The 57,277-nt window shown below is 66.4% G+C and carries 45 protein-coding genes, 2 tRNA genes and 1 pseudogene (1 of these 48 cut by a window edge); 29 read left to right on the forward strand and 19 right to left on the reverse strand.

Annotated elements, in window-relative coordinates; genetic code table 11:
- From N0K08_RS17950 to N0K08_RS18030, 17 genes are all read left to right on the forward strand, one after another.
- Positions 1-254 (forward strand): EF-Tu C-terminal domain-related protein (locus N0K08_RS17950; RefSeq protein ID WP_456301238.1); only part of this gene is annotated, 254 nt, incomplete at its 5' end.
- A 14-nt stretch (positions 255-268) separates the two neighbouring features.
- Positions 269-344 (forward strand) — tRNA-Trp (locus tag N0K08_RS17955).
- A gap of 88 nt (positions 345-432) precedes the next feature.
- Positions 433-816 carry a preprotein translocase subunit SecE gene (gene secE / locus N0K08_RS17960; protein WP_261501770.1) on the forward strand — a complete coding sequence of 128 codons (384 nt, stop codon included), beginning with the start codon at positions 433-435 and terminating at the stop codon, positions 814-816.
- On the forward strand, positions 816-1,409 hold the full coding sequence (nusG, locus tag N0K08_RS17965; RefSeq protein WP_261501771.1) for a transcription termination/antitermination protein NusG: 594 nt from the start codon (positions 816-818) through the stop codon (positions 1,407-1,409). Before secE ends, nusG begins: the two co-directional genes overlap by 1 nt.
- A 107-nt stretch (positions 1,410-1,516) precedes the next feature.
- Complete coding sequence (gene rplK, locus N0K08_RS17970) at positions 1,517-1,948, forward strand: 50S ribosomal protein L11 (RefSeq protein WP_159915168.1); 432 nt, start codon at positions 1,517-1,519, stop codon at positions 1,946-1,948.
- Between the two features lies 1 nt (position 1,949).
- The gene (rplA, locus tag N0K08_RS17975; protein WP_261501772.1) at positions 1,950-2,645 is read left to right on the forward strand and encodes a 50S ribosomal protein L1; all 696 of its coding nucleotides are present in this window, start codon (positions 1,950-1,952) and stop codon (positions 2,643-2,645) included.
- A gap of 241 nt (positions 2,646-2,886) precedes the next feature.
- Positions 2,887-3,414, forward strand: a complete 528-nt coding sequence (gene rplJ, locus N0K08_RS17980) for a 50S ribosomal protein L10 (RefSeq protein ID WP_261501773.1) — start codon at positions 2,887-2,889, stop codon at positions 3,412-3,414.
- A 40-nt stretch (positions 3,415-3,454) separates the two neighbouring features.
- Entirely contained in the window at positions 3,455-3,826 is a 372-nt protein-coding gene (rplL, locus tag N0K08_RS17985) for a 50S ribosomal protein L7/L12 (protein ID WP_261501774.1), read from the forward strand.
- Between the two features lie 275 nt (positions 3,827-4,101).
- Entirely contained in the window at positions 4,102-8,214 is a 4,113-nt protein-coding gene (rpoB, locus tag N0K08_RS17990) for a DNA-directed RNA polymerase subunit beta (protein WP_261501775.1), read from the forward strand.
- Between the two features lie 21 nt (positions 8,215-8,235).
- Positions 8,236-12,462, forward strand: a complete 4,227-nt coding sequence (gene rpoC, locus N0K08_RS17995) for a DNA-directed RNA polymerase subunit beta' (RefSeq protein WP_261501776.1) — start codon at positions 8,236-8,238, stop codon at positions 12,460-12,462.
- A gap of 114 nt (positions 12,463-12,576) precedes the next feature.
- The gene (locus N0K08_RS18000) at positions 12,577-13,170 is read left to right on the forward strand and encodes a LemA family protein (RefSeq protein WP_261501777.1); all 594 of its coding nucleotides are present in this window, start codon (positions 12,577-12,579) and stop codon (positions 13,168-13,170) included.
- A 5-nt stretch (positions 13,171-13,175) separates the two neighbouring features.
- Positions 13,176-14,561 (forward strand): 16S rRNA (cytosine(967)-C(5))-methyltransferase RsmB, encoded by a 1,386-nt coding sequence (rsmB, locus tag N0K08_RS18005; RefSeq protein ID WP_261501778.1) that lies wholly within the window; start codon positions 13,176-13,178, stop codon positions 14,559-14,561.
- Positions 14,521-15,192 (forward strand): DUF4390 domain-containing protein, encoded by a 672-nt coding sequence (locus N0K08_RS18010; RefSeq protein ID WP_261501779.1) that lies wholly within the window; start codon positions 14,521-14,523, stop codon positions 15,190-15,192. Before rsmB ends, N0K08_RS18010 begins: the two co-directional genes overlap by 41 nt.
- On the forward strand, positions 15,189-17,522 hold the full coding sequence (locus N0K08_RS18015; RefSeq protein ID WP_261501780.1) for a sensor histidine kinase: 2,334 nt from the start codon (positions 15,189-15,191) through the stop codon (positions 17,520-17,522). The genes N0K08_RS18010 and N0K08_RS18015 overlap by 4 nt, the downstream gene beginning before the upstream one ends.
- A 14-nt stretch (positions 17,523-17,536) precedes the next feature.
- Entirely contained in the window at positions 17,537-18,229 is a 693-nt protein-coding gene (locus N0K08_RS18020; protein ID WP_261501781.1) for a response regulator, read from the forward strand.
- A gap of 69 nt (positions 18,230-18,298) precedes the next feature.
- A tRNA-Phe gene (locus tag N0K08_RS18025) sits at positions 18,299-18,374 on the forward strand.
- 232 nt (positions 18,375-18,606) lie between these two features.
- Positions 18,607-19,305 carry an alpha/beta hydrolase gene (locus N0K08_RS18030; RefSeq protein ID WP_261501782.1) on the forward strand — a complete coding sequence of 233 codons (699 nt, stop codon included), beginning with the start codon at positions 18,607-18,609 and terminating at the stop codon, positions 19,303-19,305.
- 189 nt (positions 19,306-19,494) lie between these two features.
- Here the strand turns inward: N0K08_RS18030 and N0K08_RS18035 are convergent, their stop codons facing one another.
- Positions 19,495-19,932: a DUF4148 domain-containing protein gene (locus tag N0K08_RS18035; RefSeq protein ID WP_261501783.1), complete on the reverse strand. Its 438-nt coding sequence runs from the start codon at positions 19,930-19,932 to the stop codon at positions 19,495-19,497.
- Positions 19,933-20,133: 201 nt separating this feature from the next.
- Between N0K08_RS18035 and N0K08_RS18040 the strand changes: the two genes are divergently transcribed.
- The 3 genes from N0K08_RS18040 to N0K08_RS18050 all read left to right on the forward strand — a co-directional run bounded on the left by N0K08_RS18040 (position 20,134) and on the right by N0K08_RS18050 (position 23,240).
- Positions 20,134-21,072, forward strand: a complete 939-nt coding sequence (locus N0K08_RS18040; RefSeq protein WP_261501784.1) for a LysR family transcriptional regulator — start codon at positions 20,134-20,136, stop codon at positions 21,070-21,072.
- 171 nt (positions 21,073-21,243) lie between these two features.
- The gene (locus N0K08_RS18045) at positions 21,244-22,158 is read left to right on the forward strand and encodes a dioxygenase family protein (RefSeq protein ID WP_261501785.1); all 915 of its coding nucleotides are present in this window, start codon (positions 21,244-21,246) and stop codon (positions 22,156-22,158) included.
- A gap of 86 nt (positions 22,159-22,244) precedes the next feature.
- Complete coding sequence (locus N0K08_RS18050) at positions 22,245-23,240, forward strand: Bug family tripartite tricarboxylate transporter substrate binding protein (protein ID WP_261501786.1); 996 nt, start codon at positions 22,245-22,247, stop codon at positions 23,238-23,240.
- 27 nt (positions 23,241-23,267) lie between these two features.
- Here N0K08_RS18050 and N0K08_RS18055 read toward each other — a convergent pair whose 3' ends face one another.
- The 8 genes from N0K08_RS18055 to N0K08_RS18090 are packed head-to-tail and all read right to left on the reverse strand — an operon-like array spanning position 23,268 to position 32,131.
- Positions 23,268-24,260 carry a Bug family tripartite tricarboxylate transporter substrate binding protein gene (locus tag N0K08_RS18055; RefSeq protein ID WP_261501787.1) on the reverse strand — a complete coding sequence of 331 codons (993 nt, stop codon included), beginning with the start codon at positions 24,258-24,260 and terminating at the stop codon, positions 23,268-23,270.
- 21 nt (positions 24,261-24,281) lie between these two features.
- Positions 24,282-24,980, reverse strand: coding sequence for a carboxymuconolactone decarboxylase family protein (locus N0K08_RS18060; RefSeq protein ID WP_261501788.1), 699 nt, complete (start codon positions 24,978-24,980; stop codon positions 24,282-24,284).
- Positions 24,977-26,245, reverse strand: a complete 1,269-nt coding sequence (locus N0K08_RS18065) for an SDR family NAD(P)-dependent oxidoreductase (protein WP_261501789.1) — start codon at positions 26,243-26,245, stop codon at positions 24,977-24,979. Before N0K08_RS18065 ends, N0K08_RS18060 begins: the two co-directional genes overlap by 4 nt.
- 8 nt (positions 26,246-26,253) lie before the next feature.
- The gene (locus N0K08_RS18070; protein ID WP_261501790.1) at positions 26,254-27,021 is read right to left on the reverse strand and encodes an SDR family NAD(P)-dependent oxidoreductase; all 768 of its coding nucleotides are present in this window, start codon (positions 27,019-27,021) and stop codon (positions 26,254-26,256) included.
- The gene (locus N0K08_RS18075) at positions 27,018-27,992 is read right to left on the reverse strand and encodes an acyl-CoA dehydrogenase family protein (RefSeq protein ID WP_261501791.1); all 975 of its coding nucleotides are present in this window, start codon (positions 27,990-27,992) and stop codon (positions 27,018-27,020) included. Before N0K08_RS18075 ends, N0K08_RS18070 begins: the two co-directional genes overlap by 4 nt.
- A gap of 1 nt (position 27,993) precedes the next feature.
- Positions 27,994-29,199 carry an acyl-CoA dehydrogenase family protein gene (locus N0K08_RS18080; protein WP_261501792.1) on the reverse strand — a complete coding sequence of 402 codons (1,206 nt, stop codon included), beginning with the start codon at positions 29,197-29,199 and terminating at the stop codon, positions 27,994-27,996.
- A complete protein-coding gene (locus N0K08_RS18085) occupies positions 29,189-31,357 on the reverse strand; it encodes an acetate--CoA ligase family protein (protein ID WP_261501793.1) in 2,169 nt (722 codons plus the stop codon). Before N0K08_RS18085 ends, N0K08_RS18080 begins: the two co-directional genes overlap by 11 nt.
- A gap of 3 nt (positions 31,358-31,360) precedes the next feature.
- Positions 31,361-32,131, reverse strand: a complete 771-nt coding sequence (locus tag N0K08_RS18090) for an enoyl-CoA hydratase/isomerase family protein (protein WP_261501794.1) — start codon at positions 32,129-32,131, stop codon at positions 31,361-31,363.
- Between the two features lie 317 nt (positions 32,132-32,448).
- Between N0K08_RS18090 and N0K08_RS18095 the strand changes: the two genes are divergently transcribed.
- Positions 32,449-33,351, forward strand: coding sequence for an SMP-30/gluconolactonase/LRE family protein (locus N0K08_RS18095; RefSeq protein ID WP_261501795.1), 903 nt, complete (start codon positions 32,449-32,451; stop codon positions 33,349-33,351).
- Here N0K08_RS18095 and N0K08_RS18100 read toward each other — a convergent pair.
- On the reverse strand, positions 33,336-34,295 hold the full coding sequence (locus N0K08_RS18100) for a LysR family transcriptional regulator (RefSeq protein WP_261501796.1): 960 nt from the start codon (positions 34,293-34,295) through the stop codon (positions 33,336-33,338). The genes N0K08_RS18095 and N0K08_RS18100 overlap by 16 nt on opposite strands.
- A 113-nt stretch (positions 34,296-34,408) precedes the next feature.
- On the opposite strand from N0K08_RS18100, the gene N0K08_RS18105 reads away from it, so the two are divergent.
- The 3 genes from N0K08_RS18105 to N0K08_RS18115 are packed head-to-tail and all read left to right on the forward strand — an operon-like array spanning position 34,409 to position 37,283.
- Positions 34,409-35,479 carry an LLM class flavin-dependent oxidoreductase gene (locus N0K08_RS18105; protein WP_261501797.1) on the forward strand — a complete coding sequence of 357 codons (1,071 nt, stop codon included), beginning with the start codon at positions 34,409-34,411 and terminating at the stop codon, positions 35,477-35,479.
- A 10-nt stretch (positions 35,480-35,489) separates the two neighbouring features.
- Entirely contained in the window at positions 35,490-36,275 is a 786-nt protein-coding gene (locus N0K08_RS18110) for a flavin reductase family protein (RefSeq protein WP_261501798.1), read from the forward strand.
- 48 nt (positions 36,276-36,323) lie between these two features.
- On the forward strand, positions 36,324-37,283 hold the full coding sequence (locus tag N0K08_RS18115) for a tripartite tricarboxylate transporter substrate binding protein (RefSeq protein WP_261501799.1): 960 nt from the start codon (positions 36,324-36,326) through the stop codon (positions 37,281-37,283).
- A gap of 133 nt (positions 37,284-37,416) precedes the next feature.
- On the opposite strand, the gene N0K08_RS18120 is transcribed toward N0K08_RS18115, so the two are convergent.
- A complete protein-coding gene (locus N0K08_RS18120; protein WP_261501800.1) occupies positions 37,417-38,427 on the reverse strand; it encodes a tripartite tricarboxylate transporter substrate binding protein in 1,011 nt (336 codons plus the stop codon).
- Between the two features lie 275 nt (positions 38,428-38,702).
- Here N0K08_RS18120 and N0K08_RS18125 point away from each other — a divergent pair.
- From N0K08_RS18125 to N0K08_RS18135, 3 genes and pseudogenes are all read left to right on the forward strand, one after another.
- A pseudogene (locus N0K08_RS18125) lies at positions 38,703-40,298 on the forward strand (rhodanese-like domain-containing protein); the annotation flags it as partial.
- A gap of 3 nt (positions 40,299-40,301) precedes the next feature.
- Positions 40,302-41,324: a succinylglutamate desuccinylase/aspartoacylase family protein gene (locus tag N0K08_RS18130; protein WP_261501801.1), complete on the forward strand. Its 1,023-nt coding sequence runs from the start codon at positions 40,302-40,304 to the stop codon at positions 41,322-41,324.
- Positions 41,325-41,353: 29 nt separating this feature from the next.
- Positions 41,354-42,214, forward strand: a complete 861-nt coding sequence (locus N0K08_RS18135) for a transporter substrate-binding domain-containing protein (RefSeq protein WP_261501802.1) — start codon at positions 41,354-41,356, stop codon at positions 42,212-42,214.
- Here N0K08_RS18135 and N0K08_RS18140 read toward each other — a convergent pair.
- The 8 genes from N0K08_RS18140 to N0K08_RS18175 form a co-directional block, all read right to left on the reverse strand.
- A complete protein-coding gene (locus N0K08_RS18140; protein ID WP_261501803.1) occupies positions 42,211-43,659 on the reverse strand; it encodes an NAD(P)-binding domain-containing protein in 1,449 nt (482 codons plus the stop codon). The two genes, N0K08_RS18135 and N0K08_RS18140, sit on opposite strands and share 4 nt — an antisense overlap.
- Positions 43,656-44,882, reverse strand: a complete 1,227-nt coding sequence (gene metC, locus N0K08_RS18145; RefSeq protein ID WP_261501804.1) for a cystathionine beta-lyase — start codon at positions 44,880-44,882, stop codon at positions 43,656-43,658. Before metC ends, N0K08_RS18140 begins: the two co-directional genes overlap by 4 nt.
- On the reverse strand, positions 44,879-45,508 hold the full coding sequence (locus tag N0K08_RS18150; RefSeq protein ID WP_261501805.1) for a cysteine dioxygenase family protein: 630 nt from the start codon (positions 45,506-45,508) through the stop codon (positions 44,879-44,881). Before N0K08_RS18150 ends, metC begins: the two co-directional genes overlap by 4 nt.
- A 10-nt stretch (positions 45,509-45,518) precedes the next feature.
- Entirely contained in the window at positions 45,519-46,370 is an 852-nt protein-coding gene (locus N0K08_RS18155; protein WP_261501806.1) for an amino acid ABC transporter ATP-binding protein, read from the reverse strand.
- Positions 46,357-47,169, reverse strand: a complete 813-nt coding sequence (locus tag N0K08_RS18160) for an amino acid ABC transporter permease (protein ID WP_261501807.1) — start codon at positions 47,167-47,169, stop codon at positions 46,357-46,359. The genes N0K08_RS18155 and N0K08_RS18160 overlap by 14 nt, the downstream gene beginning before the upstream one ends.
- Complete coding sequence (locus tag N0K08_RS18165) at positions 47,159-47,908, reverse strand: amino acid ABC transporter permease (RefSeq protein WP_261501808.1); 750 nt, start codon at positions 47,906-47,908, stop codon at positions 47,159-47,161. The genes N0K08_RS18160 and N0K08_RS18165 overlap by 11 nt, the downstream gene beginning before the upstream one ends.
- An 8-nt stretch (positions 47,909-47,916) precedes the next feature.
- Positions 47,917-48,768 carry a transporter substrate-binding domain-containing protein gene (locus N0K08_RS18170; protein ID WP_261501809.1) on the reverse strand — a complete coding sequence of 284 codons (852 nt, stop codon included), beginning with the start codon at positions 48,766-48,768 and terminating at the stop codon, positions 47,917-47,919.
- A gap of 101 nt (positions 48,769-48,869) precedes the next feature.
- Complete coding sequence (locus N0K08_RS18175; protein WP_261501810.1) at positions 48,870-50,462, reverse strand: rhodanese-like domain-containing protein; 1,593 nt, start codon at positions 50,460-50,462, stop codon at positions 48,870-48,872.
- A gap of 226 nt (positions 50,463-50,688) precedes the next feature.
- Between N0K08_RS18175 and recC the strand changes: the two genes are divergently transcribed.
- The gene (recC, locus tag N0K08_RS18180) at positions 50,689-54,315 is read left to right on the forward strand and encodes an exodeoxyribonuclease V subunit gamma (protein ID WP_261501811.1); all 3,627 of its coding nucleotides are present in this window, start codon (positions 50,689-50,691) and stop codon (positions 54,313-54,315) included.
- Positions 54,312-57,277, forward strand: partial view of an exodeoxyribonuclease V subunit beta gene (gene recB / locus N0K08_RS18185; RefSeq protein WP_261501812.1) — the 5' portion only. 769 nt of this gene lie beyond the right edge of the window; 2,966 of the gene's 3,735 nt are visible here — the first part of the coding sequence; its start codon is at positions 54,312-54,314; its stop codon lies off the right edge, out of view. The genes recC and recB overlap by 4 nt, the downstream gene beginning before the upstream one ends.

Below are 57,277 nucleotides of genomic sequence, written 5' to 3' on the forward strand. Positions count from 1 at the left end.
TGTTGAGCAAGGACGAAGGCGGTCGCCACACTCCTTTCTTCAACAACTACCGCCCTCAGTTCTACTTCCGTACGACGGACGTGACCGGTGCGATCGAGTTGCCTGAAGGCAAGGAAATGGTCATGCCTGGCGATAACGTGTCGATCACCGTCAAGCTGATCGCTCCCATCGCCATGGAAGAAGGTCTGCGCTTCGCTATCCGCGAAGGTGGCCGTACCGTCGGTGCCGGAGTGGTTGCCAAGATCATTGCATAATTGATTACTGTTTTAGGGGTATAGCTCAATTGGCAGAGCGTCGGTCTCCAAAACCGAAGGTTGTAGGTTCGATTCCTACTGCCCCTGCCACCTCGGTGGTGAAATAAAAAAAGCCCGCCAGAATCTGGCGGGCTTCAGCGTCTTCGGCGTGGCGCGATGAGCGCGAGAGAAATCATATATGGCCACAACTCAGGTTGAAACAGTTAGTTCCGTTGCCGATAAGGCGAAGCTTGCCGCAGTAGCGGCTTTGGTCGTTGCTTCCATTGCAGGCTTTTACCTGCTGAGCAAGCAAGGCCCGCTCGCGCAATGGGGTGTGCTGATCGTCGGTCTGGTGGCTGCAGCAGGTATGTTCCTGGTGTCTGAACCAGGCAAGCAGTTCGTGGGCTTTGCCCGTGACGCTTGGCGTGAAGTCAAGAAGGTTGTCTGGCCTACCCGTAAAGAGACGGTGCAGATGACAGCCTACGTTTTCGTGTTTGTCGTCGTCATGGCTTTGTTCCTTTGGCTGACCGACAAGACACTGGAGTGGGTTTTGTACGATCTGATTTTGGGCTGGAGGAAGTAATGACAGATGCTGTCGAAATGGGCGTAGCAGAAACCACGGGTTCTGCTCCCGCATCCAATCCTGACCTGCGCTGGTACATCGTCCATGCTTATTCGGGCATGGAAAAGGCCGTTGAGCGCAACATTACCGAACGCATTGTGCGCGCCGGGATGGAAAACAAGTTCGGTCGCATCCTGGTGCCGACCGAAGAAGTGGTGGAAATCAAAAATGGCCAGCGCAAGACGACCGAGCGTCGCTTGTTCCCTGGCTATGTGTTCGTCGAAATGGTCATGGAAGACGACACCTGGCATTTGGTCAAGCACACCAACAAGGTGACCGGTTTTGTCGGCGGTGCGAAGAACCGTCCTGCGCCTATCTCGGAAGAGGAAGTGCAGAAGATCGTGAGCCAGATGCAGGAAGGCACGGACAAGCCGCGCCACAAGGTCGAATTCATGGCTGGCGAACTGGTTCGCGTCAAGGACGGTCCGTTCACTGACTTCAACGGCTCGGTCGAAGAAGTCAACTACGAAAAGAACCGCCTGCGAGTCTCCGTCATGATTTTCGGCCGGTCCACACCTGTCGAACTCGAATTTTCCCAGGTCGAAAAAACCTGAGATCCAGTTTCGCACCTCTCGGCTCGGTGCGAAATTTTTTAGTGAGTCGTTAACCCCCGGGGAGCTGTACGCAAAACGTGCAGCGTTAAAACCCGCAAGGAGCAACCATGGCGAAAAAAATCGTCGGCTTCATCAAGCTGCAAGTCCCAGCTGGTAAGGCCAACCCATCCCCACCAATCGGTCCCGCACTGGGCCAACGTGGCCTCAACATCATGGAGTTCTGCAAGGCGTTCAACGCCCAGACCCAAGGTGTCGAGCCAGGTCTGCCTTTGCCCGTGGTCATCACGGCTTTTGCCGACAAGAGCTTCACCTTCATCATCAAGACCCCGCCTGCGACGGTCCTGATCAAGAAGGCCATCAAGTTGGACAAGGGCTCTGCCAACCCCAACAAGGTCAAGGTCGGCAAGATCACGCGTGATCAGCTGGTTGAGATTGCTAACACCAAGCTCAAAGACATGAACGCCGCTGACGTGGACGCTGCTGTCCGTACGCTGGCTGGTTCCGCCCGCTCGATGGGTGTTCTGGTAGAGGGTTTGTAAAATGGCCAAGTTGACCAAAAAGCAAAAAGCCTTCGCAGGCAAAGTCGATGCCAACAAGCTGTACGCTTTCGCGGACGCTGTGGTGTTGGTGAAAGAAGCTGCTACCGCCAAGTTCGATGAATCCATCGACGTGGCTGTGCAACTGGGCGTGGATGCCAAGAAGTCGGACCAAGTGGTGCGCGGCGCTGTTGTGCTGCCTCACGGTACTGGCAAGGCCACCCGCGTTGCGGTGTTCGCACAAGGTGCCAAGGCTGAAGAAGCCAAGGCTGCCGGCGCTGACATCGTTGGTATGGACGACCTGGCCGCTATGGTCAAGGCCGGTGACATGCCTTTCGACGTGGTGATCGCTGCTCCCGACGCAATGCGCGTTGTGGGTACGCTGGGCCAGATCCTCGGCCCCCGCGGCCTGATGCCTAACCCCAAGGTTGGCACCGTGACGCCTGACGTCGCTACGGCTGTGAAGAACGCCAAGGCTGGTCAGGTGCAGTACCGCGTCGACAAGGCCGGTATCGTGCACGGCACCATCGGCCGTCGTTCGTTCGACAACGAAAAGCTCCAGGGTAACCTGGCTGCTCTGATCGACGCCCTGGTCAAGTCCAAGCCCGCTACGAGCAAGGGCGTGTACCTGCGCAAGGTTGCAGTTTCGTCCACGATGGGCACCGGTGTCCGCGTTGACACCCAATCCATCGCAGCGTAATTGCGAAAAATCTTCGGACCGGTCTCAGGACCGGTCTGATGTGGTGGGCTGTGGTCTGGCGCTCAGGCGCCAGGCCCAGGCCATCCAAGACCGTTGGTGCGCAACCTGGTTGTGCTTAAACCCGAATGGGCCAACGCAGATGGCGATCCCGCTGCAGATGGATGTATTTCCTGAACAGTTGGTCGCTGCAACAAGAGCGCGTACGAAGGATTTCCGACGTATGCATTTTAAGGAGTAGACCTTGAGTCTTAATCGCAGTGAGAAAGAAGCGGTCATTTCCGAAGTGACCAGCCTCGCCGCTAAAGCTCAAACGCTTGTGATCGCGGAATACCGTGGCATCACGGTCGCCGACATGACCAAACTGCGTGCTGATGCTCGCAGCAAGGGTGTGAGCCTGAGCGTGTTGAAAAACACCCTGGCCCGCCGTGCTGTCGCCGGTAGCGCGTTTGACGTGGTGGCTGACCAGATGACTGGTCCGCTCATCTATGGCTTCTCTGAAGACGCAGTGGCCGCCGCTAAGGTGGTGGCCGACTTCGCGAAAACCAACACCAAGTTGGTTATCCGCGCAGGCGCTTTCGGTGGCAAGGCCCTGGATGTCGATGGCGTGAAGCAACTGGCAAGCATTCCTTCCAAGGAAGTCCTGCTGGCACAAGTGTGTGGCTTGCTTATGTCCCCTATGTCGCGTACGGCCGTTGTGCTGGGCGCGCTGGCGGCAAAGCGGAGCGAAGGCGTTGCCGAAGTGGCCGCCGAAGAAACTGCTGCGGCCTGAGCGCCCGGTAGTCAACCAACAAAATTGTTAGGAAATCAAAATGGCATTCGATAAAGACGCATTCTTGACCGCGCTGGACAGCATGACGGTTCTGGAACTCAATGACCTGGTGAAGGCCATTGAAGAGAAGTTTGGCGTGAGCGCTGCCGCTATGGCTGCTCCCGCTGCTGCTGGTGGCGCTGCTGCCGCTGCTGAAGAGAAGACCGAATTCAACGTCGTTCTGCTCGAAGCTGGCGCCAACAAGGTGTCCGTGATTAAGGCTGTGCGCGAAATCACCGGCCTGGGTCTGAAGGAAGCCAAGGACCTGGTCGACGGCGCTCCCAAGAACGTGAAGGAAGCGATCGCCAAGGCTGACGCTGAAGCCGCTCTGAAGAAGCTGGTTGACGCCGGTGCAAAGGCTGAAGTCAAGTAATTGACCTCAATCCCTAGGCTGGAGTGCCCGCAAGGCTCTCCAGCCTTTGGCGCTTATGGAACTTGTTTCCAGAACGCACCAAAAAGCGGTCGCGAAAGCGAGCGCTTTTTAGTGTCTTCTGACAACCCGACAGCAGAAGACGCCTTGGTTCGGGCGGTGTGCAAGGCACCGTCGTCAGCCATGGTTGGTAGTGGCCAACCGCCAAGCCCGCAGGGAGCTTTCCATGTGGGGCAGTCGTCGAAGACCCAGGACTCATGTCTTTGCCCGGAGATCTCATGGCCTATTCTTACACCGAACGCAAGCGGATTCGCAAAAGTTTCGGCAGCCGCGATAGCGTGCTCGAAGTGCCGTATCTGCTGCAGATGCAAAAAGACGCCTATACCGCGTTTTTGCAAGCAGATTCAGCCCCCAAAAAACGTACTCACGAAGGTTTGCAAGCAGCATTTAACGCCGCCTTCCCCATCGTCTCGCACAACGGTTTTGTGGAGATGAAGTTTGTTGAGTACAACCTTGCCAAGCCCGCTTTTGACGTGCGCGAATGCCAGACCCGTGGTCTGACCTTCGCCTCGGCTGTGCGCGCCAAGGTTCAGCTCATCATTTACGATCGCGAATCCTCGACCAGCCAATCCAAGGTGGTCAAGGAAGTGAAAGAGCAAGAGGTCTACATGGGCGAAGTGCCCCTGATGACCGAAAAGGGCTCTTTCATCATCAACGGCACGGAACGTGTGATCGTTTCGCAGCTGCACCGCTCGCCAGGCGTGTTCTTCGAACACGACAAGGGCAAGACCCATAGCTCGGGCAAGCTGCTGTTCTCGGCACGCATCATCCCTTACCGCGGCTCTTGGCTGGACTTCGAGTTCGACCCCAAGGACATGCTGTATTTCCGCGTTGACCGCCGTCGCAAGATGCCGGTCACGATTTTGCTCAAGGCCATCGGCCTGACGCCTGAATCCATCCTCGCCAACTTCTTCGTCAACGACAATTTCCGTTTGATGGACAGTGGCGCGCAGATGGAATTCGTGTCCGAACGCCTGCGTGGCGAAGTGGCCCGTTTCGACATCACCGACAAGTCGGGCAAGGTGATCGTGGCCAAGGACAAGCGCGTGACGGCTCGCCACACGCGTGAGCTGGAGCAATCGGGTACCAAGTTCATCAGCGTGCCTGAGGACTTCATGATCGGCCGCGTGGCAGCACGCCACATCGTCGATCCCGACACCGGTGAAATCATTGCCAAGGCCAACGAAGAGCTGACCGAAGCGCTGCTGAAGAAGCTGCGCAGCGCCGGCGTTCAAGACCTGCAGTGCATCTACACCAACGAGTTGGACCAGGGCTCCTACATTTCGCAGACGCTGCGCATCGACGAAACGGCCGACGAATTCGCCGCCCGTGTCGCGATCTACCGCATGATGCGTCCCGGCGAGCCACCAACCGAAGACGCAGTCCAGGCTCTGTTCCAGCGCCTGTTCTACAACCCCGATACGTACGATCTGTCGCGCGTCGGCCGCATGAAGTTCAACGCCAAGGTTGGCCGCGACGGTGCGACCGGTCCGATGGTGCTGTCCAACGAAGACATCCTGGCCGTGGTCAAGATTCTGGTGGACCTGCGCAACGGCAATGGCGAAGTCGATGACATCGACCACCTGGGCAACCGCCGCGTGCGTTGCGTGGGCGAGCTGGCCGAAAACCAGTACCGCACGGGTCTGGCGCGTATCGAAAAGGCTGTCAAGGAACGTCTGGGCCAAGCCGAGCAAGAGCCTTTGATGCCCCACGACTTGATCAACAGCAAGCCTATTTCGGCTGCGTTGAAAGAGTTCTTCGGCGCATCGCAGCTGTCGCAGTTCATGGACCAGACCAATCCTCTGGCCGAAATCACCCACAAGCGCCGTGTTTCGGCCCTTGGCCCGGGTGGTTTGACGCGTGAACGTGCCGGCTTTGAAGTGCGTGACGTGCACGTGACCCATTACGGTCGCGTCTGCCCTATCGAAACGCCTGAAGGTCCAAACATTGGCCTGATCAACTCGCTGGCCCTGTATGCGCGCCTGAACGAGTACGGCTTCATCGAAACGCCTTACCGTCGCGTGATCGACGGCAAGGTGACGGCTGAAATCGATTACCTGTCGGCAATCGAAGAAGGCAAGTACATCATTGCCCAGGCCAACGCCGAACTCGACGCTGAAGGCCGTCTCTCGGGCGACCTGGTGTCGGCCCGCGAAAACGGTGATTCGACGCTGATCTCGGCAGACCGCGTCCAGTACATGGACGTGTCGCCAGCCCAGATCGTGTCGGTCGCGGCATCGCTGATTCCGTTCCTGGAACACGATGATGCGAACCGCGCCTTGATGGGTGCGAATATGTCGCGCCAGGCCGTGCCTGTGCTGCGTCCCGAGAAGCCCATGGTCGGCACCGGCATCGAACGCGTCGCCGCGGTCGACTCCGGCACCGTGGTGACGGCAACGCGTGGCGGTATCGTGGACTATGTCGACGCTACCCGCATCGTGATTCGCGTCAACGACGTGGAAGCCGTGGCCGGTGAAGTCGGTGTGGACATCTACAACCTGATCAAGTACCAGCGTTCCAACCAGAACACCAACATCCACCAGCGTCCCGTCGTCAAGCGCGGCGACCTGTTGGCCAAGGGTGATGTGATTGCCGACGGCGCGTCGACCGACCTGGGCGAAATCGCCATCGGTCAGAACATGCTGATCGCCTTCATGCCATGGAACGGCTACAACTTCGAAGATTCGATCTTGATCAGCGAGCGCGTGGTGGCAGAAGACCGCTACACCTCGATCCATATCGAAGAACTCGTGGTGATGGCCCGCGACACCAAGCTGGGTGCGGAAGAAATCACGCGCGACATTCCGAATCTGTCGGAACAGCAACTGAACCGCCTGGACGAGTCCGGCATCATCTACGTGGGTGCCGAAGTTCAGCCTGGCGACACGCTGGTGGGCAAGGTCACTCCCAAGGGTGAGACCACGCTGACGCCTGAAGAGAAGCTGCTGCGCGCGATTTTCGGCGAGAAGGCTTCGGACGTGAAGGACACCTCGCTGCGCGTTGACCAAGGTAGCTCCGGCACCGTGATCGACGTCCAGGTCTTCACGCGTGAAGGCATCCAGCGCGACAAGCGCGCCCAGCAGATCATCGACGATGAACTCAAGCGCTTCCGCCTGGACCTGAACGACCAGCTGCGCATCGTGGAAGCCGACGCATTCGACCGTATCGAGAAGCTCTTGATCGGCCGTGTTGCCAACGGTGGACCGCAGAAGCTGGCCAAGGGCGTCAAGCTCGACAAGGCCTATCTGGACGGCGTGGAGAAGTTCCACTGGTTCGACATCCGCCCTGCGGAAGACGACGTCGCAGCCCAGCTCGAGTCCATCAAGAACTCGCTGGAACAGACCCGTCACAGCTTCGACCTGGCTTTTGAAGAAAAGCGCAAGAAGTTGACGCAAGGCGACGAGCTGCCCGCGGGCGTGCTCAAGATGGTCAAGGTCTACCTGGCCGTCAAGCGCCGTCTGCAGCCTGGCGACAAGATGGCCGGCCGTCACGGCAACAAGGGTGTGGTCTCCAAGATCACGCCCGTGGAAGACATGCCATTCATGGCCGACGGCACCACCGCCGACATCGTGTTGAACCCGCTGGGCGTGCCTTCGCGGATGAACATCGGTCAGGTGCTGGAAGTCCATCTGGGCTGGGCCGGCAAGGGCATTGGCCAGCGCATTGGCGACATGCTGCAAGCCGAAGCCAAGGCCGCTGAGATGCGTGAATTCCTGGAACAGGTGTACAACTCGCGCGGCCGCCAGGAAGACCTGTCGCAGCTGAGCGACTCGGACATCATGGGCATGGCGGAGAACCTGAAGACTGGCGTGCCTTATGCAACGCCCGTGTTCGACGGCGCTTCCGAGCAGGAAATCCAGGACATGCTGGCTCTGGCCTACCCGCCAGAAATCGCGGCGCGCAAGGGCCTGACGGAAAGCCTGACGCAGGCCTACCTGTTCGACGGCCGTAGCGGTGATCGCTTCGAACGTCCGACGACCATTGGCTACATGCACTACCTGAAGCTGCATCACCTGGTCGACGACAAGATGCATGCCCGCTCCACCGGTCCTTACTCGCTGGTGACGCAACAGCCTCTGGGCGGTAAAGCCCAGTTCGGTGGTCAGCGTTTCGGTGAAATGGAAGTGTGGGCGCTGGAAGCTTACGGCGCCGCTTATGTGCTGCAGGAAATGCTGACCGTGAAGTCCGATGACGTGGTGGGCCGTACCAAGGTGTACGAATCCATCGTCAAGGGTGAACACTCCATCGAAGCCGGCATGCCGGAATCGTTCAACGTGCTGGTCAAGGAAATCCGTTCGCTGGGCCTGGACATCGAGCTGGAACGCTCCTAAGCGGAAAAGGAAAGAGTCACTATGAAATCGCTACTCGACCTGTTCAAGCAATTTACGCCGGATGAGCACTTTGATGCCATCCGCATCGGCATGGCTTCGCCCGAAAAGATCCGTTCGTGGTCTTTCGGCGAAGTGAAAAAGCCTGAAACCATCAACTACCGCACGTTCAAGCCCGAGCGCGACGGCCTGTTTTGCGCCAAGATTTTTGGTCCCATCAAGGACTACGAATGCCTGTGCGGCAAGTACAAGCGCCTCAAGCACCGCGGCGTGATCTGCGAGAAGTGCGGCGTTGAAGTCACGCAAACCAAGGTGCGTCGCGAGCGCATGGGTCACATCGACCTGGCCGCGCCCTGCGCCCACATCTGGTTTCTGAAGTCGCTGCCGTCGCGTCTGGGCCTGGTGCTCGACATGACGCTGCGCGACATCGAACGCGTGCTGTACTTCGAAGCCTATGTGGTGACCGATCCCGGCATGACTCCGCTGAAGAAATTCGGCATCATGTCCGAGGACGACTACGACGCCAAGCGCAAGGAATACGGCGACGAATTCATCGCCAAGATGGGTGCTGAAGGTATCAAGGACTTGCTGGACTCGCTCGACATCGAAATCGAGATCGAGAAGCTGCGCAATGACTTGACCGGCTCCGAAGTCAAGATCAAGAAGAACGCCAAGCGCCTGAAGCTGCTCGAAGCATTCAAGAAGTCGGGCATCAAGCCCGGCTGGATGGTGCTGGAAGTGCTGCCCGTGCTGCCACCGGACCTGCGTCCGCTGGTGCCGCTGGACGGCGGCCGCTTTGCGACTTCCGACCTGAACGACCTGTACCGCCGCGTCATCAACCGCAACAGCCGTCTGCGCCGTTTGCTGGAACTGAAGGCGCCGGAAATCATTGCCCGCAATGAAAAGCGCATGTTGCAGGAAGCTGTTGACAGCTTGCTGGACAACGGTCGCCGCGGCAAGGCCATGACGGGCGCCAACAAGCGCGCGCTCAAGTCCCTGGCCGACATGATCAAGGGCAAGAGCGGTCGTTTCCGTCAGAACTTGCTGGGCAAGCGCGTGGACTACTCCGGTCGTTCCGTGATTACCGTGGGTCCTTACCTCAAGCTGCACCAGTGCGGTCTGCCCAAGCTGATGGCTCTGGAGCTGTTCAAGCCTTTCATCTTCTCGCGCCTCGAAGCCATGGGCATCGCGACGACGATCAAGGCGGCCAAGAAGGAAGTCGAATCCGGCACCCCCGTGGTCTGGGACATCCTGGAAGAGGTCATCAAGGAACACCCGGTCATGCTCAACCGTGCGCCTACGCTGCACCGTTTGGGTATCCAGGCCTTTGAGCCCATCCTGATCGAAGGCAAGGCCATCCAGCTGCACCCCCTCGTTTGCGCGGCCTTCAACGCCGACTTCGACGGTGACCAGATGGCTGTCCACGTCCCTCTGTCGGTGGAAGCACAGATGGAAGCCCGCACGCTGATGCTGGCCTCCAACAACGTGCTGTTCCCGGCTTCGGGCGAACCTTCCATCGTTCCTTCGCAGGACGTTGTGCTGGGTCTGTACCACGCGACCCGCGAGCGCATCAACGGCAAGGGTGAAGGCATGGTCTTCGCTGACGTCGGTGAAGTGCAGCGCGCGCTGGATGCCGACCAGGTGGAACTGGCTGCCAAGATCACCGTGCGCATGACGGAGTCCCTCAAGAACAAGGAAACGGGCGAATTCGAGTCCGAGACCAAGTTGGTGGAAACCACCGTCGGCCGTGCATTGCTGTCGGAAATCCTGCCCAAGGGCCTGCCGTTCAGCAACATGAACAAGGCGCTGAAGAAGAAGGAAATCTCCAAGCTCATCAACACCTCGTTCCGCAAGTGCGGTCTGAAGGCGACGGTGGTGTTTGCCGACAAGCTGCTGCAAAACGGCTTCCGTCTGTCGACGCACGCCGGTATCTCGATCGCCATTGGCGACATGCTGGTGCCACCGCAAAAGCCCGAGATCATCGGTCGCGCCGAAGCTGAAGTGAAGGAAATTCAGCAGCAGTACGTCTCCGGTCTGGTGACGTCCGGCGAGCGCTACAACAAGGTCGTGGACATCTGGGGCAAGGCCGGTGACGAAGTCTCCAAGGTCATGATGCAACAGCTGGCCAAGGAGAAGACCATCGACCGCAACGGCAACGAAGTGGAGCAGGAGTCGTTCAACGCCATTTACATGATGGCTGACTCCGGCGCCCGCGGTTCCGCTGCCCAGATTCGCCAGCTGGCCGGTATGCGTGGTCTGATGGCCAAGCCTGACGGCTCGATTATTGAGACGCCTATTACCGCGAACTTCCGCGAAGGCCTCAACGTGTTGCAGTACTTCATCTCCACCCACGGTGCCCGTAAGGGTCTGGCGGATACGGCGCTGAAGACGGCCAACTCGGGTTACCTGACCCGTCGTCTGGTCGACGTGACGCAGGATCTGGTGGTGACCGAGCTCGATTGCGGCACGACCAACGGCACGCTGATGCGCGCCATTGTCGAAGGCGGTGAAGTCATTGAATCGCTGCGCGACCGTATCCTCGGCCGCACGGTGGCCGAAGACGTTCTGAGCCCCGAAACGCGCGCTCTGGTGGTTGCCGCCGGCACGCTGCTGGACGAAGACATCATCGACGGCATGGAAGCTGCTGGCGTGGACGAAGTGAAGGTCCGTACGGCCCTGACCTGCGAAACCCGCTACGGTCTGTGCGCTTGCTGCTACGGCCGCGACTTGGGCCGTGGCGGCCAGATCAACCTCGGCGAAGCCGTCGGTGTGATCGCTGCCCAGTCCATCGGCGAGCCAGGCACGCAGCTGACCATGCGTACGTTCCACATCGGTGGTGCGGCTTCGCGTGCAGCCATTGCGTCCAGCGTGGAAGCCAAGTCCAACGGCCTGATCGGTTTCAACCCGACCATGCGCTATGTGACCAACAGCCGCGGCGAACTGGTGGTGATTTCCCGTTCCGGCGAAATCGTCATCCAGGACGAGCACGGTCGTGAGCGCGAACGTCACAAGGTGCCTTACGGCGCCATCCTGACGATCAAGGCCGACCAGGCGATCAAGGCCGGAGCCATCCTGGCCAACTGGGATCCGCTGACCCGACCCATCATTACCGAATACGCCGGTAGCGTGCGTTTCGAGAATGTGGAAGAAGGCCTGACGGTTGCCAAGCAGCTCGACGAAGTGACCGGTCTGTCCACTCTGGTGGTGATCGATCCCAAGCGTCGCGGTTCGACCAAGGTGATTCGTCCCCAGGTCAAGCTGATCGATGCGAGCAACCAGGAAGTGAAGATCCCTGGCACCGACCACTCGGTGACCATCGGCTTCCAGGTGGGCGCGCTGATCCAGGTGCGTGACGGTCAGGAAGTGGGCCCCGGCGAAGTGCTGGCCCGTATCCCGGTCGAAGGCCAGAAGACGCGCGACATTACCGGCGGTCTGCCGCGTGTGGCCGAGCTGTTCGAAGCCCGTACGCCAAAGGACAAGGGCACGCTGGCCGAGATGACCGGTACGGTGTCGTTCGGCAAGGAAACCAAGGGCAAGGTCCGCCTGCAGATCACCGATCTGGAAGGCAAGGTTTCCGAAGAGCTGGTTCCCAAGGAACGCAACATTCTGGTCCACGAAGGCCAGGTGGTGAACAAGGGCGAATCGATTGTGGACGGCCCAGCCGACCCGCAAGATATTCTGCGCTTGCTGGGCATCGAAGAGCTGTCGCGCTACATCGTGGACGAAGTCCAGGACGTGTACCGCTTGCAAGGCGTGAAGATCAACGACAAGCACATTGAAGTGATTGTTCGTCAGATGCTGCGCCGCGTGGTGGTCGAGAACACCGGTGAATCGACTTACATTGCTGGTGAGCAGGTCGAGCGCTCGGAGATCCTCAACACCAACGACAAGCTGCTGTCCGAAGGCAAGATCCCCGCAACATATTCCAATGTGCTGCTGGGTATCACCAAGGCTTCGCTGTCTACCGATTCGTTCATCTCGGCGGCTTCCTTCCAGGAAACCACCCGCGTGCTCACCGAAGCTGCCATCATGGGCAAGCGCGACGAGCTGCGCGGTCTGAAGGAAAACGTGATCGTTGGTCGCCTGATCCCTGCCGGTACCGGTATGGCCTACCACCAGGCACGCAAGGCCAAGGACGCCATGGACGACGCCGAGCGCCGTTCCATCGCCGAAGCTGAAGCGGCCGAACTGGCTGGCATCATCGAAGAAGGCGCGGACACGGTGTCTGTCAGCGATCCTTCGGCCGATTAAGTCTCTGACTTGAGTTGCGCTGCGCCCCCGTTCCGCGGATAGTGGACGGGGGCGTTTTCATTGGTTCTTTCACTGAACCGGCCCGCGATAAGCGAAGCGGGCCGGCCCCTGTGCATGTGGTCTTTGTCCCTGGACTGGATAGTCCTGGCGGTGCTGGTTTTCTGGGCCGTGGGTGCCTACAACCGGGTGATGCGCTTGCGCTCGACCTGTGTGCAAGCGTTTGGTTCGCTTGACACGTATTTCATGCAGACCCAAGGGCTGCTCAACGAATGGAATGCCGTCCAGGCCCGGTCCGCCGAGCCTGGCGGCAGTGCGCACAAGCTGGCCTATGAGGCCTGGCAGCAAAGCCTGGGAGCGATGGGTGCGGCCTTGGCCGGCGCCCATGCCCGGCCGCTGAATGCGTCGGCCGTACAGGCGCTGGAGCGCGCCCATGACGCCCAGGCCGCGGCCTGGCACGCGTTGGCCGACATGCCTTGCGCGCCGGATGGCGAGGCCACCGAAGCGCAACCCCAGGTCTGGCGCCAGCGTTGGCAGCAGCAACAGGGACAAATCGGGCTGGCGACAGCCCAATTCAACACCGCAGTGGCGCATTACAACGCCGCCATTGCCCAATTTCCGGCGCGCGTGCTGGCATGGTTCTTCGGATTCCGCCCTGCACGCACGCTCGCCTTGGCCTTAGGGCCGCAGTTACCAGACAGTGCCGCATGAGTCGTATGTTTCCCCCTTCCTCCCGAGAGCCTGCCGGATCCGGGCAGCCCGCCACCGCTGGCGGCGCGCCCGCGCTGTCGCAGCAGCTGGCCGAAGTCGCCCAGGCCTTGCAGGCCATTCTGGCCGGCCAGTCCGGTACGGCCGCCCTGGCTGCCGTGCCCCAGCGCCTGCGCCCTGGCGTGCAGGCCTTGTTGTTCCAGGTGCTGCGCCAGCTGGGCCGCGCCCAGGCCTTGCGCGCCGAGCTGGCTCCGCGCACGCCGCCGCCGCGCGTCAATGCGCTGCTGTGCACGGCCCTGGCGCTGGCCTGGGATGAGTCCCAGGCGCCGTATCCGCCGTTCACCCTGGTCAACCAGGCCGTCGAAGCCGCCAAGCGCGGGCCGGCCCAGCGCCAGGCCGCGTTCATCAATGCCTGTCTGCGCCGCTTTCTGCGCGAGCGCGACGCGCTGGTGGAGAAAACCGACGCCCAGCCCCAGGCGCTGTGGAACCACCCACAGTGGTGGATAGACCGGCTGCAGCAGGACCATCCCGCGCAATGGCAGCAGATTCTGCAGGCCAACAATGCGCATGCGCCCATGACGCTGCGCGTCAACCGGCTGCAATCCTCGGTCGCCGACTACCAGCAGCAGCTGGCGGCCCAGCAGATGGCCGCTACCCCGGTGGGCGAGGCGGGGCTGGAGCTGACCCAGCCACAGCCCGTACAGGCCTTGCCCGGGTTTGCGCAGGGCCGGGTATCGGTGCAGGACTCCGCGGCGCAAATGGCCGCGCCACTGCTGCTCAAAGGCCTGGACCTGTCGCAGCCCCTGCGGGTGCTCGACGCCTGCGCCGCGCCTGGCGGCAAGACGGCCCACCTGCTGGAATACGCCGGTGTGGGCGCGCCCATGCAGGTGACCGCGCTGGAGATCGACGCCGAACGCAGCCAACGCATCCACGAGACCCTGGCGCGGGTCGGCGTGCAGGCGCAGGTACTGGTCGCCGACGCTTCGCGTCCCAACCAGTGGTGGCAGCAGGCCAGTGCCGGTGCGCAGTTTGATGCCATCTTGCTGGACGCGCCGTGCACGGCGTCGGGCATCGTGCGCCGCCATCCCGACGTGCGTTGGCTGCGCCGGGCCAGCGATGTGGACCAGCTTGCGGCCATCCAGTCACGCCTGCTCGATACCCTGTGGCCGCTGCTGCGAACCGGCGGGCGCCTGCTGTACTGCACCTGCTCGGTGTTCAAGGCCGAAGGCGATCTGCAGGTGCAAGCGTTCCTTGCGCGCAACACTCAGGCGCGCTTGCTGTCATCCCCGGGTCATTTAATTCCGGGCAATGCGGCGCAAACCGCAACTGTCCCGGACAATCAGCCCGGTGACCATGACGGATTCTTCTACGCCCTGTTGGAAAAAGCCCCCTGAGCGCGGCCGGTACGCCGGTACGTTGGCAGGGTGCTGGCAGCGCTGGTGCCTGGTCTGCCTGCTGTGCCTGGCGGGCTGGGCCTGGTGGGGCGACAGCCGGGCGCAGAGTGCCCCGGTGATTACGCAGATGCAGGTCGAGCGTGCGCCCGAAGGCCTCTTGCTGAGCGCAACACTGCAATTCGACATGCCGGAACAGGTGGAGGATGCCTTGCGCAAAGGCATTCCCATGCATTTTCTGATGCAGGCACAGGTGCTGCGCGAGCGCTGGTACTGGTCCGACCAGGAAATGGCCCAGTCCGCGCGCTATCTGCGCCTGAGCTACCAGCCACTGACCCGGCGCTGGCGCCTGCACACCTCGTCCACGCCTTTCACGGGGTCGGGCCTGGGGCTGGCGCTGTCGCAAACCTATGATGACCTCGCCGACGCCATGGCTGCCATGCAGCGCGTTGCGCGCTGGAAGATCGCCGAGAACGGTCAGGTCCCCGAAGAGACGCCGGTGACGGTGCACATGCGCTTCGGCCTGGACCTGTCGCAGCTGCCACGGCCGCTGCAGATCGGGGCCATGGGCCGCGCGGGCTGGAACCTGCAGATGGCGCAGAGCCTGCGTCTTGAAGGCGCAAGCACGCCATGAGCCTGCACAGCGAAGCACCCAGCGCACCGGCGGTCCGGCTCTCGCGCTCTGCGCGTTGGGCGCTGGGCGTGGGCGTGGGGCTGATGTGCGCCATCGGCCTGGTGCTGCTGTTTCTGCTGACGCTGGCCACGAACAACCGCGACGTCTACGAGCGCAATTACAACTGGCTGTTCACCGTCAACGTGCTGGTGGCGGCCGTGCTGCTGGGCGTACTGCTGTGGGGCGGCCTGCGGCTGGCGGTGCGCTTGCGCCGCGGGCGTTTTGGCAGCCGCCTGCTGCTCAAGCTGGCCGGAATTTTTGCGCTGGTGGGCGTGGTGCCCGGCCTGCTGATTTACGTGGTTTCCTACCAATTCGTTTCGCGCTCCATCGAGAGCTGGTTTGACGTCAAGGTGGAAGGCGCGCTGTCGGCGGGCGTGAGCCTGGCCAGCGCCACCCTCGATACCGTGGCCAACGACATGGCCCACAACACGCGCACGGCGAGTGCCCAGCTGGTCCAGGTGCCGGATGCCGCGGCGGGCCTGGAGCTCGAACGCATCCGCGACCAGCTCGGCGCGATCGATGTGGTGCTGTGGAGCGCTTCGGGCAAGGTGCTGGCCAGCGTGGGCCCGTCGAAGTTCGACCTGTTGCTGCCCGAGCGGCCCAGTGCCCAGCAAATGCGTGCCTTGCGCGAGCAGCGCGCGGTGGCCCGCATCGAGGGGCTGGACGATGCGCCGTCCACCAGCGACCCCGAGGCCTTGCAGCGCATGCTCCAGCAGGTGCGTGTGCGTACGCTGGCGCTGGTGCCCAATCCTGCCGTGGGCCTGCTGGCCGAGCCGCGCTATGTGCAGGCCACGCTGCCGCTGCCCACGGCGCTGGTCACCAACGCCTTGGCGGTGCAGGAAGCCAACCGCGAATACCAGGAGCGCGCCCTGGCCCGCGAGGGCTTGCAGCGCATGTATATCGGCACGCTCACGCTGAGCCTGTTCATGGCGGTGTTTGGCGCCATCCTGCTGGCCGTGGTGCTGGGCAACCAGCTGGCGCGGCCTTTGCTGATGCTGGCCCAGGGCGTGCGCGAAGTGGCCCGGGGCGACCTGCGCCCCAAGGCGTCGCTGCCCAGTTCGGACGAGCTCAGCGGGCTGACACGGGCGTTTGCGCTGATGACCCGGCAACTGGCCGAAGCCCATGCGGCCGTGGGCCAGAGCATGGCCGAGGTGGATGCGGCGCGCGCAAACCTGCAGACCATTCTTGACAATCTGACATCGGGCGTGATCGTGCTCGATGAGGTGGGCCATGTGGTCTCGAGCAACCCGGGTGCGACCCGCATCCTGCGCGTGCCCATGGCCGCCTACCAGGGACGCATGCTGGGTGACGTGCCGGGATTGGCCGAATTCGCCCAGATCGTGCGTGAGCAGTTCGCGCAGTTTCTGGGAGAAAGCGGCGCCTATCTGGGCCGCGATCGCTGGCAAAAAATCCACGAATTGCACAGCACCAGCGGTGGCGGCGTGGTGCACGACAGCACCAGCCTGGTGGTGCGCGGCGCCGAATTGCCCGATACCCAGCGCCTGCTGGTGTTTGACGATATCTCCGAAATTGTCTCGGCCCAGCGCGCTCAGGCCTGGGGCGAAGTGGCCCGCCGCGTGGCCCATGAGATCAAGAATCCGCTGACCCCGATACAGCTGTCGGCCCAGCGCCTCGAGATGAAACTGATGGACAAGTTGGAGCCGCCCGATCAGGCGCTGCTGGGCAAGTCGGTCAAGACCATCGTCGAGCAAGTGGGTGCGATGAAGCGCCTGGTGGACGAATTTCGCGACTATGCGCGCCTGCCGGCGGCAGAACTGTTGCCGCTGGACCTCAATGTGCTGGTCATGGACGTGATGAATCTCTATGGTGAAGAGAATGCGGCCGTGCCAGTGCAGGTTGCGCTGGACCCGGCATGCCCGCGGATCGCTGGCGATGCACAACAACTGCGCCAGGTGGTGCATAACCTGTTGCAAAATGCGCAGGATGCGACAGAGCAGGCCGCGACCGAAGCTGGCCGCGAACCTGAGGCGGTAGAGATCAGCACCCACTGGAGCGAAGTCACCCAGCGCGTGCGTTTGACGATTAGTGACAAAGGGTGCGGCTTTCCTGCGCATATCCTGCAGCGGGCCTTCGAGCCCTATGTCACGACCAAGGCGCGTGGCACGGGATTGGGGCTGGCCGTGGTCAAGAAAATAGCAGACGAGCATGGGGCCCGCATTGACTTGATCAACCGAGTAGAAAACGGGATGGTGCAGGGAGCACAAGTGTCGCTATCATTTGCCCCTGAAAGCAAGGCCCTCGCGGAGGGTTCCGCTCACCGCAGTACATAGGCGTTTCAAAACACATGGCAAACATACTGGTGGTCGACGACGAACTGGGGATCCGGGATTTGTTGTCGGAAATCCTCAATGACGAGGGTCATAGTGTCGACTTGGCGGAGAACGCGACGCAGGCACGGGCCGCGCGTCTGAGCAGCAGCTACGACTTGGTGCTGCTGGATATCTGGATGCCCGACACCGATGGGGTGTCTCTGCTCAAGGAGTGGGCGGCATTGGGGCAGTTGACGATGCCGGTGATCATGATGAGCGGTCACGCCACCATCGACACCGCAGTGGAGTCGACCCGCATAGGCGCGTTCTCTTTTCTGGAAAAACCCATTACCTTGCAGAAGCTTCTCAAGGCGGTGGAGCAGGGCTTGGCCCGCAGCACGGCCCAGGCGGCGCCGGCAGCAGGCCAGGTGGCCGTGGTGGAGGCCGGCAGCCCGGTATTGCCGGGGGTGGAGTCCATACACCACAACCTGGCCTCCAGCGGCCGTGCCATGGCGCAGGCCGGGCCCGAGCAGCACCAGGGCTTTGACCTGGACCGCCCGCTGCGCGAGGCGCGTGACGGCTTCGAAAAAGCCTACTTCGAGTTTCATCTGGCGCGCGAAGGCGGCTCCATGACCCGGGTGGCGGAAAAGACCGGCCTGGAGCGCACCCACCTGTACCGCAAGCTGCGGCAACTGGGCGTGGATCTGGGCCGAAACAAGCGCGGCTAGAAATTTTTCAAAAATTTTGCGTTTTTCGATTTTGGGGGCAAAAACTGCCCTTATACTTTGAGCTTCAGCGGCCCGGTAGCTCAGTCGGTAGAGCAGAGGATTGAAAATCCTTGTGTCGGCGGTTCGATTCCGTCCCAGGCCACCAAAACATGAAGCCCCAGATCAGAAATGATCTGGGGCTTTTCTGTTTGCGCGCGCAAAAAAGCCCTTGGCTGCCAGTGTGAACCATGGTTGAGGCCGTCCTGTACAGTCACACGGCTGCGGCGGGTGCCTGACTTTCAGCCAATGGCTGGCGCGGAACTCCGGGAGATTCATCCTGCCGCAGGCGATCGAGTCGTCATGAGACGAACAGTCTTCTAATCCAGAGGAGTGATCCCATGAGTGAAAAACCCACAATCGTACTGGTCCATGGTTTCTGGGGCGGCGCCGCGCACTGGAGCAAAGTGATCGTCGAACTCGCGCGCAAGGGCTATACCCAGCTGCGTGCGGTCGAGATGCCGCTGACCTCGCTGGCGGACGACGCGGAGCGCACGCGCAAGATGGTGGCGCAACAGCCAGGGCCCGTGCTGCTGGTCGGCCACTCATACGGCGGCGCGGTGATCAGCGAAGCCGGTGACATGCCCAATGTGATCGGCCTGGTCTATATCGCGGCCTTCGCGCCCGACGCTGGCGAAAGCCCCGGCGGCATCAGCCAGGCGCATCCGCCGGCGGCATTTGCCAATCTTGCGCCTGACAGCGACGGCTATCTCTGGGCCAAGTACGACAAGTTCCATGAGAGCTTTTGTCAGGACCTGACGGCGGACGAGGCCCTGGTGATGGCGGTGACGCAAAAGGCGCCGTTGGCCAGCACTTTCGGCGACACCGTCACTGCGCCCGCATGGAAAAAGAAGCCTAGCTGGTACCAGATTTCCAGCGAGGACAGGATGATCCATCCGGAGAACCAGAAGATGATGGCGGCGCGAATCAAGCCACGCAAGCTCATCACTCTGGCGGCGAGCCATGCCTCGCTGGCGTCGAAAGCGGCCGAGGTCAGCGCGCTGATCGATGAAGCGGCGATCGAGCTCGCCAAGAACTAGCCGCACGCGGTATGGCCGGCGCCAGCATAGGTCGCCGGCTGGTTCAACATCCGAGGGGGCCTGCTCGCGCCGTGCGCTTGGCAAAAATGCCTGCTCTAACTATTACACAATGCACCCAGAAAAAGGGCTGCCGAAAGGCAGCCCCTGGAAGGCAAGCGCTGCCCCCAAGAGGGCAGGCCGCGGGCGGGTTCAGGCGCCGGAGTAGACGGGCAGCGTGCCTGCCTGGATGGCCTGGATGAGTTCAGCTTTTACCTGCTCGCGGGTCTTGCCTTGGGCGGTGACGGCCTTGGCGGGGTAGCTGCCGGGGTACAGCTCGTTGAGCTTCATGCTGGCTGGGCCATCGGCCAGGATGTCGCCGGTGCGCTGGGCTTCGGCCAGCTCGGCGATGACCTGAGCGCGGGTCTTGCCTTGGGCAGCGACGGCCTTGGCGGGGTAGCTGCCGGGGAACAGTTCGTTCATCTTCATGCCGGTCGGGCCGTCGGCCAGGATGTCGCCGGTGCGCTGGGCTTCGGCCAGATCGGCGATGACTTGCGCACGGGTGAGGGGAGCGGCATCCGCGGCCATGGCCTGACCGGCGGTCAAGGCAGCGAAGCTGATGGCGATAGCACTGAGGTAAGAGCGGTTCATGGTGTCAATCCTTGGTTGTTGGCGGTGATGCAGTCGGGCTGTAGGCCCTGTGGCCTGCCTCGGCGAGGCGGCTGCGTCATTTGTCTCGTCGATGGATGAACTTTAAAATTTCCGATGACAAAGATAAACAACCAAAACGGAATACGAGCGTTTCTAAAAATGGAATAATCAATTTTTGGGCGATGTTCGAAAAGGTGCGACATGGACCGTTTGTTGTCGATGCGGGTGTTTGAGCGCGTGGTGGACGAGGGCGGTTTTGCCGCGGCGGCCCGCGCCCTGGACATGTCTGCCCCGGTGGTGACCCGCCTGGTGGCGGATCTGGAAGACCACCTGGGGACCCGGCTGCTGCAGCGGTCCACGCGCCACCTGTCGCTTACCGAGGCGGGGCAGACCTATCTGGGCCGGGTGCGCAACATCCTGCAGGACATCGATGAAGCCGATTCCGTGACCAGCTCCCAGACCAGCGAGCTCAAGGGCTTGCTGCGCGTGCACTCGCCGCCGGTGCTGGCGAACTATGTGCTCGCGCCCATGCTGGCCGAGTTCCGGCGGCGCTATCCCCAGATCGAGCTCGACATCGAGGTGGCGACGACGGGTGAGCCGCCCTATGAAGCGTTCGACATCACGCTCATGGGCACGATCGACGATTTCAACGGCGAGGTCGTGGCGCGCAAGGTGATCGAGGCCGAAGCGATTCTGGTGGCGTCACCGGCCTATCTGCAAAGCCGTGGAACGCCGCAAACGCCCGAGGATCTGGCCGGCCATGAGTGCCTGCGACTGCGGCTGACGGGCACCCGTCCGCGCGCCTGGCGGATGTGGCGCGCCACGGAGCCTGAGCATCCGGTGGAAGTGGCCGTGACACCGGTGATTGCGGCCAACCACACCGACACCTTGCTGCGGGCCGCGCTGGATGGGGCCGGCATCACTTCGGTGACGCTGGACATCGCGGCGCCTTATGTCACGCGGGGCGAGCTGGTCCGGGTGCTGAGCCCCTGGATCACCGGCCGCCTGGCCATTTACGCGGCCTTGCCCAGCCGCAAGTTCATCCCGCAGCGCACCCGCGTCTTTCTGGATTTTCTGGTCGAGCAGGCCCGCAAGGACGCGAGCCAGGCCTTGCAGGCCTGCGCAGCCTGCCATTCCTGAGGCAGCCCGGGGCGTGGTCCTCCGCTGGAAGAATACATCGACAAAATCGAACAGATCCTCGCAAATAATTCAATAGATCAACGGCGTGCATGAAATTACGCTTGTGCCGTGACTGGTGTGCCGACCTTTCTGCACCCGGCGCGAAAACGATAAAAGCACAAGGAGACAAGCATGGCCGAAATGACCCAGAACCAGCTTCTGGAGCTGGTGAACAGCACGCAGACGGCGCCTGGCAACCCGCGCGTGCGGCAGCTGACGCAGCGTGTGGTGAGCGACCTTTTTCACACCATCGACGAGCTCGATGTCACGCCCGACGAATTCTGGGCCGCCATGGACTGGCTCGGCCGCCTGGGCGCCAGCGGCCAGATCGGGCTGATCACGGCGGGCCTGGGCTTTGACCGTTTGCTGGACATCCGTGCGGACGAGGCCGATGCCAAGGCCGGCTTGCAAAGCGGCACCCCCCGGGCCATCGAAGGCCCCTTGTTCGTGGCGGGAGCGCCCTTGTCACAAGGGGAAGTCCGGCTCGATGAAGGCGAGCCCCAGGGCGAAGTTTTCGTGATGGAAGGCCAGGCGCTGGACTTGCAAGGCCAGCCCGTCCCCCATGCACTGATCGACGTCTGGCATGCCAACAGCCAGGGCGGCTATTCGCATTTCTTCCCCGGCATGAAGCCCTATGAACTGCGCCGCCGTATCCAGGCGGATGCACAGGGCCGCTATCGCTTTCGCAGCTACCTGCCTCCGGGCTATGCCATTCCGCCGGCCAGTCCCACGTCGGAGCTGTTCGCGGCCCTGGGGCGCCACGGCAACCGCCCGGCGCATATCCACTTCCTGGTGGTCGCCCCTGGCATGCGCACGCTGACCACCCAGGTCAACCTGCCCGGCGATACCTATCTGGACGACGACTTTGCGTTTGCCACGCGCGATGGGCTGATCGTGGCCCTGGAGCGCGGCGTCGACCCGGCTGGCTACGAATCGCTGGGCATCACCGCGCCCATGGTGCGCGCACGCTTCAACTTCGTGCTGCAGCCGGCGCTCAGCGAGAGCGAGTCCTTGCCGCTGACACGCATGGAGCGTGTCCGCAGCTGATCGTCGCGCTTTTTCGCCCACCTTTTACCTATCCATTGCCCTTTCCCTCTCGCAGGGAAGGCTTCCCCCTGTTCGTCTGTCCCATCATGAAATCTCTGCACCACTTCACCGCGGCCGTCGTCGCGAGCGCCGCCGCCTTGCTGCCCACCTTGGCCAGCGCGCAAACACCGCCGGCGTTTCCCAACAAGCCCGTGAACATCGTCGTTCCCTATGCCGCGGGCGGCCCCGTCGACAACTTGGCCCGGGCCTTGGCCATCCGGCTCAACAAGACCTGGGCACAGCCGGTGGTGGTGCTCAACCGCACCGGTGCGAATGAAATCATCGGCGCCGAATTCGTCGCCAAGAGCGCGCCCGACGGCTACACGCTGTTCGCGGCGACCGAAGCGGCCTTGACCATGAATCCGCACCTGTACAAGAAGCTGCCCTACAACGCGCCGAAGGACTTCGCGCCGATTTCGCGGCTGATCAGCGTGCCCATGGTGTTTTTCGTGCCGCAGAACTCCAAGGCCAATACGCTGCAGGAGTTCATTGCCCAGGCGCGCCAGGCCTCCAAGAGCAAGCCCATGACCTATGGCTCCTCGGGTGCCGGGGGCATCGTGCATCTGCCCCTGGCCATGTTCTCCAAGCAGGAAGGGCTGGAGATGGTGCATGTGCCCTACAAGGGCGCAGCGCCCTTGATCCCGGAAATCATCGCCGGCCAGATCGACGCCGCGGTGCTGGGTGTCTCGGTCATCGAGCAGCACATCAAGGGCGGCCGGCTCAAGGCCTTGGCGGTTTCCTCGGAAGCCCGCAGCGTGGCTTTGCCGGATGTCCCGACCTTCCGTGAGGCGGGCGTGCGCGATATCCAGGCGGTGTTCAACATCGGGCTGCTGGCGCCCGCAGGCACGCCCGCGCCGCTGGTGGAAAAGATCTCGGCGGACGTGCGCAAGATCCTGCTGGAGCCCGAGTTCCGCAAGACGCAGGTCGACGCTTTCTCCTATGTGGCGGTGGCTTCCACCCCGGCCGAATACCGCGACTTCCTGAGCCGTGACTACCAGGTGCAGGGCGAGCGCGTGCGCGCCTCCGGGGCGTCGCTGGACTGAAGCAACGACCCGCGCCCGCCAGCCGACTCAATCCACCTGCAGCTTGGCCACCTTGGCCAGGTTTTGCCAGATCGCCACGTCCTGGCGCACGGTGGCGCTGAACTGCTCGACGTTCTTGAGCGGTGGGCGCGGCATGTTCTGCAGCGCGAATTTCTGCACCACGTCCTCGGTGGCCAGGATGCGGTTGATTTCCTGGTTCAGCCGCTGGACGATTTCCGGCGGCGTGCCGGTGGGCGCGAAAACGCCATACCAGCCATTCATGTCGAAGCGGTAGCCCTGCTCGGCGAGCGTGGAGACTTCGGGCAGGGCCGGGCCGCGTGCCGAGCCGGTACAGCCCAGCGCGATCAGCTTGCCCGAGCGGATGTGGGGCACGGGAGACGCGATGTCGGTGAAGGCGACGGGAATGTTGTTGCCCAGCAGGTCGGTGATCAGCTGGGCATTGCCTTTGAACGGCACATGGGGCATGGCCAGGCCGTAATGGGCCTTGATGCCTTCCATGGCCAGGTGGCCGGTCGAGCCGCTGCCCCAGGAGCCGTAGACCAGCTTGTCGGGCTGGGCCTTGGCAGAGCGCACCAGATCGGCCAGGTTCTTGAAGCCGGTCGACGGGTGGGCTACCAGCAGAATGCCCGAGGCGCCGATCTGGGCCACGGGCTGCAGGTCCTTCTGGGCGTCATACGGCATCCTGGCCTGAATGATGGGATTGATGGCAATGGCCGATGAAGGCGACATCAGCAGGGTGTAGCCATCGGCATGGGCCTTGGCCACGGCATCGGTGCCTATGAGGCTGTTGGCGCCGGGCCGGTTGTCCACGACCACGGGCTGGCGCAGCGCGGCTTGCAGGCTGACCGAAATGAGGCGCGCGAAGATGTCCATGCCCGATCCCGCCGGCCCCGGCACCACCAGCCGGATGGGGCGCGTGGGCCAGGTCGACGCGGCCGCGCGGGCCTGGACCTGTGACTGCAAGGCCAAGAGGGCGGAGCCGGCGAGCAGGGTGCGGCGGGTGATGGGCGTATGGATCATGGAATTGTCTCCTGGGTGTTCTTATGGGGGCAGCCGTGTCTCGTCGGCCGTGAGGCTGGCATACACCTGGGCGCCCAGTGCCGTGCCATGCACGGCCAGGTGGGCGCCCAGCTGTATGGCCTGCAGCAGTTCGGCGCGCTGCAGGCCTTGCGCCAAACCGCCGCGCAAATGCTGGCGCAGCGCTTCGGGGTGGTGGGCGGTGAAGCAGGCGGCAAGCGCGACCCGGATCAGGCATTTCTCGGCGTCGCTCAGGCCGTCGCCGGGGCTGGACAGCGCGAGGAACTCCTGCGCGGCCGCAGCATAGTCGGGATCCAGAGCCCTTAGTGGCGACATAGCGTCGCTGCCCGGGGCCAGGCCGCATTCTTCGGCCAGCAGGGCCGCGGCCTGGGTCACGCCGTCCAGGCCCTGGGCGGCGACCAGGTGCAGCACATCGAACAGTTCGGCCGGGCCCACACCCAGTTCCAGCGCGCGCGCCATGTGGGTGCGCAGGCCGGGCTCGAACAAATGGCTGCCGGACGCGTCCAGCGCCACGTAGATCAGCTCGACCAGCCGTTCGCTCAATGGACCGTGGCGCGCGGGATGGCCGGCATAGCGGGCGTAGGCGCGCACAAAGGCCGGGTGCTCGCGCAGCATGGTCGCGGCCCAGGGGCGCCAGTAGCCGCGCTCGCGTTCGAACTCGGCCTGGATGGCCGCGCGGTCGATTGGAGGGGGCGTGGTCATGGCAGTGCCGGCGCCAGGCCAGCGGCGGGGTGCAGTACTTGGCCGGTGAGGAACTGGGCGCGCGCGCCGACCAGGTAGTCGAGCAGGGGCAGGCAGTCGGCGGCGGCGCAGTCAGCGGCCGGCGCCAGCGCATTGATGCGCAGGCCTGCGGCGCCCCATTCGGCGGCCAGGGTGGCGACGGCCATGCGGGCCGCCGCGGCGTCGCCGGCCTGCTCCCAGGGCAGCGCGTCCGAAGAGGCCGAAGGCAGCAGCAGCGTGAGGCTGGCCTGGTGTGTGTGCGCCGCGCGGAAGGCACGCGCCGCGTCGAGCACGGCTGCCAGTACGGCGCCGGTCGGTGCATTCAGGGCGCGGCCGTCGAGCACGGCGGGGTAGGCGGCGGCGCTGGGCTCGGCCATGGGCCAGTGGGCGAGCGCGGCCTGCCATTGCGGGTCGGCGATGGCCGTGCATTGCAGTGCCAGCGGCGTGTCCAGGGGCAGGGCGGGTTGCCGGGACGCGGGCAGGGGCTGGCTGCCGCCATAGATGGAGGAGCCGCCGTCGACCACCAGCAGCTGGCCCGCGCAGGGGCGGGCGCCGGGGCTGACGAGAAAGGCCAGGGCTTCGGCCATGTCTTCGGGCTCGGCCATGCGCGCCAGTGGAATGCGGGACAGCACCTGGGCCAGGTTCAGGCGCTGGCTGGCGATCAGGCCTTGCACGAGCTCGGTGCGCACAAAGCCTGGCGACAGCGCGCTCACGCTCCAGTCGGGGCGGGCACGGGCCAGGGCCTGGGTCTGGGCGATCAGGCCGGCCTTGCTGGCGCTGTACAGGCCGCGCCAGGGAATGGCGCGCAGGCCCGCGCCCGAGGCCACATTGACGATGCGCGCGCCGGCACGCAGGTGGGGCGTGCAGACGCGCACCATGTGGGCGGGCGCTGCCAGATTCAGCGCCAGCAGCCGCTGCGCCGCGCCCTGGTCCGCGCCCTGGTCCGCGCCCGCGAGCACGTCTGCGCCTCCGGCGGACATGCCGGCGTTGTTGATCAGTGCGTCCAGGGGGGGCAGGCGCGGGCCCAGGGCGGCTATCCGGGCGCGGTCCGTGAGGTCGGCGACCAGTGCCAGGGGCAGGGGCGCTGCGGCCGGCCAGGCGGCTTGCAGGCGCTCCAGGGCCGCGGCATCGGCGTCCACCAGCACGCAGTGCCATCCCTGGCGGGCCAGGCGCAGCGCCGTGGCCCGGCCTATGCCGCCTGCGGCGCCGGTGATCAGAACGCTCGCGGAATCGGAAGGGGGGGCCATGGCGTGGTTCAGACGTTGGTGAGCGTCACGCCGCCGTCCACGGCCAGGCCCTGGGCGGTGATGAAGCCGGCGTCGTCGCTGGCCAGAAAGCAGATGGCGCGGGCGATGTCTTCCACCGTGCCCAGGCGGCCCATGGGCGTGCTCGCGACGCGCGCGGCGTCGCGCTCGGCATTGCGGTTGCGCTGCGTGCCTTCGGTGGGCACGGCCGACGGGCAGACCGCGTTGACGCGGATGCGCTGGGCGCCGAGTTCGGCCGCGGCCGCGCGCGTGATGCCCAGGATGCCCGACTTGATGCCGGAGTAGACCAGGGAGTTGGGGGCCGAACGCAGTGCGGCGGTGGACGCCACGTTGACGATGGCGCCGCCGCGCTCGGGGTCCATGGCCGCGGTCGCGGCCTGTATGCCCCAGATCACGGCCTTGAAGCCCACGTCGAGCATGCGCTCCATGGTGTCGGCCTGGATGTCGGGCACGGCCTGGTAGCGCACCCAGGCCGCGTTGTTGACCAGGATGTCGAAGCGGCCGCCTTCGCTGCGCGCCTGTTCCACGGCCGCCTGTATGCCTTCGCGGCTGGCGATGTTCTGCACCACGCCGAAAGCCCGGCCGCCGGCGGCGCGGATTTCATCGACCACGGCGGCGACGAATTCGGGCTTGAGGTCGTTGACGGCGACGACGGCGCCGCGGGCGGCCATCTGGCGCGCGGTTTCACGGCCTATGCCGTTGCCGGCGCCGGTGATCAGGGCCACGCGGTCCTGCAGATCGAGTTTTTGCGCGCTCATGCGGCCTCCTGTGCGGTGATGAAGTCTTGTCCGAGTTGGCGCGCCAGGGCGTCCGCGCCGCAGGCGGCGTCGAGTCCGCGCACGGTGCGCAGGGCGCGGTGCAGCGGCAGTTCCCAGGTGAAGCCCATGCCCCCGTGCAGGTGCATGGCTTTTTCGATGATGAAAGCCGCGTGCCGCAGGTTCAGCGCCAGGGCGCTGCGCGCCGTGCGCTCCTGTGCCGCGCAGTCGCTGCGCAGCGCGTGCGCGATGGCCGCGCCGCCGGCTTCGTGGAACAGCTTCATGCGCGCCAGCCAGTGGCGCACGGCCTGGCGCGTGGACAGCGCGGCGCCGAACTGCACGCGGGTGTTGGTGTGCTCCACGGCGGCCAGCAGCGCGCCGTCGGCCGCGCCATGGGCCGTGGCGGCGAGCAGCAGGTTCAGGTCCTGCCACAGCGCGGCGGCGGCGTCGGCATCCAGCCGGGCCAGCACCGTGGCCTGGGACAGGTCCAGCCAGGCGGCGGGCTCTTCTGGGTCCAGCGCCGGGTCGAGCTGGCAGGGTGCGCCGGCCAGGTCGACCAGGACGGCGCCCTCGCCTTCGGCCGTGCGCAGCAGCAGCCAGTCGGACTGCTGCGCCTGGCGGGCATGACCGACCCAGGCATCGCCCAGCCGGCCTTGCACGGCAATGGTCGCGCGGCGGCTGCCGTCGGCCAGCGCCGCGCGCAGCGCTGCATCGGGCAGGTGGCGGGCGAGCGCGATCTGCTCGGCCAGCGCAAAGCGCAGGCGCAGCCGGCCGCCGGCCTGCACCACGGGCACGGCAAAGGCCAGCGGCAAGTCCATGCCGCCATCGTCCTCGGGCGCGCAGACGCCGAACAGGCCGGCCGCGGCCAGCACGCCCGCATGGGCCTCGGCGGGACGGCTCAGCGCATCGGTGATGGCGGCCTCGGCGGCTTCGCCGAATTCTTCGGGCCGCAGCCCCTTGTCGTCTTGGGTCATGTCAATGCTCCCGGGGCAGCTGGAGAATGCGTTGCGCGATGAGATCGAGCTGGACTTCGGAAGTCCCGGCGTAAATCGTTTCGGCACGTGAGAACAGGTAGGCCTGGGTGAAGAACTTGCGGGCGCGCTGGGCCAGCGGGCTGGATTGCGGGCCGATCTGGCTGACCTGGGACAGCGCGAAGCCGGCGAATGCCTGGTGGCATTCCGACCAGAACAGCTTGGTCAGCGAGCCGCGGGCGCCCACGCTTTCGCCGGCCATGATCTGGTCGACCGAGCGGTGGACCAGGCCTTTGTGGGCGTCGATTTCGCCGAGCACATCGCCCAGCTGGCGCTGCACGCCGGCGTCTTCGAGCTGGCGCGACAGCAGCGGGTCGGAGCGCAGGGCGCGCACCAGAAATCCCATCTCGCTTTCGAAGCGCCAGGGGCGGTACATGCGGTTGGTGGCGCGCTCTATGGTCAGCACTTTCAAGGCGGCGGCCCAGCCCTCGTCGGGCGCGCCCAGGCGGGCGCTGTCGGGCACGACCACGTCGTCAAAAAAGACTTCGGCGAACGAGTCCTTGTTGTCTATGGACTTGATGGGCACCACGCGGATGCCCGGCGTGTCCATGGGCACGGCGAACATCAGCAGGCCGCGGTGGCGGTCGGCCACGGTGCCGGTGCGGGCCAGCAGCAGGCAGTAGTGGGCCTTGGCCGCGCCGCTGGTCCAGATCTTCTGGCCGTTGATGCGCCACTGCTCGCCTTCGCGTACCGCCTTGGTGCGCAGCCGGGCGAGATCGGAGCCCGCGTCGGGCTCGGAAAAGCCCTGGCACCAGAACTCGCGCATGGCCAGGATGTTGGGCAGGAAGCTTTGCTTTTGCGCTTCCGTGCCCACGCCCATGATGATGGGGCCGGCGAGTTCCTTGCCGATGGAGCTCACGCTGTCGGGCATCAGGAGGGCGCCGACTTCCTGGTTCACCGCCAGGTGCTCGCGCAGGCCCAGGCCGTGGCCGCCATAGACCGTGGGCCAGGTCATGCCGGCCAGGCCGGCCTGGTGCATGGCGGCTTCCCACTCGCGGCTTTCCTCCAGGGTCGGGCTGCGGTAGTCGAGGCTGTCGGCCCGCATGTGCGTGGGCAGGTGGCTGGCGAGCCAGTCACGGGCGTGGCGGCGGTAGCGGGCCGCGGCGTCGGCGCTCAGGGGCGTGGAGGCCAGGTCGGGGTCATGCAGCATGGGAACTCTCGTGGTCAGGGGTGCGGGCCGGCCGCACGGGAACCATCAGCGCGTCGAGGATGGCAATGCCTTCGCCTTGGGGACGCACCAGAATGGGGTTGAGGTCGATTTCGGCGACCTGGTCGCGGTGGCGGCAGGCGAACTCGGACAGCCGCGCCACGGCGCGTGCGGCCGCAGCCACGTCGGCCGGGGCCTGGCCACGCGCGCCGTCGAGCAGCGGGAACAGGCGCAGCGAGCGGATCATGGCCAGGGCCTGGGTTTCGCTCACCGGCGCGGGCTGCACGGCGACGTCGCGCAGGACTTCGGCGTAGATGCCGCCCATGCCGACCATCACCACCGGGCCGAACACCGGGTCGCGCGAAATGCCGGCGATCAGTTCGGTGCCGCCGCGCAGCATGGGCGCGACCAGCAGGCCTTCGAGGCGGGCCTCGGGCGCATGGCGGGCCACGCTGGCCAGGATGCGCGCGCAGGCCGCGCGCACGGCCTGGGCATCGCCCAGGTTCAGGGCCACGCCGCCGGCTTCGGTCTTGTGCGGAATGTCTTCGGACAGGATCTTCAGCACCACGGGGTAGCCCAGAGACTCGGCGGCCTGCACGGCAGCGTCGGCGTCCTGCACCGCCAGCTCGCGCGGCACTTCGAAGCCCGCGGCGATCAGCGCCTGCTTGGCCGCGTATTCGGTGCGGAAGGTGTCTTCGGGCAGGCGCGCGGCCGTGCTGCTGGTGGAGGCCACGGGCGCCTGTTCGGCATCGAGCAGGCTGGCCAGGCGGCCCAGGGCTTCGAGGCCGCGCGCGGCGGCGTCGATGCTGGAGAACACCGGAATGCCCAGGGCCTGGATCTGCACCACGGCGTCGGCCGGGCCGCGGCTGATGATGACCAGCGGGCGCTGCGGATAGGCGGCGCGCAGCTGGGCCAGGGCTTCGAGGTAGATGCCGCGCAGCCGCGTGCTGTACAGGCCCAGCGACAGGAACAGCACGGTGGTGGCTTCGCCCGGGTCTTCCTGCAGCGCGGACAGCACTTCGAACAGGATGTCGGGGCGGCTGGAAATCTGCGCCGAAGCGTCGACGGGGTTGTTGGTGCTTGCGCCGGGCAGCACCTTGTGGATGCGCTCGCGCGTGGCGGCGGCCAGCGGCGGCAGCTCCAGCCCGGCCTGGCTCATGGCGTCGGCCATCATGATGCCGAAACCGCCCGAGGCCGCGACCAGCGTCACCGCGGGCTTGCGCGGCAGGCTATGGGGCAGCAGCTGGGCCACGGCCTGGCCGATTTCCACCAGGTCTTCGTGGGAGCGCACGCGTAGCGCGCCATGGCGGCGCAGCACGGCGTCGACGACCGCATCCGAGGCGGCGAGCGCGCCGGTGTGGGACGCGGCCGCGGCCTGGCCTTGTTCGGTGGCGCCGATCTTCAGCACCAGCACCGGCGTCTGGTGTTCGCGGGCGATGGCCAGGGCCTGGGTCAGGCGCTCGCCATCGCGGCAGGTTTCCATGCAGCACAGGATGACGCGCGTCGCCGGGTCGCGCGCCAGCGCGGCGATGCCGTCGGCCAGGTCCACTTCGGCTTCGTTGCCGGTGGTCACCATGCGGCTGATGCCGACGCCGCGCTGCACCAGCAGCTGCAAGGTGTAGCTGCCGATGTTGCCCGACTGGGAGACGATGCCGATGGCGCCGGGCTGGGGGTAGTAGTCTTCCAGCGCGACCGAGAACGAGGCGATGGCACGCTCGGCCACGCTCACCGTGCCCAGGCAGTTGGGGCCCAGCAGGCGCATGCCGTGGCGCAGGGCCACGTCGCGCATTTCGGCCTGCCAGGCCGCGCCTTCTTCCCCGGCTTCGGCAAAGCCCGAGGACAGCACGACCACGGCGCGCACGCCGCGCGCGGCGCAGTCCTGCACGGCCTGCAAGGCCTGGGCCGCGGGCACGGCGATCAGGGCCAGCTCGGGCGCTTCGGGTGTATCGGCCAGGCGGGCGTAGGCCGGCAGGCCCTGGATCTCACCGCCCTTGGGGTTGATGGGATAGATCTGGCCTGCATAGCCGTGGCGCTGCAGCAGGTGCACGGGGCGGCCGCCGATCTTGGTGGGCTCGGCCGAAGCGCCGATCACCGCGATGCCGCGCGCCAGGAAAAAGTGGTCCATCCCGGCCCCAGGGGCGGGAGTCTGGTGTGCAGTCATGGTTCAGCGTCCCTTGAATTGCGGAGCGCGTTTTTCGAGGAAGGCCATGCGGGCTTCGCGCGCATCCTCGGTCCTGGACAGCGCCATGGTGAACTCCTGCTCGAAGCGGTAGGCGTCGCGCTGGGGCATGACATCGACCATGTTGGCCGCCCGCTTGGCGAAGGCGATGGCCATGGGAGCCTTGGAGGCGATTTCACGGGCCAGGGCCATGGTCACCGGCAGCAGCTCCTGCTCGGGCAGCACCTGCTCGATCACATTGCGCTGCAGCAGCTCGTGCGCCGTCAGGCGCTGGCCGGTGAAGAACATGCGGCGCAGCGTGGAGCGGCCGAAGACGGTCTTGAGCATGGAGGCACCGCCGGCCAGGCCCACATTGATTTCGGGCATGCCGACGGTGGCGTTTTCCGATGCGTACAGGATGTCGCAGGCCGCCGCCAGGCCAAAGCCCGCGCCCAGGGCCGCGCCGTTGATCGCGGCGATCACCGGCTTGGCGCATTCGCGGATGGCGTTGCCGGTTTCGCGCGTAATCCGGTTGTGCTCCAGAAAGTCGCCGTGAATATCGGCGTCGGGGCGGTCTTTTAAATCGGCGCCAGCGCAGAAAATGCTGCCCTGGCCCGTCAATACGGCGCAGCGAATATCGTCACGTGCGGAAATCTCGTCAAAGATCGCCACGATTTCCCGGCGCATTGCACGGTTGAGTGCATTGACCGGAGGGCGGTTGAGCGTGACCAGGGCCACATGGTCCTGGATTTCAAGGAGAACGCTTTTTTCAGTCATGGGACACCCCGATGGAAATAATGGCCAGGCCGGCGGTTGGCGGGCGTGAATATGCAATATCTGCAGCGTGGTGCAGAGAATCTGTGGCGATCAAATTTGTCTCCTGGTTTTCGGGCGAAACCCGATCCCTCTACAAGGGGGTGCAGGGAAATTCTAGGGAGGAATATCCCAAATGAGTCCTGCCAAATCGTTGGATGTGTTCTGCGAAAACGTACGGAGTCGCAGGCCGGTCGCCGCTTTTAAGATGGACGCCAGGCGCTCGCGGCTTGCCTGCGCCGAGCTTTTTTCCACTCCTGCCGCTCCACGGTCCCGTCGCCATGCCTGCCTTGCCTGCCTCCCCCGAAATCCTGCCGTTTGGCACGCTGCACACGCGCCTGGGCGAATGCCCGGTCTGGGATGCGCAGCGCCAGTGGCTGTGGCTGATCGACGGCCGCGAAGGGCTGCTGCTGGCGCTGGATGCGCAGGGCGAGGAACGCCAGCGCTTCGAAGTGCCGGCGCCGCTGGGATCGTTTGCGCTCAATAGCGACGGCCGCCTGGTGCTGGCCTTGCGTGAAAGCGTGGTGCTGCTCGACCCCGTGAGCGGGCGCATGCAGACCCTGGGGCGCCTGGAAGATCAGCACCCGAATCTGCGGCTCAACGACGGCGCGGCCCTGGCCGACGGCAGTTTCTGCGTGGGCACCATGCACACGTTCCGCGCGCCGCAGGAAGCGCCGCTGGGCGGCCTGTACCGCATCGACACGGCCGGGCAGATGCTGCGCGTAGACCAGGGCTATGGCGTGGTCAACGGGCCGGTGCAACACCCGGTGGACGGCCGCCTGTTTGTCTGCGACAGCGCGGCCCGGCGCATTTATGTCTATCCGCGGCCCGGGGAGGGGCCGTGGCAGCGGGCGCTGTTCGCCGATACCGAGGGCCTGGGCTCGGGCCCCGACGGCTGCTGCTTCGACGCTGAAGGTGGGTTGTGGAGCGCGCTGGTGCACATCGGCGAGATCGTGCGCTTCGATGCACTGGGCCAGCCGAGTCAGCGCCTGCGCCTGCCGCTGACCCACCCCAGTTCACTGTGCTTTGGCGGCCCGGACCTGGCCGATCTGTTCGTGACCTCGATCTCCGACAGCGGCCGGCTCAGCGCCAGCGGCCCGCTCGATGGGCGGGTGCTGCGCGTGCGCGGGCTGGGGCGGCGCGGTGCGCCCCGGCCGCAGTGCCGGATTCAGGCCCCGGTCTGATCGCTGGCGAGCGCCGCCTCCACGGGCAGGGGGTTGAAGCGGTTGCTTTCGCCCGACACATGTTCGACCACGAAGTCCAGGAACAGCCGCAGCTTGGTCGGCACCATGGGCGTGTCCAGGATGGTGGCGTACATGCCTTCTTCATAGGTGGTGTTGGTCACGCGGTGGTCGGCCATCAGGCGCACCAGGCTGCCGCGCTCCAGGTCGGCGTGCACGGTGTAGTCGTCCAGCAGCGCAATGCCTTCGCCCAGGCGCGCCATCTCCAGCAAGGCCATGCCGTTGTTGCTCGCATGGCGGGGCTGAAAAGCGAAATCCTCCATGTGCGTGCCCCGGCCGAAATGCCACAGATGCTCGCCGCCCGGCAGCAGATAGGCCAGGCAGTCGTGCTCGGCGAGGTCCGTGGGTTGCAGCGGCGGCTGACGCCCCTCGAGGTAGGCGGGCGAAGCGACAAGGAAGCGCTCACTGCGAAACAGGATGCGCCGCTTCACGCCGGCTTCCACCGGCGGTGAAATGCGAAAGTCGATGTCGATCTGGTCGCGCCGCAGGTCGGACGGCGTTTCCGACAGGATCAGCTCGATGTGGATGTCGCGGTAGAGGCGGCGAAAGCGCGCCACCAGCGGCGGCAGCACTCCCAGGCCGAACATCATGCGCGCGTGCACGCGCAAATGGCCTTTGGGGGCCTGGCGGATCGCGGTGATATTGGCGTGGGCGGCGTTGATGTTCCAGAGAATGCCTTCGAGCTGGCGCGCATATTCGTCACCCGACTCGGTGAGCACGATCTGGCGCGTGGAACGCAGCAGCAGCTTGACTTTGAGCGCATCCTCGAAATCGGTGATCAGGCGTGAAACAGCCGTGGCGGAAACACCGAACAGGCGTGCCGTTTCTGAAAAATTCTTGGTTTGTGAGACCGAAAGAAAAAACTCCATAGCACGCAGCCGATCCATGACTTCTCCAATATCCGCAGGACAGAACCTCGATTTTCACGCATTCCGGCCCGGGCGGTGCCTTCCTAGAATCATTTACATCAGATTCAACGCATCCAAACAAGGAGCCCCCCATGGAATTCGGCGTATTTATCCTCGCGCAGCAACGTGGTTACCACCAGAGCTCGCAGCAAGTCATACAGAATTCGATAGCGCAGACGGTGGCCGCTGAGCAGGCGGGCTTCAACACCTCGTGGTTCGCCGAGCACCACTTCAACAACTACTCGCTGTCGCCATCGCCCTTGATGATGATTGCCCATGCCGCGGCCAAGACCAGTCGCATCCGCCTGGGCACGGCGGTGTGCATTCTGCCGCTGTACCACCCGGCACGCTTTCTGGCCGAAGTCGGCTTTGTCGACACGGTGTCCAACGGCCGCCTGGATCTGGGCGTGGGCTCGGGCTACCAGGAGTTCGAGTTCGAACGCTTTGGCGTGAAGATCGCCGAATCGGGCGAGATCTTCCAGGAATTCCTCGACATCATTCCCAAGGGCCTGGGCGAGCGCATCTTCGAATACCACGGCAAGCACCTTGACGTGCCGCCCAGCTCGATCGCCGTGCGCTGCGTGCAAGACCCCATGCCGCCGCTGTGGATCACGTCGGGCAACCCGGTGGTGCTGGGCCGCGGCGTGCGCGAAAACCACAACCTCTTCGTCACCGCGCTGCTCAACGGCAACGAGGCCATCACCAGCCTGCGCGAACGCCTGGACAAGGTGGCCGAGGACAACGGCAAGGACCTGGACCGCGACGTCAAGTTCGGTTTCCTGCGCTGCGCCTATGCCTCCGACAACCGCGCCGAAGTCGATGCCTACCTGGACAACGCACGCTTCCAGCGCCGCATTTCCGAGAGCCTGAAGTACCGCCGCGCCCACAGCAGCGACGGCTACATGGTCCAGGAAGAGCCTTCGCCCACCGACCTGAGCTTCGACCAGATGCGCGCCAACCTGCCCGTGGGCTCGGTCAATCAGGTGATCGACAAGATGCTCGAGGAAATCAGCATCCTGCGTCCCAAGCACATCGCGCTGCAGACCCAGCTGGGTGACTTCGACCAGAAGACCATGCTGCGCCAGATCGAACTCTGGGGCGAACGCATCATTCCCGCGATCCGCAAAGAGGTGGGTGAGCTCAACGTGGCGACTGCCGCCTAAGGAGAAGAGCATGCGCTTTCATTTGTCCAATTCCGGGACCCTGTCCCTGCGCGAGCCCATGGACTTCAAGCGGCTGGATGTGCTGATCGACCCGCAGCCGCCGGAGGCGGTGGAGCAGGCGATCCGCCGCATCGGCCGGCGTGAGAGCGACACCCATATCCGGCTCGCGCCTTCGGTGCTGCGTTTTGTCTGTGCCCATGCGGGCGAGGAAGCCTGGGAGACGGGCTTTGCCCAGATGCTGGACTACGCCCAGCGCCACGGCTGGGTCGACGAACAAGGCCATGTGCGCGCCCACATCAGCCACGGCGACCCGGAAGAAGTGGTCTCGGTGGATGCGTTCAAGACCGCGCTGCGCGCGCTGCCGGCCGGCATTTGCGCCGTCAGCACGGGCCAGGGCGAAGGTGTGGCCGGAATGATCGTCTCCAGCCTCACCGCCGTGTCCGCCGAGCCGCCGATGATCGGTTTCTTCGCCCACCGCCAGTCGTCGTTCACGGCCCCGCTGCTCGAGAGCGGCCGGTTCGTGGCCAACGTGCTGGGCGAAGGCCACGACGCCGTGATGTCGCAGTTCCTGCAGGCGCCCCAGGGGCTGGCCCGTTTCTCGGACGAGCGCTGGCGCCACGAGGACCGCCAGTCGCCGGTGCTGTCCGATGCGCTGGCCAGCATGGAGTGCGATGTGGTCTGGACCCAGACCCTGGGCACCCACCACCTGGTGGTGGGCAAGGTGCGCCGCTCGCACAACAGCCCGTCCAGCCCCGTGGTGCACTTCAACGCCGCCACGCACCGCATCGCCGCCTAGAGCGAACGGGCGCTAGACCCGGCCAGAAAAACCAAGACAGGAGACAGCATGCACTTTTTCAAAGCCCTGGGGCTGGCCGCTGCCGTGGCCGCCGCGCTGCCCTTGCAGGCCCAGGAAGCCTTCCCCAAGCGCCCGGTGACCATCGTCGTGCCCTACTCGGCGGGTGGCGTGACGGATATCTTCGCGCGCAGCGTGGGGCTCAAGCTGGGCGCGCTGTGGGGTCAGCCCGTGGTGGTGGACAACCGCGCGGGCGCGGGCACCATCATCGGCACGCAATACGTCAGCCGGGCACCGGCCGACGGCTACACGCTGCTGTTCACCAGCTACGCCTTCACCTCCAACCCCGAGCTGCGCAAGAACCTGCCGTATTCAGCGACAGCGTTTCGCCCCGTGGCCTTGCTGGGCTCCAGCCACAACATCCTGCTGGTGACCAACCGCCTCAAAGGCAAGTCGCTGGCCGAGCTGCTGGCCCTGGCCAAGACCAAGCAGGGCGGCCTGACGCTGGCGTCTTCGGGCCCGGGCTCCAGCCCGCACATCGGCGCCGAACTGTTTGCCCAGCAGGCCGGCATTCCCTACACCCATGTGCCCTACAAGGGCCAGGGACCGTCCATGCTCGATCTCACGGCGGGCGTGGTGGATGGCATGTTCGACGGCATGTCGTCCTATGCGCAGGTGCAGCACGGCGCCGTGGCCGCGGTGGCGATTGCCGCGCCCCAGCGCCACCCTGCCGCGCCCGAGATCCCCACGTTCCGGGAGCTGGGCATGGACCTGGTTTCGGGCAGCTGGTTCGGCCTGCTGGCGCCGGCCGGCACCCCCGATGCGGTGGTGGCCAGGATCAATGCCGACATGCGCCAGGTCTTGAAGGACGCCGAGTTGAAAGCCCAGATCGCCAAGACCGGCTTGCAGGTGACCACCTCCACGCCGGAAGCGTTCGGCCAGTTCCTGGCCCAGGAATCGGCGAAGCTGCACCGGCTGATCCAGCAGGGCGCGAAGATCGATATTAATTAACACCCCTGAAACTGGCATGTCCCAAAGCGAGGGGCACCGAGGAAGGGCCGCCCCGCACCGAGGGTGCCGTCCCCCTCCACCGAAGGTTGAGAGGGGGAAGCGGCGCAGCCGCTCAGGGGGTGTTGGCCGGTTCTTAACGCAGCGCCAGTCCCGCGGTCTTGATGGCGTGTGCGTAGAGCGGCTGCTCGGCCTGCAGGCTTTTCGCCAGATCCGCGGACGTGCCGCCCGCCACCTTGAAGCCCTGGGCTTCGAGCTGGGCGCGGATTTCCGGCGACTGCAGCACCAGATTGATGTCGCGGTTGATTTTCTGCACCACGGCCTGCGGGGTTCCCACCGGCGCGAAGTAGCCCTGCCAGCTTTCGACCGAAAAGCCGGGAAGCTGGGCTGCTTCCGCGACGGTAGGCACCTGGGGCAGCGCGGGAGAGCGGTAAGCCGTGGTGACGGCCAGCGCGCGCAGCCGCCCCGCCCGCACGTATTCGGTCACGGCCGCGAGGGTGATCAGCGTGGCGTTGGCATGGCCGGCGATCACATCCACGGCGGCCGGACCACCGCCGGGGTAAGGGATGTAGTTCACCTTGGCGCCCGTTTCCTGGGCCAGGATTTCGTGGGCCACATGGGCGATGCCCCCATTGCCCGGCAGGGCCAGGCTGATGCTTTCGGGTTGGGCCTTGGCGCGTGCCAGGTAGTCGGCCAGGGTGTTCAGGCCCGTGCCGGGGTTGACGACCAGGACTTGCGGGCTGACCACGGCTTTGACGATGGGCGTGAAGCTTTTGTTCGTGTCGTAGGGCAGGGCGCGAAACAGGATGCCGTTGAGCGTGAGCCCTTCGCCCTGCTGGAGCAGGGTATAGCCATCGGGGGCCGCCTTCGCGACTTTGGCGGCGCCTATGGTGCCGCTGGCACCGGCAATGTTCTCGACCACCACGCTTTGCCCCCAGAGCACGGACAGCCGTTCGGCCAAGGTGCGGGTGAGCTTGTCGGCGCTGCCGCCCGCCGCCACCGGCACGATGATGCGCACGGGCTTGTTGGGGAAGCTGGGGGCGGTCGTGGTGGCCGCATGCAGCACGGAAAAATGCAGCGCGGCGCCGCCTAGGGTCAGTGCGAGGGCCGACGCCAGGGAGCGCAGAAAGAAACGTTTGGTGGGCATGGGCGGCTCCGGATCAGAGAGAAAAGATGTGCCCAATCTAGGGGCCGGACCGGGATGCGTGAACGAAGCTTTTCGGCTAACGATGCGCGTTTTTCGCATGTCGCCGGGGACGGGCGGCTAGTGCGCTGGCCGCATATGCATAGGCGGATTTCTTCGTTGAACAGGCCAGGCCAGGTGCGTACCGTGACCGCTGTTTCTCGGAGAACCATCCCATGACCCAGACCCTCATCCAGACCCTTTTCCCACTCGATTCCACGGGGGACGACACGGCCCTGCGCCATCCACGCATCACGCCGCAGGCCTTGAAGGCAGCGCTGGCGGACGGGCAGGAAATCGCCGTGCTCGACGTGCGCGAAACCGGCGTGTTCGCGCACCGCCACCTCCTGTTCGCGGCCTCGGCGCCGCTGTGGCGGCTGGAGCTGCTGATCGACCGCCTGGTGCCGCGGCGCGGCACGCGCATTGTGCTGGTCGATGGCGACGAGACGCTGTCGCACACGGCGGCGGACAAGCTGGCGCGCCTGGGCTGGCGCGAGCTGTCGGTGCTGGCCGGCGGCACGGATGGCTGGGCCGCGGCGGGCTATGAAATCTTCAGCGGCACCAACGTGCCGAGCAAGGCGTTTGGCGAAGTCATAGAGCACGAGAAGCACACGCCCTGGATCACGTCCGACGACTTGCATGCCGGCATAGAGCGCGGCGACAACATCGTGGTGGTCGACAGCCGCACGCCCGAGGAGTTCGCCGCTTTCAGCCTGCCGTTTGCGCACAGTCTGCCGGGGGCCGAGCTGGTCTACCGCATCGGCGAAATCGCGCCCGATCCGCAGACGCTGGTGGTGGTGAACTGCGCCGGTCGCACGCGCAGCATCGTCGGCGCGCAGACGTTGATCGACGCGGGCATTCCCAACCGGGTGGTGTCGCTGCGCAACGGCACCATGGACTGGCTGTTGACGGGCCGCACGCTGGCCCATGGGCGGGGCGCGGTCCTGCCCGAGCCTGCGCCCGCCACGCTGGCCGTCGCGCGTGAACGCGCCGCCGCCGTGGCGCAGCGCGCCGGCGTGCTGCGTATCGATGGCGCCGGGCTGGAGCGGCTGGAGAGCGAGGCGCAGCAGCGCTCGCTGTACCGCTTCGATGTGCGCACGCGCGAGGAATACGAGGCCGGCCATTTGCCGGGCTGGCGCTTGGCGCCCGGGGGGCAACTGGTGCAGGCCACGGACGAATACGCGGCCGCGCGCGGTGCGCGCATCGTGCTGGCCGACTGGGATGGCGTGCGCGCCCTGACCACGGCGGCCTGGCTGGCGCAGCTGGGCGGCTACGAAGTCTTTGTCTTCACGCCGCCGGCCTTGGCCGCGCTGGACATCGGCAGCGAACCGCTGCGGCTGCTGGCTTCGCATGCGCCGGCGCCGCTGGTGTCGCCGCGGCAGGCCCATGGCCTGCTGCAGGCGGGCCAGGCCAGCGTCTTCGATGTGGACCGCCGCGCGGCGTTTGAAAAGCAGCACATCGCCGGCGCGCGGTTTTCCGTGCCGGACCGTCTGCACGCGTTCGTGCAGCCCCTGCCGCCGGGCCATATCACTTTGCTGACCTCGCCCGACGGTGTGCTGGCACGCCACGTGGCGGCCGAACTGGCGGCGCGCACGGGCCGTGCCGTGCAGGCCATCGCCGGCGGCACCGCAGCCTGGGCGCAGGCCGGTCTGCCCCTGGCGCAGGGCGCGACCCAGGTGCTGACGGGCGATGACGACCATTGGTACAGCCCCTACGCCCACCAGGACATCGCGCTGCGGGACGCCGGTTTTCAGCAGTACCTGGATTGGGAACTGGGCCTGGTGGCGCAACTCGAGCGCGAGGGTGCGACGGGCATCCAGTTGGTCAGGGGCTGAGCGATGGCATTGGAAGCTCCAGACAAACCGGCGTCACCCATCCAGAGCGAAGTGGATTTGCAGGGGCCGGGCAAGCAGGTCGGCTATCTGCGCCTGCCGCACTCCGTGCACCGCTCGGCCTACGGCTGGCAGCCCATTCCCATCGCATCGATCGCGGCCGGGGAGGGGCCGTCGGTGCTGGTGATGGCGGGCAACCATGGCGATGAATACGAAGGCCAGGTCCTCGTGGCCCGCCTGATCCGCGAGATCGGCCCGCAGTGGGTGCGAGGGCGCCTGATCCTGCTGCCCATGGCCAACTACCCGGCGGCGCGGGCCGGCCTGCGGACTTCGCCGCTGGACGACGGCAACCTCAACCGCAGTTTTCCGGGCGATCCGCGGGGCACCCCGACACAGGTAATTGCCGACTACATCGAGCGCAGCCTGCTGCCCCGCGTGGACGTCGTGATCGATCTGCATTCGGGCGGCAGTTCGCTGCGCTACCACGGCGCCACGCTGTTCGCGCAGCGCGACCCCGATGCGCAAAAGCAGGAGCGCCTGATGGCGGCCATGCATGCCTTTGGCTTGCCGCTGGCTTTCGTCAACGACCACCCCAATCCGGTGGGGCTGCTGGCAGCCGCGCGGCGCCATCAGACCATGGCGCTGCTGGCCGAGCTGGGCGGCGGCGGTGAAGTCACTCCGGCGGTGCTGGCCACGGCCTGGCAGGGCTTGCTGCATGTGCTGGGGCATCTGGGCGTGCTGCACGGACCGCTGCTGCCCGCGGCGCCACCCCATCGCTCGCGCCTGCTGAGCGTCGACCGGTCCAGGCACTACGTCTACGCCCGCGACGACGGGGTGTTCGAGCCCTTGGTCCGCCTAGGCGACCGGGTCACGGCCGGTCAGCCCGCGGCGCTGTTGCACAGCCCTGCGCATCCGGAGCGCGAGCCTGTGCTGGTGCGTTTCTCCGCCGATGGCCTGGTCGTCTGCCAGCGTGTGCCCGCGCTGACCGAATGCGGCGACTGCCTGTTCCAACTGGCCAATGATCTTTGACTTCATACCTGCTTTTCTGCCCTGCCCCAATGAAACATTCTCCTGCCTGGACTTTCCCTTCCCCGCGACGCGCCCTGGGCCGTCTGACGCTGGCCGTGGCGGCATGCATTGCATGCGCGCCGCAAGCCCATGCGGACGCCACGCTCGATCGCATCCGTGATCGCGGCCGCATCAGCATAGGCATCATCGCGAACGGCAACAGCGGCTTCGGCTCGATTGATCCGGCCAGCGGGAAACTGGTCGGCTTCAATCCGGAGCTGGCCAGCAAGATCGCCAGCGAGCTGGGCGTACGCGTCGAGCTGGTGCAGGTGCAGCCGGCGAACCGCCTGCAGTTTCTGCAGCAGGGCAAGGTCGATCTGCTGGTGGCCAGCATGCTGCTGACGCCCGAGCGCGCCGAGTTGATGGACTATGCGCCGACGCCGTACTTCCGTAATGGCGGAACGGCGATCTTCGCCAAGCGCGAAGGCATACAGCGTTGGGAGGACTTGCGCGGCAAGCCGGTCTGCCTGTCGCAAGGCAGCAGCTATGCCAAGCCGTTGACGGGCTATGGCGCCGAGCTCAAGGGCTTCAAATCGATGGCCGAGTCGCTGCTGGCGCTGCGCAATGGCACCTCCTGCGTGGCCGCCGTGCACGAAAGCCTGACGCTGAACCAGCTGGTCGCACGCGACAAGGAATGGAACAACTACGCCGTGTTGTCGGAAGAGGTCGACCCCGCGCCCCAGGTGGCCTGGGTGCGCAAGGGCGACAAGGACACGGCGGCCAGCGTGGACCGGGTGCTGCAGAAGCTGCATGGCTCGGGCTGGCTGCTGGCGCTGGAGAAGCGGCTGGACCTGCTGCCGCGTTCCGCGTTGCTGGTGCAGTTGCACCAGCAGTTCAAGAACCTGCCCTAGTCGCGGCCGGGTGGCATGGGCCACAGGGCATGGGCGTAGAGGTCGGGGCCGAAATCGGGCGCCACCGCGACATGGGCCCGGTCTTCATGCAGCGCCAGATCGGCGAGAAACAGGTCGCTGGAGATGCCCCGGACCGCGGCCGGAATATCGCGCTTCATGCTGGGCACGTCGCCCAGCGGGCCGCCGGCATTGATGGCGCCGCTGGGATTGAAGACGTGGATGGCGCCCAGCCAGGGGGCCGAGCCGGGTGTCTTTTGCGTGAAGGCGAGCGACGCGGACAGGTAGGGCTGCAGGCCCAGCACGGCATCTTCTTCCTCCCGCTGCGGCGTGAAACGGTCGCTCCAGCGCGCAATCAGTGGCGCGATGCGGGCCAGTTCGGCGCGCTGGGACGGGTCGTTGCTGTAGCCCGTGCCGGCGATCACGAAATCGAAGGCATGGGCCTGATCGCCGACCCTTGCCACCACCTGGTTGCGCTCCACCTGGGCGCTGTCCCAGGGTGCGCCCAGGTGCAGGTGGAACTGGGGGTGGGCCAGGGCGCGCTGGAGCGAATCGGCGGGCGGGGTGGTGCCGGCGCGGCGCAGGCGCAGGGCATGGCGCCAACGCAGCGCGTCGGGCAGGGCGTGGAAATGGTCGTAGAAGCCGGCGTAGGCCCGGGGCTTGGCGACGGCCCGCGCGGCGATGTGATCGCGGCGGGCAAACAGGTGCACCGCGGCGGCGCCGGCTTCCAGGGCCACGGCGGCGGCATCGAAGGCCGACGCTGCGGCGCCCACCACCGCCACCTGCTTGCCGGCCAGCGCGGCGAAGTCGATGTCATCCGCCGTATGCGCCGCCAGCCCCGCGCCGCGAATCGCCTGCAGGGCGTGCGGAATGCTGGGGCCGCCGCTGCCTGCATTGCCGGTGGCCAGGATCAGCTTGCGCGTGGTGATTTCCCGGGACTGTCCATTGACCCGCAGTTGCAGCCGCAGGCCGGTGGCGGCCTGGTCGGGCAGCGGTGCGATGTCCCGCAATTGCGTGCCGTACTGCACGGGCAGCTGCAGAAACTGCTGGAACCAGTGCAGGTAGTCTGCCCAGTCGGTGCGCGGAATGCGTGGCAAGGCCGCATAGGCGTCACGGCCGTGGCGGGCCTCGTACCAGGCCTGGAAACCCAGTGCGCCGACGTCGAGCTCCGGCCCGACGAGGTTCTTGGCGGTGCGCAAGCTGTGCATGCGGGCGCGCGTGCGCCAGATGCCGGCCTGGGCGGCCTCGGGCGCTGCGTCGATGTGTAGCACACGGCCTATGCCCGCACGCCGCAGCGCGAAGGCAAAGGCGCAGCCGCCCTGGCCTGCGCCGACGACGACGGCGTTGTAGTCCAGGCCGGGCCTGTCCGGCACCCAGTTGTCGGGCGCCGGCCCCAGCAGGCGCAAGGCCTGACGGGCCGAATCATCCACATCTGCGGTTGGGCTCATGCGGGCTCCGCGACGGCTGGCGGCGCTTTTTCGCGCGACACGCGGTGCAAGCCCTGGGCCAGATCGGCGATCAGGTCCTGCGGGTCTTCCAGGCCGATGTGCAGGCGCACCACGGGCTGGGTGCCGGTCCAGGCGCTGTGCTCGCGCAGGCGCTCGGGTGCGGCCACCAGCGCCAGGCTTTCATAGCCGCCCCAGGAGGCGCCGATGCCGAAGAAGTGCAGCGCGTCGACGAAGGCTTCGGCGCCGCGTGCATCCACGCCATCGGCGAAGGCAAACGACACCAACCCGTTCGCGCCGCTGAAGTCGCGTTGCCACAGCGCATGGCCGGGATCCGTCGGCAGCGCGGGGTAGAACACCCGGGCGACCTGGGGCTGGGCCTGCAGCCATAGCGCCACCTGGGTGGCATGGCGCTGGTGCTGCGCCAGCCGCACGGGCAGGGTGCGCAGACCGCGCAGCGCCAGGTAGGCGTCGTCGGCACCCACGGTCAGGCCCAGGGCTTCATGGGCGCTGGCAATCCGCCGCGACAGCGCCGGGGAATCGGTGACCACGACGCCCTGCATCAGGTCCGAATGCCCGGCGATGTATTTGGTGGCGGCCTGGATGGAGAGGTTGGCGCCCAGGGCCAGCGGTTGGTGGAACCAGCCGCCGCTCCAGGTGTTGTCGGTGGCGACGGGGATGTCGTGCGCGCGCGCCACGGCCGTGAGCGCGGGCAGGTCCAGCACTTCGTACAGCAGCGAGCTGGGCGACTCCAGGTAGACCAGCCGGGTGTTGGGCCGGATCTTCGCGGCCAGGTTCTGCGCCGAGGGCGCAAAGTATTCCAGCGTGATGCCCAGGCGCCGCAGCAGCGTGGCATCCACGCGCCGCACGGGCGAGTAGACGCTGTCGGCGATCAGCGCATGGTCGCCCGGCGAGAGCAAGGCCACCAGCACCAGCGTGATTGCCGACAGGCCCGAAGGCGTGAGGAAGGCCCGGTGGCCGCCTTCCAGCGCGGTCACGGCGTCTTCCAGGGCGCGGTGGGTGTCCAGGCCGTGGCGGCCGTAGGCGGCCACGCGTTCGCCGGCCGCGCGGCGGTGCTGGTGATCGGCCAGGGCGGCGCTGTTTTCGAAGCGCACGGTGCTGGTGCGCACCACGGGCACGTTGACCGGGCCCGAGCCGCCGCGCAGCGTGGGCGCGCCGGCGTGCAGCAGCCGGGTGGCGGGGGCGAGCGGGGCGGCCGCGCTCATGCCACGGCCTCGCTGGGCAGCAGGTGGGCCGCGTTGTAGTTGGTGATGGCGCCCGTGGCAGCGTCGATGGCCACGCGCCCGCTCAGGCGCTCCAGTGGCAGGCCGTAGAGGTGAAAGTGCAGCGTGGGCACGTTCCCGACCACGTGGATGCTGTGGATGTCCTCCGGCAGGAAGGCGATGGACGCGCCGGGCTGCACCGTGAACTCGCTGGCCAGGTGGATCTGCGCCTGCGCCGGGTTGCTGCGGTCGTCGGTGCGCTCGTAGAGGCGGTTCACTTCCTGGCCTTCGACGGCCACGATCACGGCCCAGGTGGTGTGGTTGTGCGGCTGCGTGGTCTTGCCGGGATTGATCGAGTTCAGGTACAGCGCCAGGCCTTCGTCGCCATCGGCGGCGTTGAGGCGGTAGCGCGTGGAGGCGCCCACGCCTTGCGTGGCGTCGGGGGGCGGGAAGTCGGCGCGGGCGAACAGATGCTGCTGCGCCGCCAGTGCTTCCAGGCGGCGCGTGACGGCCGCGAGCGCGGCGCGGTCCGGCGCGCCGTGGGCGATCAGCTGGCGCACGTCGGTCAGGGCGGAGTCGATGGCTGCGCGCCGCTGTGCAGTCAGGGAAAGGGGGGCGGTCGTGGTCATGGGGGCCTCGTCAGGTGGGGGTGGATAAGCGGTCGATGGAAAGCGGGTGGCGTGGGGTGCGCGGGCCGTTGCCCAGCGCGCGCTGCAGGAATGCGCGCGTGCGTTCGCTGCGCGGCTGGCCGAAGATCTGGCTGACCGGGCCGTGCTCGACGATGCGGCCGGCTTCGGTGAAATAGACCTGGTCGCTGATCTCTTCGGCAAAGCGCATTTCGTGCGTGACCAGCACGCAGGTCATGCCGTCGTCGACCAGATCGCGGATCACGGTGAGGACTTCGCCCACGGTTTCCGGGTCGAGCGCGGAAGTGACTTCGTCGAACAGGATCAGCTCGGGGCGCATGGCCAGCGCGCGGGCGATGGCCACGCGCTGCTGCTGTCCCCCCGACAGCTCGCCGGGGTAGGCGTCGGCCTTGTGGCCCAGGCGCACCTTGTCGAGCAGGGCGCGCGCATCGCGCTCGGCCGTGGCGTGGTCGCGCCCGATCACACGGGTGGGGGCGATCACCAGGTTCTGCAGCACCGTCAGATGGGGGAACAGGTTGTACTGCTGGAACACGAAGCCCACGCGCTTGCGCAGCGCAATCAGCTCGGCCTCGGTGCGCAGTGCGTCCACGCGGGTCTCGCCCACCGTGATCGCGCCGCTTTGCGGCCGCAGCAGGCCGGTGATGCAGCGCAGGATGGTGGATTTGCCCGAGCCCGAGGGGCCGATGATGGACACGGCCTGGCCGCGCCGCACTTCGACATCTATGCCTTGGAGCACCTGGTTGTCGCCAAACGCCAGGTGCACGTTGTTCAGCTGCACCAGCGGTGCGGCGGCCTCGGCCGGCGTGGCCAGGAGGGTGGAGAGAAAGGATTCAGTGGCGTTCATGGCGTCGCTCCAGGGCGCGTGTGGCGCGGGCAATGGGATAGCAGTAGGCGAAGAACAGCAGCAGCAGCGTGCCGTAGACGAGGATGGTGAAGTCGGTGCGCGCAACGGTGTTGCTCGCGATCTGGGCCATGTCCACCACGTCGTGCACGCCGACCAGGGAGGCGAGCGAGGTGCTCATGGTGATGCTGGCGTAGAGGTTCATCCAGGGCGGCAGCATGCGGCGCAGACACTGGGGCAGCACGATCAGGCGAAAGATCTCGCGGCGCCGGAAGGCCAGCGACTGCGCGGCTTCCCACTGGGCGCTGGGGATGGACTGGATCGCGCCGCGAAAGATCTCGGCCACGTTGGCGCTGGTGGGCAGGGCCAGGCCCAGCACCACCTTCACCCAGTCGGGAAAGGGGACGGTCCATTGCACGATGTGCAGCTCGAACGGGAAGACGTAGGTGGTGAAATAGATCAGCACCAGCACCGGGGCGTTGCGAAAGACCTGCACGTAGCCGCGCACGACCATTCGCACGGCCGGCGATGGCGACAGCGACAGCGCGCCCACCACCAGTCCGGCCACGGTGCCTATGGCGATGGCCAGCACGCTGATGCCGATGTTCACGCCCATGCCGCGCAGCAGCGTCGGCAGCCATTTCCAGAGGGTGGCCACGGCCACCGGCGTGGTGCCCGTGGCGTCCCAGAAGATGCATAGCGCGAACGCGGCCAGGCCGGCCAGCAGCCAGGGGCTGCGCGCCACGGCGTGGAGCCACAACGGCGCGGCCGGTGGGCGGGGGAGGGTGATTTCATTGGCCATAGCCGGGCATCCTCAGTCGTTGTTCCAGCCAACGGCCCGCCAGGCTCAACAGCCAGGTCAGCAGGCCGAACCACAGCAGGATCAGCAGCAGCAACTCCAGCACGTTGTCGCGCTGCGTCCAGATCATGATGGATTCGTAGGTCACGTCGCCGACGGCAATGGCCGAGGCCACGGCCGTCATCTTCACCAGGTCCACGAGGTTGTTGACCAGCGAGGGCAGGGCCACGCGCACGGCCAGCGGCAGCTGTACGCGCAGCAGCAGCTGGCGCTGGGAGAAGCCCAGCGAGCGCGCCGCCTCGAGCGTGGTGGGGGGCACGCTTTCGATGCCGGCGCGCAAGGCCTCGGCATGGAAGACGCCCTTGTGCAGCGACACGACGATCACCACCCAGATGAAGGGCGTGAGCGGGTTGTGGCCCGCGCCCCAGTCGCGCAATTGCTGCGTGATGAGCATGTTGAGCACCAGGAAGGCGCAGTACAGCTGTACCAGCGTGGGCGTGTTGCGCGTGACTTCGACGAAAGCGCGCGCCGGTGTGGCCAGCCAGGCGCGGCCCGAAGTCAGCAGCGCGGCCAGCAGCACGCCCGCGGCCAGGCTGCCGGGAATGGTCAGCAGGCACAGCTGCACCGTCACGCCCAGTCCGCGCACGAAGGCCTGGCGCTCCATGTCGTCGAGCATGAACGCGTAATTCAGGCCCAGGGCCTTGAGCGCTTGCACGCCCTGAACCAGCAGGTGGTCGCTCATGGTGTGGATCAGCGGGCCGCGGTCTGGAGCCGGGATTGCTGCTCGGTCAGGAAGGGGTTGGGCGGCACGATGCCCACACGTTTTTCGGTCGCGATCAGCCAGCCTGTGCGGTGCCAGTCCTGCACCACCTTGTCGACCGCGGCAATGGTTTCAGCCTCGCCCTTGCGGGTCCAGACCACCGACGGCGCGGGCAGGATTTCGGTGCTGATGGGCGCGGCGTAAGCGGTCCATTCGGCGTTGTTGCGCAGCAAGGGGTAGATCAGCGTGCTGTCGTGCACGGCGGCAACGCAGTTGCCGCCGCGCAGGGCCAGCAGCGAATCGGAGGCGCTTTTGTAGCCCTGTACCTGTGCGCCGTATTCGGTGCTCAGCGGCTTGGCAAAGCTGCTGCCCTGGGACACGCACACGGGCTTGCCGCGCAGGTCGGCCCATTGGGTGATGCCGCTGTCCTTGCGCACGGCGGCGGTGCCGCCCACGCGGTAGAACGGTGTGGGCACATGGCCCAGAATCTCGGCCCGGTCCGGGTTGAGTTCCATGGAAGCGATCAGCAGATCGACCTTGCCGGCCTGCAGGAACTGCACGCGCGTGGCCGTCTGCACCTGCACCAGATCGGCTTCCACGCCCAGGCCCTTGGCCACGGCGCGCGCCAGCTCGGGGTTCCAGCCCACCAGTTGCTGGGTGGCGGTATCGATGGAGCCGAACGGGCCGCCATTGATCAGCACGCCGATGGTGACTTTGCCGCGTTGCTTGATCTTGTCGAGCGTGGCGTCGGCATGGGCCGTGCCCGCGAGCAGGAGGAGGAGGGAGGCTGCGCCGGTCAGGGACCGGGCGGCAAGGCGGGAGAAAGCAGGGGTGTGGCGCATGGTGTGGACCGGAAGCTGTGGAGAAGAAAGAGCGGTGAGGCACTGATCTTCTGGCAGCCCCGGTTTGGCGCCAACAAAGACTTTCGATGAACGATATGCGCTCAGCGCGTTAAGGCGGTTGGGGCCGGCAGACGGAAGGCCGCGAGCTCGTCGGGCTGGCATTGGGCGATCAGTCCGGTCTCCCAGGCCAGGTAGCGGCGGGCGGCGTCGAGGTTGCCGTAGTGCCGGTCATGCACGAAGAACAGGTAGTCGATGGCCGCGCCGTCGTCGGGGCTTTCGGGCGTGCTTTCCTGGGGCAGGCCCGCGGCCTCGCCATCGGCGGCGAGAGCCCATTGCACCGGGCCGGCATGCGCCTGCAGTTCGCTCAGCGCCAGGGCCGCGGTGCCCGCGTCGGGCGCGAGCAGCAGCACGGCCTGGTCGCTGCGTGCCGCGGCCTGCACCAGCGCTGCCAGGCGCGGGCGCACGGACCAGAGAGCGCCGGCGGCGTGCCTTTGGCGGTAGGCCGGCGAGGGTTGCAGGTCGATCAGCACGGGCGCATGGCGCGCGATCCAGGCCGGCAAGGCTTGCGGCGAGAGCGGCGCCACGCCGGGCGCGGCAGGGGGCTCGGCCGGAACGTGCAGCGGGGCATGGATGCCGCCTGCCACCGTGGCCGTCTCGTAGCCCAGCCGCCACAGCCAACTGGCCACGACGGGCGCGCGGACGGCCTCGTCGTCCAGCAGCAGCACCCGGCTGTGGCGCACGGCGATGGTCTGGTCGGTGGCCTGCAGCAGCTGGCCGCCCGGCGCATGGCGGGCGCCGGCCAGCGTGCCGGCGGCAAATTCCTCGGCGCTGCGCACGTCGAGCACATAGGTGGTGCGCGTGCTGTCGGCTATCCAGGCCTGGGCCTGGGCGGGCGTCAGTTGCGGCACGCCCAGCGCCGCGGCCAACTGGGCGGCGGCGGCCTGGTCCTGCGCACGCGCGGGGGCGGTGCTGGCCTCGCGGCGGGCGCTGCCGTGCTCCAGCGGCAGGCCTGCGAGGGCCCAGCCCTGCGTGCCGTTTTCGAGGGCCAGCACGGGATTGGGCACGCCCAGGCTGCGCAGGATTTGCGCGCCAATGATGCTGCGCGTGCGCCCGGCGCAATGGACCACGATGGGCGTGTGCGGGTCGGGGGCCAGCGCATGCCAGCGCAGGGCCAGTTCGCCGTTGGCCACCGGCGTGGCGCCGGGAATGGTCATCTTGCGGTGCTCGGCCAGGGTGCGGCCGTCGAGCAGTACCAGCGGCTCGCCCGCCTGCTGACGGCGCTGCAGTTCCTGGGCCGAGAGGCGGGGCGTGTCGAAAGCATGCTCCACCAGTTCGCCAAAAGTCTTGGACGGCAGGTTGACCCCCTTGAACAGCACGTAGCCCGCAGCCGCCCAGGCGGGCGCGCCGCCTTGCAGCACATGCAGCTGCGTGTAGTGCAGCGCCGCCAGACGCTGCGCCGCACGTTCGGCCACGCCGTCGCCAGCGTCGAGCAGCACCACGCGCGTGGCGCGGCGCGGCACCAGGCGCGTGACCTCTTTTTCCAGCTGGCTATAGGCCGCGGGAATCGCAAAGAAGGGATGGCCTTCGCCGAATTGTCCGGCTTCGCGCACGTCCAGCAGGGCGATTTCCGCGCCGTCGTTGAGCCAGGCGCGCAGCGTGGTGGCAGGCAGCCATGAAAAGGAAGTGGATGGCATAGGGCAGGTAGGTCAGGGGGCGCGAACGCGCCGGGAGGGATGGGGCGGCAGGGCATTGAATCTATGCGCGCCGGGAACGCCGGCCAAGGAGGAAAAACGCATATGCAATGCAGGAAACATTCTTTGTGGACAAAGCCCTGTGCGCCCGCGTTAAGCTCTGCCTTTGGCGCCGCCGACACGCAGGGAAAATCCGTGTCCGCCGCCGCCCCATTCGGAGGAAAGAACGTTGGCATCCACATTGCAGCCCGGGCTGATCGCCCTGCACGGCAACCGCACCGAATCCCTGGCCGAGACCGTTTTCTCCTGGTTGCGCGCGCACCCGCTGGCGCCGCTGGAGCAGGAGGTGGTGCTGGTGCAAAGCAACGGCATGGCCGAGTGGTTCAAGATGGGCCTGGCCCAGTCCCAGGGCGTGTGCGCCGCGGCGCGCGTCGAGCTGCCCGCGCGCTTTCTGTGGCGCAGCTACCGCCAGGTGCTGGGCGCGGCGGCCGTGCCGCGCCAGTCGCCGCTGGACAAGACGGCGCTGACCTGGCGGCTCATGCGCCTGCTGCCGCAGTGCGCGGCGCAGGAGGGCTTTGCACCGATCGCGGGCTTTTTGGGTTTTTTGTCGCCGGGCCGCCCCAAGACAAAAAGCGCCCCCTCGGGGGGCAGCGAGCCACACGCAGTGGGCGAGCGTGGGGGCTTTGATGCACAGCGGCTGCTGCAGCTCGCCGACCGGCTGGCCGACCTTTTCGACCAGTACCAGATCTACCGCGCCGACTGGCTCGATGCCTGGGCCGAGGGGCGCGACATGCTGCTGGCGCCGGGCAAGCCGCCCCTGCCCGTGCCCGAAGAACAGCTGTGGCAGCCGCGGCTTTGGCGCTGCGTGCTGGCCGAGCTGGACGAGACCGAGCGTGCGAGCACGCGGCCCCAGTTGCACCGGCGCGTGATCGAAGTGCTGGAAAGCGGCGAGCCCCTGGTCCAGCCGCTGGCGCGGCGCGTGGTGCTGTTCGGCATGAGCCATTTGCCGCTGTCCATGCTGCAGACGCTGTCGGCCATGGCGCGCCACAGCCAGATCCTGCTGGCCGTGCCCAATCCCTGCCGTTTCCACTGGGCCGATGCCATCGACGGCCGCGATCTGCTGCGCATGCAGCGCCGCCGCCAGCCGCTGAAAAACGGCCGCGATCTGGCGGCCCTGCCGCTGGAAATGATGCATGCCCATGCGCACCCGCTGCTGTCGTCCTGGGGACGGCAGGCGCGCGACTATGTGCGCCAGCTCGACGCCTTCGAAACCGTGCTGCCCGAAGGCATTGCGGCCGAGCTGCCGCGCGTGGACATCTTTGACGAGGAAGTGGACCTGGACGCGCCTTTGCTGGCCCAGGTGCAGCAGTGCATTCGCGACATGGTGCCGCTGGCCGAGCACCCGCGCAGCGCGGTGGCGCGCTCAGACCGCTCCATCGTCTTCCATTGCGCCCACAGCATGGTGCGCGAACTCGAAGTGCTGCACGACCAGTTGCTGGCGCTGCTTGCCGAGCCGGCCGCGAATGCCCCCGACGGCCAGGCCTTGCAGCCGCGCGACGTGGTGGTGATGGTGCCGGCCATCGAAGGCGTGGCGGCATCCATACGCGCCGTGTTCGGCCAGTACGGCCGCCACGATGCGCGGCATATTCCGTTCGACATCGCCGACTTGAGCGCCAGCGACAACAACCCGCTGGTGGCGGCGCTGCAGTGGCTGCTGCGCCTGCCCCAGCAGCGCTGCCGCCTGAGCGAACTGCGCGACCTGCTGGATGTGCCGGCGGTGGCGGCGCGCTTCGGCCTCAAGACCGAGGACCTGCCCCAGCTCAGCGCCTGGATGGCCGGGGCCGGCATACGCTGGGGGCTCAATGCTGAGCAGCGCGGCGCGCTGGGCCTGGCGGCCTGCGGCGAACAGAACAGCGCCTGGTTCGGCCTGCACCGCATGCTGCTGGGCTTTGCCAGCGGCAACGGGCCGCTGGAGGACGTGGAGGGCCTGGCGCAGATCGCGCAGATCGAGCCCTATGCGGAAGTCGGCGGCCTGGACGCCGAACTTGCGGGTCAGCTCGCGACCCTGCTGGAGCGCCTGCTGGACTGGTGGGCCCTGGCCGGCGATGACGCCGATCCCGTGGGCTGGGCGCAGCGCTTTCGCCAGCTGCTCGCCGACTTCTTCGTCGCGCAGACCGACAGCGACCGCGCCATGCTGGCCGCGCTCGACGCCGCGCTGTCGGCCTGGCTCGAAGCCTGTGAGCTGGGCGGCTTTGGCGAGCGCATCGAACTGGTCGTGGCCCAGCAGGCCTGGCTGGAAATCGTGCAGCAGCCCTCGGTGGACAGCCGCTTTCGCGCCGGCGGCGTGACGTTTTGCACGCTCATGCCCATGCGCGCGATTCCTTTCCAGGTGGTCTGTCTGCTGGGCATGAACGACGGCGACTATCCGCGGCGCGCCATGCGCAGCGACTTCGATTTGATGGCCTGGCCGGGCCAGCTGCGCCCGGGCGACCGCGCGCGGCGCGATGACGACCGTCAGCTGATGCTCGAAGCCCTGCTGTCGGCGCGGCGCATGCTCTACATCAGCTGGGCCGGCCGCAGCGTGCGCGACAACAGCGAACAGCCGCCGTCGGTGCTGGTCTCGCAATTGCGCGACTACCTGGCCGCGGGCTGGTGCGGCGAGGGCGGCGCAATGGGCGACGACAGCCTGCTGGAGCAGCGCACCGTGGCCCACCCGCTGCAGCCTTTCAGCCGCCGCTATTTCGCACCCGATTCGCTGCTGCGCACCTATGCGCGCGAATGGCGCGCAGCCCATCTGGCGCAGGCCGCGGGCGAGGGCGTGCCGCCCCTGCCGGCATTCGTTCCCGATATCGCGGTGCCGCTCACGCTGGCCCAGCTGCATGGCTTTGTGCTCCATCCGGCCCAGGCGTTTTTCCGCCACCGGCTCAACGTGCGTTTCGAGCAGGACGAGCAGGTGACGTTCGACGAGGAGGCGTTCGGCGTCGAAGGCCTGGCGGCCTATGGCTTTGTGCAGCAATTGCAGCTGCAGGTGGTGGCGGACATCGAAGCCGCACCCCAGCAACTGGCCAGCGCCACGCTGGAGCAGCGGGTGGCCGGCCATCTGGCGCGCATCCAGCGGGCGGGCGCCTTGCCGCTGGCGGGCCTTGGCGAGCGCAAGCGCACCGAGCTGCAGGCGAGCGTCGTGCCGTCCCTGCAGTCCTGGCTGGCGCACCGCAGTCTGCTCGACCGGCCGGTGCAACGCCAGCGCTTGCATCTGGAGCTGGACGGTCTGGTGTTCGAGGACTGGCTTGACGATTTGCGCGTGCCCGACCGCGACGGCGAAGCCGTGCCGGCCTGGCTGGAGCTGCAGCCGCGCGCGCTGCTGGGCAACAAGGGCGAAGTCCGGCCGGGCTCCGTGCTGCTGCCGTATCTGCGCAGCCTGGTGGCCGCGGCCTGCGGCGTGCAGGTGCAAGGCATTGTGGCCGGGCGCGACGCCACGCTGGTGCTGCGGCCCATGCCCGCGGGCGAAGCGCTGGCGCAGTGCCAGACGCTGCTGCAGGTCTGGCAGGCGGGCCAGGACAGTCCGCTGCCCCTGCCCTTGAAGACCGCGCTGGCCGCGGCCGCCTCGGGCGAGGACCTGGCACGGGCCGAGACCGCCTACGAAGGCGATGGTTTTGCCCAGCAAGGCGAAGCCGACGACGCCTGCTGGGCGCGGCTGTTCCCCGATTTCGAGGCCTTGACCGAGGACGGGCGCTTTGTTCCGCTGGCCGAAGCGGTGCATGCGCCGCTGCTGGCCTGGTTGGCCGAGCATGTGCAAGTGCTGGAGCCGGGGGCCGTGGCCCCCATGATTTATTTACCGCCGCTGGAGCTCGCATGAGCCATGTATTGAATGTGCGCGACTTCCCGCTGTGGGGCAGCCGCCTGATCGAAGCCAGTGCCGGCACGGGCAAGACCTGGACCATTGCCGCGCTCTACTTGCGGCTGGTGCTGGGCCATGGCGACGGCGATGCCCACCCGAACGCGCTGATGCCGCCCGACATCCTGGTCATGACCTTCACCCGCGCCGCGACGCGCGAGCTGTCGGACCGGATCCGCGATCGACTGACCGAAGCCGTGCAGTGCTTTCGCGGCGACCGCCAGCCCGAGGCGCACGACACGCTGCTGCAAGGTCTGCTGGGCGATTACCCGGAAGGCCCGGCGCGCGAGCGGGCCGCCTGGCGGCTGGCCATGGCTGCCGAAGGCATGGACGATGCGGCCGTGTTCACCATCGACGCCTGGTGCCAGCGCATGCTGCGCGAGCATGCGTTCGATAGCGGCAATCTGTTTGACGAAGAGCTCGCGGCCGACGAAGAGCAGCTGCGCCGCGAAGCCGTGCAGGACTATTGGCGCCAGCAGTGCTATCCGCTGGACGGCGCGCTGCTGGAGACGGTGCTGGGCGTGTGGGGCGGGCTGGACGCGCTGCTGCAGGACATGCGCGGCCTGCTGGACCAGGACGTGGACCCGGCTGCCGGCGCAGGCAGCCTGGCCGACAGCGTGCAGGTCGCCCAGGTCGAGCGCGACCAGGCCATGACGGCATTGGCCCAGGGCTGGGGCGCGCAGGCGCAATCGCTGCGCGACTGGCTGGACGCCCAGGTGGCCGAAGCGGGCGTGCACTGGGATGGGCGCAAGCTCGCGCCGCGGCATTTCACGGGCTGGCTGCAAAGCGTGATCGACTGGGCCGACGACCCGCTGCAGGTCGAGTTGACGCTGACCGATTCGGCGCGCCACCGGCTCAGCCCCGAAGGCCTGCAGGAAGCGCGCAAGAAAAGCGCGCCTTCGCTGGCCATTCCGGCGGGTTTTGCCGCGCTGCAGCAGCTCTTGGCCGACCACGCACGGCTGCCGGCCCTGTCCAGTCGCCTGCGCCTGCATGCGGCGGCGCGGGTGCAGCAGCGACTGGCCCAGCTCAAGCGCCAGCAGGGCACGTTCGGCTTTGCCGACCTGCTGCAGCGCCTCGACGTCGCGCTGGCCGGCGACAACGGCGCAGCCCTGCGCGCGCGCATCCAGGCGCAGTACCCGGTGGCGCTGATCGATGAGTTCCAGGACACGTCGCCGCTGCAATACCGGCTGTTCGATCGCATCTACCGCACGGCGCAGAACGACCCGGCCACGGCCCTGCTGCTGATCGGCGACCCCAAGCAGTCGATCTACGGCTTTCGCGGCGCGGACATCTACAGCTATCTGCAGGCCCGCGAAGCCACGGCCGGGCGGCACTATGTGCTGGACACGAATTACCGTTCCAGCCAAGGCCTGGTCGACGCCGTCAACCACTGGTTCGGTCAGGCCGAAGCGCGTGAAGGCGCGGGCGCTTTCATGTTCCGTGGGGCGGGCCAGGACGAAGCTGCGGCGGCCGGTGCCGCGGCGGCCGATGCCGAGAATCCCCTGCCTTTCGTGCCCGTACAGGCCCAGGGCCGCAAGGAGGTGTTCTCCACCTCCCAGGGCCCCGTGCCCGCGCTGCAATTGCAGGTGGAGCTGGACCCGCTGCAGACGGCCAAGCGCGCGCAGCGCGGTTTCGCGGCGCGCTGCGCCGAGCAGATCGCGCAGTGGCTCAACGACCCCGAAGCCGGCTTTGCGCAGCCGGGTCAGGCGTTGACGCGGCTGCGGCCCGCGGACATGGCGGTGCTGGTGCGCACCGGCAAGGAAGCCCAGGCCGTGCGCCGCGAGCTTGGAGCGCGTGGCGTGGCCTCGGTCTATCTGTCCGACAGCGAATCGGTGTTTGCCGGCAGCGAAGCGCAGGACCTGGTGTTCTGGCTGCAGGCCGTGGCCGATCCGCGTGACGCCCGCGCCGTGCGCGCCGGCCTGGCGACGCGGCTGCTCGATCTGTCGCTGGACGAACTGGGCTGGCTCGCGGCCAACGATGAAGCCTTCGACGCGCGCTGCGAGCAGTTGCGCGTGCTGCATGGCGTCTGGCAAGGCCAGGGCGTGCTGGCCATGCTGCGCCAGACCTTGCACCTGTTCGGCCTGCCGGCGCGCTGGCTGGGCGAGACCGGTGGCGAGCGGCGGCTGACGAATTACCTGCACCTGGCCGAGCTGCTGCAGAGCGCGAGCGCGCAGCTCGAAGGCGAGCATGCGCTGATCCGTTGGCTGGCCACCCAGTGCGCGGGCGAAGGCAGCCGCAGCGACGAGCAGATCGTGCGCCTGGAAAGCGATGCCGACCTGGTCAAGGTGGTCACGGTGCACAAGAGCAAGGGGCTGGAGTATCCGGTGGTGTTTCTGCCGTTTGCCTGCAGCTTTCGCGAAATCAACCGGCGCATGGACCGCTTCGTCAGCCTGCCCCAGCCCGATGGCGGGCGGGCGCTGCGCCTGGACTATGACGACGCCGAACTGGCCCAGGCCGATGACGAGCGCCTGCGCGAAGACCTGCGTCTGCTGTATGTGGCGCTGACGCGCGCGCGCCATGCGCTGTGGCTGGGCGTGCCCATGCTGCAGGCGGCGCGCAGCAAGGCCACGACCACCATCAACCACAAGAGCGCGACCGGATACACCCTGGCCGGCACCGAGGAGACCACGCCCGAGCAGTGGCGCTTGCTGCTCGACGCCCTGTGCCAGGGCCGGCCTCAGCTGCAATGGCAAGCGGTGCAGGGCGCGCCCGGGCGCAGCCTGCTGGCGGCCCAGGCCGCGCTGCCCCACCTGCACGATGCGCCGGCCTACGACGCGCGCTTTGACCGGCGCTGGGGCATAGGCAGCTTTTCCTCGCTGGTGCGCGCGCTGGCCGCGCCGTCCCTGCCGGTCTCGCCCGTGCCCTTGATGCAGCCGGCCGACGACGAGCGGCCCATGGAGCCGGAAGCGGCGCACAGCGTGGT

Origin of the sequence: Acidovorax bellezanensis (genome assembly GCF_025421555.1) — a bacterium.
GTDB classification, from domain to species: Bacteria; Pseudomonadota; Gammaproteobacteria; order Burkholderiales; family Burkholderiaceae_C; genus Comamonas; species Comamonas bellezanensis.

Excerpts from the sequence above, each read along its gene's own strand:
- secE (WP_261501770.1), top strand. The coding sequence starts at position 433 with ATGGCCACAACTCAGGTTGAAACAGTTAGTTCCGTTGCCGATAAGGCG.
- nusG (WP_261501771.1), top strand. The coding sequence starts at position 816 with ATGACAGATGCTGTCGAAATGGGCGTAGCAGAAACCACGGGTTCTGCT.
- rplK (WP_159915168.1), top strand. The coding sequence starts at position 1,517 with ATGGCGAAAAAAATCGTCGGCTTCATCAAGCTGCAAGTCCCAGCTGGT.
- rplA (WP_261501772.1), top strand. The coding sequence starts at position 1,950 with ATGGCCAAGTTGACCAAAAAGCAAAAAGCCTTCGCAGGCAAAGTCGAT.
- rplL (WP_261501774.1), top strand. The coding sequence starts at position 3,455 with ATGGCATTCGATAAAGACGCATTCTTGACCGCGCTGGACAGCATGACG.
- rpoB (WP_261501775.1), top strand. The coding sequence starts at position 4,102 with ATGGCCTATTCTTACACCGAACGCAAGCGGATTCGCAAAAGTTTCGGC.
- rpoC (WP_261501776.1), top strand. The coding sequence starts at position 8,236 with ATGAAATCGCTACTCGACCTGTTCAAGCAATTTACGCCGGATGAGCAC.
- N0K08_RS18000 (WP_261501777.1), top strand. The coding sequence starts at position 12,577 with ATGTGGTCTTTGTCCCTGGACTGGATAGTCCTGGCGGTGCTGGTTTTC.
- rsmB (WP_261501778.1), top strand. The coding sequence starts at position 13,176 with ATGTTTCCCCCTTCCTCCCGAGAGCCTGCCGGATCCGGGCAGCCCGCC.
- N0K08_RS18010 (WP_261501779.1), top strand. The coding sequence starts at position 14,521 with ATGACGGATTCTTCTACGCCCTGTTGGAAAAAGCCCCCTGAGCGCGGC.
- N0K08_RS18015 (WP_261501780.1), top strand. The coding sequence starts at position 15,189 with ATGAGCCTGCACAGCGAAGCACCCAGCGCACCGGCGGTCCGGCTCTCG.
- N0K08_RS18020 (WP_261501781.1), top strand. The coding sequence starts at position 17,537 with ATGGCAAACATACTGGTGGTCGACGACGAACTGGGGATCCGGGATTTG.
- N0K08_RS18030 (WP_261501782.1), top strand. The coding sequence starts at position 18,607 with ATGAGTGAAAAACCCACAATCGTACTGGTCCATGGTTTCTGGGGCGGC.
- N0K08_RS18035 (WP_261501783.1), bottom strand. The coding sequence starts at position 19,932 with ATGAACCGCTCTTACCTCAGTGCTATCGCCATCAGCTTCGCTGCCTTG.
- N0K08_RS18040 (WP_261501784.1), top strand. The coding sequence starts at position 20,134 with ATGGACCGTTTGTTGTCGATGCGGGTGTTTGAGCGCGTGGTGGACGAG.
- N0K08_RS18045 (WP_261501785.1), top strand. The coding sequence starts at position 21,244 with ATGGCCGAAATGACCCAGAACCAGCTTCTGGAGCTGGTGAACAGCACG.
- N0K08_RS18050 (WP_261501786.1), top strand. The coding sequence starts at position 22,245 with ATGAAATCTCTGCACCACTTCACCGCGGCCGTCGTCGCGAGCGCCGCC.
- N0K08_RS18055 (WP_261501787.1), bottom strand. The coding sequence starts at position 24,260 with ATGATCCATACGCCCATCACCCGCCGCACCCTGCTCGCCGGCTCCGCC.
- N0K08_RS18060 (WP_261501788.1), bottom strand. The coding sequence starts at position 24,980 with ATGACCACGCCCCCTCCAATCGACCGCGCGGCCATCCAGGCCGAGTTC.
- N0K08_RS18065 (WP_261501789.1), bottom strand. The coding sequence starts at position 26,245 with ATGGCCCCCCCTTCCGATTCCGCGAGCGTTCTGATCACCGGCGCCGCA.
- N0K08_RS18070 (WP_261501790.1), bottom strand. The coding sequence starts at position 27,021 with ATGAGCGCGCAAAAACTCGATCTGCAGGACCGCGTGGCCCTGATCACC.
- N0K08_RS18075 (WP_261501791.1), bottom strand. The coding sequence starts at position 27,992 with ATGACCCAAGACGACAAGGGGCTGCGGCCCGAAGAATTCGGCGAAGCC.
- N0K08_RS18080 (WP_261501792.1), bottom strand. The coding sequence starts at position 29,199 with ATGCTGCATGACCCCGACCTGGCCTCCACGCCCCTGAGCGCCGACGCC.
- N0K08_RS18085 (WP_261501793.1), bottom strand. The coding sequence starts at position 31,357 with ATGACTGCACACCAGACTCCCGCCCCTGGGGCCGGGATGGACCACTTT.
- N0K08_RS18090 (WP_261501794.1), bottom strand. The coding sequence starts at position 32,131 with ATGACTGAAAAAAGCGTTCTCCTTGAAATCCAGGACCATGTGGCCCTG.
- N0K08_RS18095 (WP_261501795.1), top strand. The coding sequence starts at position 32,449 with ATGCCTGCCTTGCCTGCCTCCCCCGAAATCCTGCCGTTTGGCACGCTG.
- N0K08_RS18100 (WP_261501796.1), bottom strand. The coding sequence starts at position 34,295 with ATGGATCGGCTGCGTGCTATGGAGTTTTTTCTTTCGGTCTCACAAACC.
- N0K08_RS18105 (WP_261501797.1), top strand. The coding sequence starts at position 34,409 with ATGGAATTCGGCGTATTTATCCTCGCGCAGCAACGTGGTTACCACCAG.
- N0K08_RS18110 (WP_261501798.1), top strand. The coding sequence starts at position 35,490 with ATGCGCTTTCATTTGTCCAATTCCGGGACCCTGTCCCTGCGCGAGCCC.
- N0K08_RS18115 (WP_261501799.1), top strand. The coding sequence starts at position 36,324 with ATGCACTTTTTCAAAGCCCTGGGGCTGGCCGCTGCCGTGGCCGCCGCG.
- N0K08_RS18120 (WP_261501800.1), bottom strand. The coding sequence starts at position 38,427 with ATGCCCACCAAACGTTTCTTTCTGCGCTCCCTGGCGTCGGCCCTCGCA.
- N0K08_RS18130 (WP_261501801.1), top strand. The coding sequence starts at position 40,302 with ATGGCATTGGAAGCTCCAGACAAACCGGCGTCACCCATCCAGAGCGAA.
- N0K08_RS18135 (WP_261501802.1), top strand. The coding sequence starts at position 41,354 with ATGAAACATTCTCCTGCCTGGACTTTCCCTTCCCCGCGACGCGCCCTG.
- N0K08_RS18140 (WP_261501803.1), bottom strand. The coding sequence starts at position 43,659 with ATGAGCCCAACCGCAGATGTGGATGATTCGGCCCGTCAGGCCTTGCGC.
- metC (WP_261501804.1), bottom strand. The coding sequence starts at position 44,882 with ATGAGCGCGGCCGCCCCGCTCGCCCCCGCCACCCGGCTGCTGCACGCC.
- N0K08_RS18150 (WP_261501805.1), bottom strand. The coding sequence starts at position 45,508 with ATGACCACGACCGCCCCCCTTTCCCTGACTGCACAGCGGCGCGCAGCC.
- N0K08_RS18155 (WP_261501806.1), bottom strand. The coding sequence starts at position 46,370 with ATGAACGCCACTGAATCCTTTCTCTCCACCCTCCTGGCCACGCCGGCC.
- N0K08_RS18160 (WP_261501807.1), bottom strand. The coding sequence starts at position 47,169 with ATGGCCAATGAAATCACCCTCCCCCGCCCACCGGCCGCGCCGTTGTGG.
- N0K08_RS18165 (WP_261501808.1), bottom strand. The coding sequence starts at position 47,908 with ATGAGCGACCACCTGCTGGTTCAGGGCGTGCAAGCGCTCAAGGCCCTG.
- N0K08_RS18170 (WP_261501809.1), bottom strand. The coding sequence starts at position 48,768 with ATGCGCCACACCCCTGCTTTCTCCCGCCTTGCCGCCCGGTCCCTGACC.
- N0K08_RS18175 (WP_261501810.1), bottom strand. The coding sequence starts at position 50,462 with ATGCCATCCACTTCCTTTTCATGGCTGCCTGCCACCACGCTGCGCGCC.